Genomic DNA, 57,671 nt, shown 5'->3' with positions numbered 1-57,671 from the left:
CTTCCGCGAGGAGCTGGTACCAGGTGTCGATGACCAGCCGGTGGTCCTCGTCGACGATCAGGCCGAGCATCGAGGACTCGCCGTCGATCGGGCGCAGGCCGAGGCCGGCGATCTCCGGGGGCATCGGCGCGAACAGGCCGTTCGGCCCGATCGTCGCGATGAACGAGTCGGGGTCCTTCGCCACCACGGCGGCGAGGACGGCATCCCGGTCCTCGGGTTTCATCATCTGCTCGTCGGCCATGTGCCTCTAGATCGACGGCGCGGCGGCAACCTGAGGATTGTCGCCGGCCGGATCGAGCTGACAATCACATCCGCTTGTCAGGGGATTGGCGAATATTGTCAGGACAATGTATTGACCTTGGGCACAGTGCGTCACAGGCTGCACTCAACACCGCGAAACGAACCCGAAACACACGCCGCAGGCGATTTGAGAGAGGACTCTCATGAAGCATGGAACCCGTGGGCTGGCGTCCGTGGCGGCCCTGTCCGCCATGATGCTGGCTCTGACCGCGTGCAGCAGCGACAACGCGGTCAACGCCGAGAAGACCACCGAGGCCAGCGGCGGCAAGGGCGGTTACGGCTACAAGATCGCCGTGGTCACCCACGGCGCGGCCGGTGACGCGTTCTGGAGCATCGTCAAGAACGGTGTCGAGAAGGCCGGCGCCGACATGGGCGATACCATCACGTACTCCAGCGACGGCGACCCGCAGAAGCAGGCGCAGCTCATCGACGCGGCCGTGAACCAGAAGGTCGACGGCCTGGTGGTCTCGATGGCCAATCCGGACGCTCTCAAGGCGAGCGTCGAGAAGGCCGTCGCCGCCGGCATCCCGGTGATCACCATCAACTCGGGCTCGTCCCGGTCCGCCGAGTTCGGCGCGCTGACCCATATCGGTCAGGACGAGAAGGTCGCCGGCGAGGCGGTCGGCGCCGAACTGAAGAAGCAGGGCATCAAGAAGGGCATCTGCGTCATCCACGAGGCCGGGAACGTGGGCCTGGAGGAGCGCTGCGCCGCGGTGGCGAGCACGCTCGGCGCGCCGATCGAAAACCTGCAGGTCGACATCAACAACCTGCAGTCGTCGCAGGCCACCATCAAGTCCAAGCTGCAGTCGGACACCGCGGTCGACGGCGTCGTGACGCTCGGCGGCCCGGTCGCGGCCGTCGCCGCGGCGGGTATCGGCGAGGCCGGCTCGGCCGCCAAGCTGGCGACCTTCGACCTGAACGCGGACGTGGCCAAGGGCGTCCAGGACGGCAAGATCCTCTTCGCCGTCGACCAGCAGCCCTACCTGCAGGGCTACATGGCGGTCACGATGCTGACCCAGTACAAGTCCAACCTCAACGTCCTCGGCGGCGGCCAGCAGGTGCTGACCGGACCCACCCTGGTGACCAAGGACAACGCCGCCCAGATCGCGCAGCTCGCCGCGGCCGGTACCCGCTGACATGCCGACCGGCACCGTCACCTCGGCCGGCCCGGACGAGCGTCTCGCCCGGGTCGGCCCGCTGAAGCGCCTGCTGCTCAAACCGGAGCTGGGCGCCCTGCTCGGCGCGATCCTCGTCTTCGCGTTCTTCGCCGCCCTCTCCGACGTCTTCCGCTCGGCGAGCGGTGTGGCCAACTGGCTCGACCCGGCCTCCACCCTCGGCATCATGGCCGTCGCCGTCGCACTGCTGATGATCGGTGGCCACTTCGACCTGTCGGCCGGCGTGCAGACCGGCACGGCCGCTATCACCAGCGGGCTGCTGACCACGTACTACGGCGTCAACACGTGGGCCGCGCTGGCGATCTCGCTGGCCCTGTGCCTGGCGATCGGCTTCGTCAACGGCTACCTCGTGGTCCGTACCGGCCTGCCGAGCTTCATCATCACGCTCGGCACGTTCCTGATGCTGCAGGGCCTCAATCTGGGCATCACGAAGCTCGTCACCAACACCGTGCAGATCAACAACTTCGACAAGATCATCGGGTACGACGTACTGCGCGCGATCTTCGCCAGTGAGATCACGATCGCCGGGGCCGACTTCCAGATCGCGATCCTGTGGTGGGTGGTCGCGACGATCCTGGGCTCGTGGCTGCTGCTGCGCACCCGGTTCGGCAACTGGATCTTCGCGACCGGTGGCGATGCGAACGCCGGCCGCAACGTCGGGGTGCCGGTGGCCCGTACCACGATCTCGCTTTTCATGATCACTTCGTTCGCGGCCTGGTTCGTGGGCACCACCCAGATCGTGCGGCTCACCTCGATCCAGGCCCAGACCGGTTTCGGTCAGGAGTTGATCTACATCGTCGCCGCGGTGATCGGCGGCTGCCTGCTGACCGGCGGTTTCGGCTCCGCGATCGGGGCGTCGATCGGCGCGCTGATCTTCGGGATGACATCGCAGGGCATCGTGTACGCCGGCTGGGACGCCGACTGGTTCAAGTTCTTCCTGGGCGCGATGCTGCTGCTCGCGGTGCTGGCCAACCAGTACATCCGGCGCTTCGCCGAACTGTCGAGGAGGTAGCGGTGACCGACGCTCCACTGCTGGAGATCCGGGACGTCACCAAGACGTTCGGCAGCGTCATCTCGCTCAGCGGCGTCTCGACGACGGTCCGCGCCGGGCAGGTCACCTGCGTGCTCGGCGACAACGGCGCCGGCAAGTCGACATTCATCAAGATCCTGTCCGGGGTGCACCAGCCGGACAGCGGTGAGCTGCTGCTCGACGGCGAACCGGTCCGCCTGGGCAGCCCGCGCGAGGCGCTCGACGCCGGGATCGCGACCGTCTACCAGGACCTCGCGATGGTCCCGTTGATGGCGATCTGGCGGAACTTCTTCCTCGGCTCCGAACCGACCAAGGGGTGGGGCCCGTTCCGCCGTTTCGACCGGACCACCGCGATCGAGACGACCCGGCGCGAACTGGCGGAGATGGGCATCGACATCCGCGACCCGGACCAGCCGGTCGGCACCCTGTCCGGCGGCGAGCGTCAATCCGTGGCGATCGCCCGTGCCGTGCACTTCGGCGCCCGCCTGCTGATCCTCGACGAGCCGACGTCGGCGCTCGGCGTCAAACAGGCCGGTGTCGTCCTGCGCTACATCGCGCGGGCCCGGGACCGCGGGCTCGGGGTCGTCTTCATCACCCACAACCCGCACCACGCGTACCCGGTGGGGGACCGTTTCCTGCTCCTCAACCGCGGCAAGAGCCTCGGTGACTTCGCCAAGGACGAGCTGTCGCTGCCCGACCTGACCCGGATGATGGCCGGCGGCGCCGAACTCGAACAGCTGGCCCACGAGCTGGAACGCGACCCGGCATGAGCGGGTCTTCGCTCGGGGTCGCGGTTGTTGGGTTCGGGTGGATGGGGCATGTGCACACCCGCGCCTACCTGCGGGTCCGTCATCACTATCCGGACCTGCCGATCGCGGCGCACCTGGTCACCGTCGCCGACCCGGAACCGGGCCGGGCCGAGGCCGCCGCCGCACAGTACGGCTTCGCCACGGCCACCACCGACTGGCGGGACCTGCTCACCGATCCGCGGGTCGGGGCGGTCAGCGTCACCGCCCCGAACTTCCTGCACCGCGAGATCGGCGCCGCCGTCGCCGAGTCCGGGCGTCACCTGTGGATCGAGAAGCCGGTCGGCCTGACCGCTGACGACGCCCGCGCGGTGGCCGAGGCCGCGGCGCGGGCCGGGGTGCGGAGCACGGTCGGCTTCAACTACCGGGCCGCACCGGCCGTCGCCGAGGCCCGCGCCCTGATCGCGGGCGGCGCCATCGGCCGGATCACCAACGCCCGGTTCCGGTTCTTCAGCGACTACGCGGCACATCCCGAAGGCGCACTGTCCTGGCGGTTCACCCGCTCGCACGGCGGCAGCGGAGTCCTCGGCGACCTGGCCTCGCACGCCGTCGACCTGGCCCGGCACCTGCTCGGCGACATCGAGGCGCTGGTCGCCGACACCACCACGGTGATCCCTTCACGGCCGACGGTCACCGGTGCGGCCAGCCACTTCGCCCGTGCCGACGGCCCGCCCGGACCGGTCGAGAACGAGGACCACCTCAGTGCGCTCCTGCGGTTCGCGAGTGGCGCCCGCGGAGTGCTGGAGGCCAGCCGGGTCGCGGTCGGTGAGCAGAACACGTACGGCTTCGAGGTGCACGGCACCACCGGAGCCCTGGCCTGGGACTTCCGCCGGATGGGCGAACTGTCGGTCAGCACCGGCGCCGACTACCAGTCGCAGAGTTATCGGACCGTGTTCGCCGGCCCGGAACACGGTGACTTCGGTGCCTTCCAGCCCGGCGCCGGTATCGCGATGAGCTACGACGACACCAAGGTCATCGAGGCGGCCGGTTTCCTGCGCTCGGTGGCCGAGCGCCGGCCGTACGGCCCGACCCTCGACGACGCGGTAGCCGCAGCCACCACCCTGGACGCAATGCTCACCTCAGCCCGAACCAACACCTGGATCAACCCGTAGAAGCCCGACCGCCCCGCCACACCCCCGGCTGTGCGGCACCGCTGTCTCGACGTCGGGGTGGGTCAGCGGCGGCGGGCGATCCGCTGGGTCAGCGCGTGCGCGGCCTCCAGCAGCAGCGCCCCGAGCTGCGCGGTGCGGTCACCGTTGAATCGGGATTCGACACCGGTCAGGCTGAGCGCCCACGCGGGTGAGCCGGTGCGGTCGAAGACGACCGCCCCGACGCCCCAGCTGCCCGGCACCACGAGCCCCGGATTCACCGCGTACCCCCGTTTGCGGGTCGCGACCACCCGCCGCGACAGCGCCGCGATCTCGTGCTGACCGCCGTATGCCGCCGCGAGTTCCGCGCCCCGCGAGCGGACGTAGGCCTCGGCGTCCTCGAGCGGCAGGTACGCCAGGATCGCCAGCCCCGCCGACGCGATTCCGAGCGGGAACCGGATGCCTTCGTGCAGCACGTGCGAGCGCAGCGGGAAGCTACCCTCCTCCCCGGCCAGGCACACCGTCTCGTCGCCGCGCCGCGCGGAGAAGAAGGCGCTCTCCCCGGTTCTGCCTGCCAGCGACCGCAGGATGTCCCGGGCCGTGGACGTCACGTCGTACCGTTCCGCCGCGACCGAACCGAGCAGGAACAGCTCCGGCCCGAGGTGCCAGCGGCCGCGGCGGGCGTCCCGGTCGACGAAGCCCTCCTCGGCCAGCGCCGCGAGCACCCGCTGCGCGGTCGACCGGGGCAGCCCGGTCGCCGCGGCCACCTCAGCCGTGGTGACCCCGTCGGCCGCGCCCGATCCGACCCGGCGCAGTACCGCCGCCACCCGGGCGACAAGTTGCGTCCCCTGCATGCTCACATTATGAGCACGGACTGCCCAGAACGGCCGCAGGGTGATCAGCCGGAGGTCGTCCGGCCGCGGTGTGCCTACCGTGCCCGGCCATGAGCAAACTCGTCGACAGCGCGGCGAAAGCCGTCGCGGCCGTCGCCCGGGACGGCATGACCGTGGCCGTCGGCGGCTTCGGTCTCTCCGGCATCCCCGCCTCGCTGATCACCGCCTTGCGCGACACCGGCGTCCGGGACCTCACCATCGTCAGCAACAACATGGGCGTCGACGGCAAGGGCCTCGGCCTGCTGCTGGAGAACCGCCAGGTCAGCAAGGTCCTGGCCTCCTACGTGGGCGAGAACAAGCTGTTCGCCAGGCAATACCTTGACGGCGAACTCGACGTCGAGTTCGTCCCGCAGGGCACCCTCGCCGAACGCCTGCGCGCCGGCGGCGCCGGCATTCCCGCCTTCTACACCCCGACCGGCGCCGGCACCCCGGTCGCCGACGGCAAACCCGAAGAGCTTTTCAACGGCGTGCGTACGGTCCTCGAGCGCGGCATCGTCGCCGACCTGGCCCTGGTGCGCGCGAATCGTGCGGACCTCGCCGGCAACCTGCGGTACCGGCTCACCGCCCGCAACTTCAACCCGCTCGTCGCGACCGCCGGCCGGATCACCATCGCCGAGGCCTCGATCGTCGAGGACGGCTTCCTCGACCCCGACGACATCCACACGCCGGGAATCCACGTGCACCACCTGGTGCGTACCGAGATCCATGAGAAGGACATCGAGCAGAGGACGGTGCGGGCCCGTGTGGACGCGTGACGACATGGCCGCGATCGCGGCCTCCGAACTGACCGACGGCCAGTACGTCAACCTCGGCATCGGCATCCCCACCCTGGTGGCCAACCACTTGCCCGCGGGTGTCCGGGTGACCCTGCAGAGCGAGAACGGCATCCTCGGCATGGGCCCTTTCCCGTACGAGGGCGACGAGGACGCCGACCTGATCAACGCCGGCAAACAGACCGTCACACTGCTGCCCGGGGCGTCGGTGTTCGACTCGGCCACCTCGTTCGGCATGATCCGCGGCGGCCACGTGCAGACCGCGATCCTCGGCGCCCTGCAGGTCGCGGCCAACGGCGACCTGGCGAACTGGACAATCCCCGGCAAACTCGTCAAGGGCATGGGCGGCGCCATGGATTTGGTCGCCGGCACCCCACGCGTCATCGTGGTCACCGAGCACGTCGCCAAGGACGGCAGCCCCAAGGTCGTCGAGACGTGCACCCTGCCGCTGACCGGCGCCGGCGTCGTCGACCGCATCATCACCGACCGGGCCGTCTTCGACGTCACCACCGACGGCCTGGTGCTGCGCCGCCTCGCCGCCGGCCAGACCATCGACGGTTTGCGGATGGTCACCGGCGCCGACTTCACCGTCGACCCGGCGCTCACCGTCGACCCGGCTCTCGCCGCCGACCCGCTCTCCGCGGCCGACCCGCTCTCCGCGGCCGACCCGCTCTCCGCCGCCGACCCGCTCTCCGCCGCCGACCCGGTTTCCGCTTCCGGACCGGTTTCCGCGTCCGGTCACGCTCTCGCCGAGGTGCCGTCATGAGCGTCGTCGTCGCGGGTTACGCCCGAACCCCGTTCCTCCGCTTCACCGGCGGTTTCGCGAAGATCACCGCGGTCGAGCTCGGCGCTCACGCGGCCCGTGCGGCGCTCGCCCGGGCCGGAGTTCCGGCCGCCGCGGTGCAGCGGGTCCTTGCCGGCCAGGTCCTGCAGGCACTGGCCGGGCAGAATCCGGCCCGGCAGGCGGCCGTCGCAGCCGGCATCCCGCTCGAGGTGCCCGCCACCACGATCAACGCGGTCTGTCTGTCGGGTCTCGAGGCGGTCAGCGCCGGAGCCGCCCTCATCGAGTCCGGCCGTGCCGACATCGTCGTCGCAATCGGCATGGAGTCGATGTCCCTCGCTCCGCACGCCGTCCGGGGAAGCCGCGCCGGCACGAAGTACGGCGCCATCGGGATGCTCGACACCCTCGAACACGACGGGCTGACCGACGCCTTCGAGAACCGTTCGATGGGTGCGTCCACCGAGGCCGGCAACACCGAACTGAAGCTCGACCGGCCACGGCAGGACGCCTGGGCGGCAAGGTCGCACCAGGTCGCGGCCGCCTCCCGCGCCTTCCTGGCCGCCGAGATCGAACCGTTCCCGGTCCGCGACCGAACCCTCGACGCGGACGATGGCATCCGTGCCGGCACCACCGCGGACGTGCTGGCGGCCCTGCGCCCGGCCTTCACCGCCGACGGCACCATCACCGCCGGCAACTCGTCCCCGATCACCGACGGCGCAGCCGCGCTGGTGCTGATGAGCGACACCGAAGCGGCAGTGCGCGGGGTGACCCCGCTCGCCCGGATCCTGTCGTCGGCCATGGTCGCCGGCCCGGACGTCCGCCTGCACCTGCAGCCGGCGAACGCCGTGCACGCCGCCTTGCGTCCGCTCGGGCGGAAGCCGGCCGACCTCATCCGGATCGAGATCAACGAGGCCTTCGCATCCGTGGTCGTAGCCTCGATCGATGTCCTCGCCGTCGACCCTGACGTCGTCAACGTCCACGGCGGTGCCATCGCCCTCGGCCACCCGATCGGCGCGTCCGGCGCCCGCATCGTGGGCACCCTGGCCCGGCAGCTGACCGAAGCCGGCACGGGCACACTCGGCGCCGCCGCCATCTGCGGAGGCGGCGGCCAGGGCTCCGCAATCATCCTGGAGGCAATCTGACCCGCCGGACAACCAGCGGCAGCCGACCCGCAGCGGTCGCCGCCGCCCGCCGCGGCTTGTCGCCGCCCCTCGCCGCCGCTCGCCCTCCGCCGCTCGCTGGATCTTGTGAGGTTGCGCCCTGGGCGCGGCCGTAACGTCGCGAGATCGTGGTGGGAAGGGTGGTGCGGCGGCGGGTTGGGGTGGCGGGGGCGGGCCGTCTGCTTCGGTGGGCGGTGTGATGGCAGGCTGGGCGCGTGATCGACGTTGACCTGGTGCTGGTGGGTGGGGGTGGCGCGGCCTCTCTGGTTCTGGCCGCTCTGGACCGGGAGGGGGCCACCGGCTTACGGGTCGCGGTCGTCGACCCGGTGCACAAGCGTGGCCAGGACCGGACCTGGGCGTTCTGGGGTACTCCGGGCACGTTCCTGGATCCGCTGCTCAGCCGGGCCTGGGATGCCGTCGATGTGGTCACGGCGGCCGGCCGGCGGACGCTGCCGTTGCACCCGTTGCGGTACGCGATGCTGCGCTCCGCCCCGCTCTACGAACTGGCCGGCGCGGCGGAGCAGCGGATGGGTGCCGTCCGGGTCACGGCCGTGGCGGGAGCCGTCGATGACGACGGTGAGCGGGTGGTGGTGTCGGGGCCGGACGGTGCGCCGCTGGTGCGGGCCGCCTGGGCGCTGGACTCCCGGCCGCGTGGACCGGTGCGTCCGGGCCGTACCGAGTGGCTGCAGCATTTTCGCGGGTGGTGGCTGGAGGCGGACCGGCCGGTGTTCGACGCGGGGCGGGCGGTGCTGATGGATTTTCGCACCCCGCAGCCGGCCCGTGGGGTCTCGTTCGGTTACGTACTGCCGGTCAGCGATCGGTTCGCCCTGGTCGAGTACACCGAGTTCTCCCCGGCGGTGCTCACCGGCGACGCCTACGACGCGGCTCTGCGCGGCTACTGCGGCCTGCTCGGGCTGGATTTGGACACGCTGCGGGTACGGGAGGTGGAGGACGGCATCATCCCGATGACGGACGGGGTGTTCGAGGCCCGGCCGTCGCCGCGGGTGGTGCGGCTGGGTACCGCCGGGGGAGCGACCCGGCCGTCGACCGGGTTCACGTTCACCGCGATGGTGCGGCAGGCCGGCCGAATCGCCGGGGAGGTTGCCGCGGGCCGCCCGCCGCTGCCCGGTGCGGCCTATCCGGCGCGGCACCGCTGGATGGACGCGGTGCAGTTGCGTGCCCTGGATCGTGGGCTGGTGGACGGGGTGGCGTTCTTCGGGCGGCTTTTCGACCGCAATCCGCCGGAGCGGGTGCTGCGTTTTCTCGACGGGACGACGTCGTGGCGCGAGGATCTGGCGCTGATGTCGACAAGTCCACTGGTGCCGATGATGCGTGCCGCGGCGGGCGACGCGTTCGTCCGTACGACCAGGGCGGTTGAATTGCCTTTTACCTAGAACTACTATGCATCGATCTTCTAGGTATTGAAGGAGGTTGCCCGTGCGGGTGACCAAGGATCTCGTGGCCGCCTCGGCCACGCCCATCGTGCTCGGCATCCTCGCCGAAGGCGAGAGCTACGGCTACGCCATCCTGCGCCGCATCAGCGAGCTGTCCGGCGGTGAGCTGGACTGGACCGAAGGCTTCCTGTATCCGCTGCTGCACCGCCTGGAACGCCTCGGCCACGTCGAAGCGAACTGGCAGGCGGTCGCCGGCGAGCGCCGCCGCAAGTACTACCGGATCACCCGCCAGGGGCTGGCCGAACTGTCCGAACAGCAGCGTCAATGGCAGACCGTGGTCGACGCGCTCAAGCAGGTCTGGCCCAGCATCGGCGACATCCGGCCGCTGTTCAACCCGCTGGAGGGCACGGCGTGACGGTCACCAACGGCGAGGACGAACTGCAGGCACAGTTCAGCCAATGGCGGGAGTACGTCCGGCGCCGTCCCGAACTGGTCGCGTCCGACGCCGACGAACTCGAGGACCACCTGCGCGGCTCCGTCGACGAACTCGTCACCCTCGGACTGGACCCCGACGAGGCCTTCCTCATCGCCGTCAAGCGCATGGGCGGCCTCGACGACCTGTCCCGCGAGTTCGCCCGCGAACACTCCGAACGGCTGTGGAAGCAGCTGATGCTCACCGGCGAACCCGGCGACGAGGCGGAGATCAGCCGGTCCCGCCGCGATCTGATCGCCATGCTGGTCTGCGCCGCCGGAGCCGCGATCTCGGTCAAGGTGCCGGAACTGTTCGGGCAGCGCTACGACGGCAGCACGTTCTTCGGCCTCAACATCGCCCTGTTCGCGTTGCCGTGGCTGGCCGGCTTCCTGGCCTGGCGGCGACAGGCCACAGCCGGGTTGTACGGGGTGCTGGCGGCGCTGTTCGTGCTCGCCGCGGTCGTGGCGAACACCTATCCGATGGACGACGAATCCCAGTCGATCGCTCTCGTCATGACCCACCTGCCGCTGGCGCTGTGGTTCGTGGTCGGCCTCGCCTACGCGTCCGGCGACCTGCGCTCGTCGCGGCGGCGGATGGACTTCATCCGCTTCAGCGGGGAGTGGTTCGTCTACCTCGTACTCATGGGTCTCGGTGGCTCGGTCCTGATCGCCTTCCTCTACGGGATCTTCAACGCCATCGACGTGCAGCCCGACGAGTTCATCTGGAACTGGCTCACACCCTGCGGGTTCGTGGCCGCCACCGTCGTCGCCGGATGGCTTGTCGAGGCCAAGCAGGGCGTCATCGAGAACATCGCGCCGGTCCTGACGCGACTGTTCACGCCGCTGTTCACCGTGGCGCTGCTGGCCTTCCTGGTCACCATCGGCTGGAACGGCAGTGGCATCGACGTCAACCGGGAGACGCTGGTTCTGTTCGACCTGCTGCTGGTGGTGGTGCTCGGCCTGATGCTGTACTCGCTGTCGGCCCGCGACCCGCAGGCGCCGCGCGGCCCGTTCGACATGCTGCAGCTCGCCCTCGTGGTGAGCGCCCTGGTCATCGACGCGCTGGTGCTGTTCACCATGACCGGGCGCATCGCCGAGTACGGCACCACACCGAACAACGTGGCGGCACTCGGCGAGAACATCGTGCTGCTGGTGAACCTCGCGTGGTCGGCATGGTTGCTGCTGCTGTTCGTACGCCGGCGTGGCGGTTTCCCGGCCATCGAACGCTGGCAGACCGCGTACCTGCCGGTGTCCGCCGGATGGCTGTGGGCCGTCGTCCTGATCCTGCCGCCGGTCTTCGGTTACCGCTGATCCGGCTCCGGGCCCGTCGCGACCGCGGCGGGCCCGCGCTCGCCGTGGATCCGGACGAGCCCCTCGACCCCGCGGCGGAAGGTGTCGGCCACCAGCCCGGGGTCGGACAGGCAGCCGGCTGCCATGGCCCCGTCGCGGAGCATCACGAAATGGCGTGCCGCGGCGTCCGCGGAGTCCGGCGCGACCTGTGTGAACAGGCCGGTGAGCGTGTCGTGGAACCACTGCCGGTGAGCGATGAGCTGCCGGTGCACGGGGTGGCCGGGGTCGGGGTACTCGGCGGCGGCGTTGAGGAACGCGCAGCCGCGGAACGCGGGGGACTGGATGTTCCGGCCGATCGCGTCCGCGACCGCCAGGAGAGCGTCGGCCGGCTTCGGGCTGGCGGCGATGACCGAGTCCAGGCCGCCGCGTTCCATTTTGTGGATCTCGCCCAGGTAGGCGACGATCAGGTCTTCCTTGCCCGGGAAGTGCCGGTAGAAGGTGGCCCGTGTCACCTTCGCCTCGGCGATGATCCGGTCGACGCCGACCGCGTGGATGCCCTCGGCGTAGAAGATCCGGATGGCTGTGCCGAGCAGCCGGGACCGTGCCTCGGAGGGCCGGGTTTCGGTTTCGCCACGCGTCATGCGACCACCTTAGCGAAAGAACGTTCGGTATCGGCGCGATGTGCTCGCCACGCGAGATAGAACGTTCGGTCTTGACGGCAGGGATGGTAGTTGTCTAGCGTCTCGACGGACAGAACGTTCGTTCTAGCAAAGGGGTACGTGATGCCGACCAAAATCACGCTGATCATCGACAACCCGGATGAGCCGGCCGGCTTCGAGCGCGTCTATGCAGAGGTGCGGTCTGCCGCGGAGAAGTTCCCGGGGCTGCGGCGGCTCGAATCGGCGAAGGTCTGGCCGAAGGAGGACGGCACGCCGACGCCGGCATACCGGACGCTCGATCTCTACTTCGACAGCTACGAGGATGCCTCGGCCGCGGTGGCGACGCCTGCGGCCGGTGAGCTCTTCGGTGGGCTGTTGGCGACCGGTGTGCCGGTCACGGGCCTGTTCTCCGACATCGAGGCGTGAGAGCGGGGCGGGTGGCCGTCCCGGCCCACCCCTCCCAAGAAAGAACGATCGGTCTTGACGGGGTGGCTCAATGCGGCCACTCTATCAGGAGATAGAACGTTCTACCTGCTGGGTCATGAGAAGTACCGAAAGGAACCCACTGTGAGCACCACTGCTGTTTCGCCCGGTATCGCGCGGACCGCGTCCTCGCTGCGCCGGCTCTACTTCGTCCGGGCCGCGTTCGCCATCGTCTGGGCCGTCGTGACGGTCGCCGTGGCCGGAGAGCTCAGCCCGCTCGCCGCGGTGCTGTTCGTCCTCTACCCGCTGTTCGACGTGGGCGCCGCCGTCTACGACCTGCGCACCTCGCGGACCGGGTCACCGGTCCTGCTGTACGTCAACATCGCCGTCAGTTCACTAACCGCGATCGGTCTTGCGGTCGCCGCGGCGTCGGGTATCCCGGCGATGCTGCTGGTCTGGGGTGCCTGGGCCGTGGTGGCCGGTGTGGTCCAGCTGATCGTCGGCGTCAACCGCCGCCGGATGGGCGGCCAGTGGCCGATGATCATCAGCGGAGGCCTGTCGGTGCTGGCCGGCGGCTCCTTCATCGCGTCGGCGGGCGCCGCGAATCCGTCACTTGCCAACGCGGCCGGCTACGCCGTGCCCGGCGCGATCTTCTTCCTCATCTCCGCCGTCCGCCTCGGCCGTGCCGCGAAGGGCGATCGGGCGTGAGCTGTGCCTGCCACCCGCCACGTCCGTACCGCGAAGGGCGATCGGGCGTGAGCTGTCCCTGCCGCCCGCCACGTCCGTATCGCGAAGGGAACTGAACATGATCGACAACACGTACGACGTCATTGTCATCGGTGCCGGTCCGGTCGGGGAGAACGTCGCCGACCGGGTGGTCCGGGGTGGCCTCACCGCCGCCGTCGTCGAGCGGGAACTGGTCGGCGGCGAGTGCTCCTACTGGGCGTGCATGCCGACCAAGGCGTTGCTGCGCAGCGCGTCGGCGTTGCGGGCGGCCCGGCAACTGCCCGGTGCCCGGGAGGCGGTGACCGGTGACCTAAACGCCGCGGCGGTGCTGGGACGCCGGGACACCTTCGCCTCGGACTGGCGCGACGACGGGCAGGTGTCCTGGCTGGAGTCGGCCGGTATCGCGCTGCATCGCGGCCAGGGACGGATCGCCGCCGACCGGGTGGTCGACGTGACCGGCGCCGGCGGCGTCACGACGCGGCTGACCGCCCGGCACGCGGTGGTCGTCGCCACCGGGACGGGTGCGCTGGTCCCCGGCATCGACGGGCTGCGTGCGGCGGCGCCGTGGACGAGCCGGGAGGCGGCGTCGGCGAAGTCGGTGCCGGGCCGGCTCGTGATCATCGGCGCCGGGGTGGTGGGGGCGGAGATGGCGACGGCGTTCGCCGCACTGGGCTCGTCGGTGACGGTGCTGGCCCGTGACGGTGTGCTGCCGCAGGCGGAACCGTTCGCCGGCGAGCGGGTCACCGCATCGCTGCGGGAATCCGGTGTGACGGTCCTGGCCGGGGCCGAGGCGGTGTCGGTGAAGCGCGACGACGCCGGGACGGTGCGCGTCACGCTGGCCGGCGGCGAGGCGATCGAGGCCGACGAGATTCTGGTGGCGGTCGGGCGTACGCCGAACACGGGCGACCTCGGACTCGAGAACGCCGGCCTGACGCCGGGGGACTGGCTCACGGTCGACGATGCGCTGCGCGTCGCCGGAGCCGGGGACTGGCTGTACGCGGCGGGCGACGTGAACCGGCGGGTGCTGCTCACCCACCAGGGCAAATACCAGGCCCGTGCGCTGGGGGACGCGATCGTGGCCCGCGCTCTGGGCCAGCCGGTGGAGACGGGGCGGTGGGGCCGGCACGCGGTGACGGCGGACGAGCGTGCCGTACCGCAGGTGGTCTTCACCGACCCGGAGATCGCGTCGGTCGGGCTGACCGCCGCCGCGGCCGAGGCGGCGGGACTGCGGATCCGGGTCGTCGACCACGACCTCGGGGCGGTGGCTGGGGCGGCCCTGCACGCCGACGGCTACCGGGGGCACGCCCGGATGGTCGTCGACGAGGACCGGCGGGTGATCGTCGGCTTCACCCTGGCCGGCCCGGACGTCGCCGAACTGCTGCATGCCGCGACGATCGCCGTCGTCGGTGAGGTCCCGATCGACCGGCTCTGGCACGCCGTCCCCGCGTTTCCCACGGTCAGCGAGGTCTGGCTGCGACTGCTCGAGGCGTACGGCCGCTGAGACCTCCCGGGTGGAGGACCGGCTGGGCCCCTGGAAGAAGGTCACGCATGGGGAAGAGCGAGGCGCAGCAGCGCCTCGGTGGCCGGGCCGGGTGGCGCCGCGGCGGGCAGGGCGACTGCCACGCGCCAGTCCGGGACCGGGCCGGTGACCGCGGCCGCGTGCAGGCCTTTCGCCTGCGGTTTGCGGGTCACCGGGGCGGGCACGAGCGCCACCCCGAGGTCCTGGTGCACGAAGTCGAGAAGCGTGTGCACGTCGTTGACCTCGACGGCCACCCGGCGTTCGGCGCCGGCCCGGGCGAACGCGAGATCGTTGACCCGGCGGGCGCCCCAGTCGGCGCTGAAGTCGACGAACTCCTCGGCGGCCAGGTCGTCGACGGCCACCGTGTCGCTGTCGGCGAGGGTGTGCGCCGGATGGCAGAGCAGCATCATCTTCTCGGCGGCGACCGGCAGCAACCGGACACCGTCGGGCGCCGGTCCCGGCAGGGCGACGAAAGCGGCCTGCAGCAGGCCCAGCCGGACCTGTTCGACGAGGTGGCCGGAGCCCGCGTAGCCGAGCCGGACCTCGACGCCGGGATGGGCCCGCCGGAACGAGGCCACCAGCGGCGCCATGTCGATCGCGCCGAGGCACTGTTCGGCACCGATGGCGAGGCTGCCACGCAGCAGCCCGCGCACCGCGGCCACCGCGTCCCGGGCGGCCGTCGCGCTGGCCAGTGTGCGGTGCGCCTCGGTGAGCAGGGCGCGGCCGGCGTCGGTCAGCTCGACCCGGCGGGTGTGCCGGATGAACAGGTCGGCGTCGAGTTCGCGTTCCAGCGCCCGGATCGACGCGGACAACCCGGACTGGGCCACCCGCATCCGCTGCGCCGCGCGGGTGAAGTGCCGCTCCTCGGCGACCGCCACGAAGTACTCGAGATGCCGCAGTTCCACGATTGAGCACCCTAGCTGCTCAATCCGAGCGGTTTCTTCTGTTGGACGCGGCCATATCGGGGATATCAGTGTGGTAGCCGTACTCATCTCAGGAGGAACCATGCAGAGCCGTCGCATCGGTGACGTGCAGGTCAGCGCGATCGGACTCGGCGGTATGCCGATGTCGATCGAGGGCCGACCGGACGAGGACCGCTCGATCCGTACCATCCACGCCGCCCTGGACGCCGGGATCACCCTGATCGACACCGCGGACGCCTACCACATCGGAGCGGACGAGGTCGGGCACAACGAGTCGTTGATCGCCCGGGCGCTGGCCGCCTACGGCGGGGACACCTCCGGCGTGCTGGTCGCCACCAAGGGCGGCCACCTGCGGCCCGGCGACGGCAGCTGGACCGTCGACGGGTCACCGGAGTACCTCAAGCAGGCCTGCGAGGCGTCGCTGAAGCGCCTCGGCGTCGACGCCATCGGCCTCTACCAGCACCACCGGCCGGACCCGTCGGTGCCCTACGCGGACTCGATCGGCGCCGTCCGGGACCTGCTGGACGCCGGGAAGATCCGGATGGCCGGCATCTCCAACGCGAACCCGGAGCAGATTCGACAGGCCCGGGAGATCCTGGGCGGCCGGCTCGTGTCGGTGCAGAACCAGTTCTCGCCGGAGTTCCGGTCGTCCGAGCCGGAGCTGGACCTCTGCACCGAGCTGGGCATCGCCTTCCTGCCCTGGTCGCCGCTGGGCGGCATCCGGGCGGCCGGATCGCTGGGCGGAGCGTTCGCCCGGGTCGCCGAGAAGTACGGGGTCAGCCCGCAGCGCGTCTGTCTGGCCTGGCACCTCGCCAAGTCGCCGGTGTCGATCCCGATCCCCGGCGCGAGCCGTCCCGAGACGATCACCGACTCGTCCGCCGCCGACTCGTTGGAGCTCACCGCCGACGACCTCGCCGTCCTTCCGTGAGAGGCACCGACATGCAATACCGCCGTAGCGGGCGCAGTGGCCTTCTGCTGCCCGCGATCTCGCTCGGTCTGTGGCACAACTTCGGCGACGACAAGCCGCTGGAGACCCAGCGGGCCATCCTGCGCCGGGCGTTCGACCTGGGCATCACCCACTTCGACCTGGCCAACAACTACGGGCCGCCGTACGGGTCCGCGGAGCTGAACTTCGGCCGCGTCCTGGCCACGGACTTCCGGCAGCACCGCGACGAGATGGTCATCTCGACCAAGGCCGGCTACGACATGTGGCCCGGCCCGTACGGGAACTGGGGCTCGCGCAAGTACCTGACCGCCTCGCTCGACCAGTCGCTGAAGCGGATGGGCGTGGACTACGTCGACATCTTCTACTCGCACCGCGCCGACCCGGAGACGCCGCTCGAGGAGACGATGGGTGCCCTGGACGCGGCGGTGCGCGCCGGCAAGGCGCTCTACGCGGGCATCTCGTCCTACTCGCCGGCGCGGACCGCGGCAGCCGCCGCCATCCTGCGTGACCTGGGAACTCCGCTGCTCATCCACCAGCCGTCGTACTCGATGCTGAACCGCTGGATCGAGGACGGCCTGCTCGACACGCTCGAGCAGGCGGGCGCCGGCTGCATCGCGTTCTCGCCGCTGGCGCAGGGCATGCTGACCGACCGCTATCTGGGGGGTGTGCCGGAGGACTCGCGGGCCGGGGCGGACAAGTCACTGAGCACCGATCTGCTCAGCGCGGAGAACCTGGACAAGATCCGGGCGCTGGACGCGATCGCGGGACGGCGCGGCCAGAGCCTGGCCCAGATGGCGATCGCCTGGGTGCTGCGGGACCCGCGGATGACCTCCACGGTTCTGGGCGCCAGCAGCGTCGCGCAGCTGGAGACCAACGTCGCGGCACTGGACAACCTGTCGTTCACCGGCGACGAGCTGGCCGAGATCGACAAGTACGCCACCGAGTCAGGCATCAACCTGTGGGCGAACTCCAGCGACCAGTGACAGGGCCGGCAGCGTGAAGGTGAAGCAGGAGCCGCCTCCGGGGACGTCGGCCGCGGAGATGGTGCCGCCGTGCCGTTCCACGATGCGTTTGCAGATCGTCAGGCCGAGGCCGGTGCCCAGGTAGCCGTCGCTCAGGTGGGCCCGGTGGAAATTGCCGAAGATCGCGTCGTGCTGGCCCTCGGGGATGCCGATGCCGTTGTCGGTGATCCGGACCGCGACCATGGCACCGTCGCTCTCCGCCGTTATCGACAGGGCCGGCCGCACCCCCGGGGCGGTGTACTTGACGGCGTTCCCGATCAGGTTGTCCAGCAGTTGCCGGACCAGCACCGGGTCGGCCCGGACCGCCGGGAGCCGGCCGATCGAGAAACGGGGCGCGGGCTCGCCGGACGCCACCGCGGCGTCCGCGCGAGCCAGCGCGACATCCGCGACGAGTTCGGCCAGGTCCACCGGGGCCGGGACGACCGTCGCCTCGCGGGCCGTCGCGTAGGACAGCAGGCCGTCGATCAGTCCCCGCATCCGGGCCGACGAGCGGGTGACCCTGGCGAGATCGGCGCACGCCTCGCCCACGTTCGGATGGTCCGGTGCGTCCGCCAGCGATTCGATGGCCGCACTGGTCCAGCCGTCCACGCTGGTCAGCGGGTTGAGCAGATCGTGGGCCACCACGCCGGCAAAGCTGGTCAGCTCGTCGCGGTGCCGGCGTTCGGCGGTCACGTCGTGGAAGAGCACCACGGCGCCGGCGGTGCCGTCGGGATGCGGCAGGGCTGTGGCGGTCACCTGGATCACCCGGCTCTCCGGTTCTCCGGGACGGTTGACCACGATGTCGTCGCCGGCGACCTCCGCGCCGGCCAGGTACCGCATCCGGGCCACGTCGTCCGCGGTGAACCGGCTGTCGCCGAGCATGGCGGCGGCGGCCGGGTTGCGGAGCGTGACCCGGTTGTCCGGCCCGATCACGGCGAGGCCGTCGGCCATCGAGTCGATGATCGCGGTGAGCAGGTCGGCATGGTGTTTGACCTGTTCCTTTTCCTTGGCCAGGGCGTTCAGCAGGGTGTCGCGTTCCGCCCGGCCCAGCGAAAGGGTCAGGCCGATGAGGGCCACCAGAATCACGAAGAGCTGCACCACGACCGCGCGTACCGTCACATCGCCGACCTGCGCGAACGGTCCGTCGCCGGTCAGGGTGTACCGCAGCGCGACGATGCTGATCACCAGGTTGTGCAGCAGCACCCACGGGGTGCTGAGCCGGATCCCGGCCAGCACGGTGATGCCGAGCAGGGCGAACGACACCGGGAAGCGGTGCTCGTACGCGAAGACCGCCATGTGCCCCGCGACGCTGAGGGCACCGATCCCGGCGATCTCGGCGGCCCGCCGTGGTGGGACGGGGGCGCGCTGACGCCACCAGCCGATGATCGAGCGGTTCCCGGCGGGGAGCCGTTCGAGGGCGGCGCCCACGCAGATCCCGACCGATCCGAGGACCAGGATGCTCGCCGTGTGCCGGGCCACCGACATCATCGTGACGGTGAGCGGCAGGTGGCCGGTGACCAGCCATCGGCCCAGCAGGCTCACCACGCTGGCGGCGATGGTCGCCACGAAGCCGGCCCGCAGCAGCGCCCACACGTCCCGCGGGGAGCGCAGCGGCTCGCCGCCGCCGGCGCCCCAGAGGTGCGGGGCCCACCGGCTCAGCAGCCGCACGAAGGTCAGTGCCTGCACCAGGCCGACCACCCCGGCGACGACGCCGACCGCCGGGGTGGTCCCGGTTCGCCAGTTGACCACGCCCAGGATCAGGGCCAGGAGCAGCATGTCGAGGCGGCGGGTGGGTGCCCGGCGGTGTGCGCAGAACCAGACCACGGCCACGCCGGCGGCCGGCCAGGCCAGATTGTGGTTGCCGGCCAGGACGAGGCGCCGCCCGGCGTAGCACGCGGCGGCGTAGGTGAGGGCGAAGCACGCGGTTCGGGCCAGGGAACTCCGGAATCCAGCTTTCACCGGTTCCTCCCGCGGGACGGTTGACCTCTCCCTATCGGCCGGTCCCCGCCGGGCCTGAGGATCAGGCCACGGTCACCGCCGTCCACGAGACCGGAGGCAGCGTGACGGTCAGGACGTTGCCGGTGAGCGTGGCGGTGTCGTTCGTGCGCGGTGTGACCCGGTCCGGGGCGGCCATGGTGTTCACCGCGTACGGGTCGTCGTCCCAGATGCCGGTCGCGGAAGCCGACGTGAGAGCGGGGAAGCCGGTCAGATCGACCGTCACGGTGGTCGCCGCGGTGGTGTCGCGGTTCTGCAGGAACAGCTGGATCGCGTCGCCGTCGGTGGTGGCGGCCGCGGCCACCACCGGCACGTCGCCGTACCGGCTGGTCGTTACGGTGCCGGCGTCGAGGGTGACGGCGAGGGCCGTACCGCGGGCGGCCCGGGAAGTGAGGGAGAACGGGTAGAAGGTGGTCTGCCGCCATGCCGGGCCGCCGGGCTCGGTCATGATCGGGGCGATCACGTTGACCAGCTGCGCGAGCGACGCCGAGGTGACCCGGTCGGCGTGGTTGAGCAGGCTGATCAGCAGGCCGCCGACGGTGACCGCGTCGGCGACCGAGTAGACGTCCTCGAGCAGTCGCGGTGCCACCGGCCAGTCGTCGACGGCGTGGGTGCCCTCCTGGGCGTTCCAGCGGGTGAAGTACCAGACGTTCCACTCGTCGAACGAGATCTGGATACGTTTCTCCGAGCGCTTCACCGCACGTACGTGATCGGCGGTGGCCACGACCGCGTCGATGAACGCGTCCATGTCGGTGCCGGAGGCGAGGAAGCTGGCGAGGTCGCCGTCGTACTCCTGGTAGTAGGCGTGGCAGGAGATGAAGTCGACGTCGTCGTACGTGTGCTCCAGGACCGTGCGTTCCCACGAGCCGAACGTGGGCATGTTCCGGCCGGACGATCCGCACACCACGAGCTGGAGCCGGTTGTCGACCAGCCGCATCGCCTTGGCGACCTGGGAGGCGAGCTTGCCGTAGTCGCCGGCGTCGCGGTGCCCGAGCTGCCACGGGCCGTCCATCTCGTTGCCGAGGCACCACATGGTGACGCCGAACGGCTCCTCGCGGCCGTTGGCCCGGCGCCGGTCGGCGACGGCCGTCCCGGACGGGAGATTGGCGTACTCGACCAGCTCGATCGCCTCCGGCAGGCCACGGGTGCCGAGGTTGATTGCCAGCATCAGCTCACTGCTGACCAGGTCCAACCAGTCCTGGAACTCGTGCAGACCCACCCGGTTGGTCTCGGTGGAGTGCCAGGCCAGGTCGAGCCGCTGCGGCCGTTCACCGGCCGGGCCGACGCCGTCCTCCCACCGGTAGCCCGAGACGAAGTTGCCGCCCGGATAGCGGATCGTGGTGACGCCCAGCTCCTTGACCAGTTCGATCACGTCGCGCCGGAAGCCGTCCGGCCCTGCTGCCGGGTGTCCCGGCTCGTGGATGCCGTCGTAGATGTGCCGGCCCAGATGTTCGACGAAACCGCCGAACAGCCGCCGGTCGACCGTCCCGATACGGAATGCCGGGTGCAGGGTCAGGTGAGCGCGGGTCACGGGGCCTCCCGGGGTCGTGCGCCTTGATCTTGAAGGGATCTCCCGTGAACGTACACTCGACCGGGTGAGCATCGGCAAGGGTGACATCGCGCCCGACTTCGCACTGCCCGACCAGGACGGCACGCCGCGGCGGCTCACCGAGCTCCTCGCGGACGGGCCGCTCGTTCTCTTCTTCTACCCGGGCGCCATGACCAAGGGCTGCACGGCGGAGGCCTGCCACTTCCGCGACCTGTCCGCGGAGTACCGCGCGGCCGGCGTGCAGCGGGCCGGCATCAGCCGGGACCCGGTGGAGAAGCAGAAACTCTTCGCCGAGACCTACCACTTCGACTACCCGCTGCTGTCCGACCCGGATTCGGCGACCATCGCGGCGTACGGGGTGAAGCGCAAGCTGAACCTGGGCGCGCTGAGCACCAAGCGGATGACCTTCGTGATCGGCACCGATCAGAGGATCCTCGACGTGATCCACAGTGAGCTGGACATGAACCAGCACGCGGCCCTGGCGCTCAGCGTCGCGGCCGCGGCCAAGGCCTGACCGGTCACGGGCCTGCGGTCGACCGCAGGCCCGTGATGAGGAACCCGACCATCCGGCGGGCGTCGTAACGATCGTCGCGGCAGTCGCTGATGCACAGGTTGCCGACACCCCGCATCAGTTCCAGCGCGCCCACGTCGGGCCGGATCTCGCCGGCTGCGGCGGCCGCTTCCAGCAGGCGGGCGCAGACCGGGAGCAGCCGGTCGAGGAAGACGGCGTGCAGGCGTTCGAACGCGGCGTCGTCGGAATGCATCGCCTCGGCGAGACCGTGCTTGGTGACCAGGAAGTCGACGAACAGGTCGATCCAGCCGGCCAGGGCCGCGTGTGCCGTGGCGCTCTTCGCGAGCAGGGCCGGCCCGGCCTCGGCGCACGCCTCGATCTGATGGTGGTACACGGCGACGATCAGGTCGGCCCGGGTGGGGAAGTGGCGGTAGATCGTGCCCACCCCGACACCGGCCCGCGCCGCGATGTCACGTACCGGCACGTTGACCCCGGACTCGATGAACGCCGTCGCGGCGGCGTCCAGGAGCGTCTCCTGATTGCGGCGGGCGTCGGCTCGCTTCTCCGTCACTGGACTGTTGCCCCCGTCACGCCTCTTGGTAAACGGAACGATGTTCCGTATGTTGGTCGCAGAGCGGAACATCGTTCCGCTTAGCTCCAGCATGCCAGACACCCAGGAGGAACCACCATGCGGTACCGCACTCTCGGCCGCACCGGCGTCCAGGTCAGCACCCTGGCACTCGGCGCGATGAACTTCGGCGGCATCGGCCGGACCACCCAGGACGACGCCACCGCCATCGTCGGCGCCGCGATCGAGGCCGGGATCAACCTGATCGACACGGCCGACATGTACAGCGACGGCGAATCCGAGCGGATGGTCGGCAAAGCCATCGCCGGCCGCCGCGACGACATCGTGCTCGCCACCAAGGCGAACATGCCGATGGGCCCGGAACGCAACCATCAGGGCAGCTCCCGCCGCTGGCTGGTGACCGCCCTCGACGACAGCCTGCGCCGGCTCGGTGTCGACCACGTCGACCTCTACCAGATCCACCGCTGGGATCCGGCCACCGCCGACGACGAGACCCTGGCCGCGCTCACCGACCTGCAGCGCGCCGGGAAGATCCGCTACTTCGGCTCGTCGACGTTCCCGGCCTACCGCATCGTCCAGGCGCAGTGGGCCGCCCGGGAACACCACCTGAGCCGGTACGTCACCGAACAGCCCAGCTACTCGCTGCTGCAGCGCGGCATCGAGGCCCACGTCCTTCCGGTGACCCAGGAGTACGGCATGGGCGTACTCGCCTGGAGTCCGCTCGCCTCGGGCTGGCTCTCCGGCGCGATCCGCGCCGGGCAGGAGATCACCAGTCACCGCTCCGGCATCCTGCCGCAGCGCTTCGACCCGGCCGTCCGCGCGAACCAGGCGCGGCTCGACGCCGTCGAACAGCTCGTCAAGGTCGCCGACGGGGCCGGCCTGACCCTGATCCAGCTGGCCCTCGGCTTCGTCACCGCCCACCCCGGTGTGACCGCCGCGATCATCGGCCCGCGCACCCTGGACCACCTGCACTCCCAGGTCGCCGCCGCGGACACGGTCCTGTCCGCCGACATCCTCGACGCGATCGACGCGATCGTGCCGCCGGGCACCGACCTGGCCCCCGGCGAGAAGTTCGACACGCCCCCTTCGCTGCTCGACGCCGCATTGCGCCGCCGTTGAGACCATTGCCTGATGGGCTGGGAACGGTCCTTTCGGCAGGCCGGTGACCTGCGGCGACGTGACAGTCGACTTTCATCACCGGGAGGGTGACCATCCACATGCGAGATTGATCCGCGCCGGATCCCGCCGGGGATTCGTGGCGAGAGGACAATCATGCGCCGACTTCTGGTCGCGTTCGCTGCGCCCTTGATGCTCTCCCTTTCCGTGGCCGCACCCGCCGGGGCCGCCGTGACCACCGTCGACCGGATCAACTTCCAGCCGGCGGCCTCGCCGGTGCCCGCCGGATATCGTGCGGACACCGGCGCGGCCTTCACCGCGACGCGCGGGTACGGCTGGGTACGCCAGGACAGCCTGACCGGCACCCGTGTCCCGCTCGACCTGACCGCCAACACCCGCGACCGGGCCCGCACCGGCGTCGAGGCGCGGCTCAACACCTTGATCCATCTGCAGTACGGCGACACCGGCGGAACCGCGGGCACGGCCACGCCGGGAGCCTGGGAGTACGCCCTGCCGGACGGCACGTACCAGGTGACCGTGTCGGCCGGGGACCGGCCCGCCTACGACAGCAGCCACACCGTGCGGGTCGAGGGCGTCGCCGCGATCAGCGCCTTCGTCCCCACCGCCACCGCCGAGTTCCGCACCGCCACGGTGACCGTCCCGGTGACCGACGGGCGGCTGACCGTCGACGCGATCGGCGGCACCAACACGAAGCTCAACCACGTCGACATCGCCCGGGTCACCGGGCCGGCCGGTGTCACCGCGGTGCCCGGTGACAGTCAGGTCGTGCTGTCCTGGACCGGCACCACCGGCCCGTACGAGATCCATCGCGACGGCGTCCGGATCGCCACCACCGCCAAGCCGGCCCACGTGGACACCGAGGTCGCCAACGACACCACCTATGCGTACGAGATCCGTGCGGCCGACGGCGGCCGGAGCACTCCGGTGACCGCCACACCGCGCGCCTTCGCCCTGAAGGTGAACTTCTCCGACGCGGCCACCACGCCGCCGGCCGGTTACGTCCGCGACTCCGGTGCCGCATTCACCGGCACGCGCGGCTACGGCTGGATCGACATGGGCGAACTCACCCCGGCGAGCCTGGAGGGCAACGGCCGCAACCGCAACCCGGCCGCCGCGCAGGCCGACCTCCGGCTGGCCACCCTGATCCACGCGCAACTGCCCGCCGCGTCGGCCGGTTCGCACACACCGGGCGCCTGGGAGGCGGTCGTCCCACCCGGCGTCTACCAGGTCACCGTGGCCGTCGGCGACTCGGGCACGGCCGTCGACAGCGTGCACTGGGCCAACGTCGAGAACCAGAACGCGATCGCCGCCTTCGTGCCGACCGCCGCGACCCGGCACGCCACCGCGACCCGTACCGTGACGGTCACCGACGGGCGGCTGACACTCAGCCCGGCGGGTGGCACCAACACCAAGTTCAACTACATCGACGTGGTCAGCGTGCCGGATGCCGGCGCCCGGCCGTCGGTACGGACCAGCACGCCGGCCAACCTCGCCACCGCGGTCAGCCGGACCGCGAGCGTCGTCGAGGACCTGCTGCTGCCGAACGGTGCCGTCGACGGCACCTCGCTGGCCTCGCCCGCGGTGACGCTCACCCGCCTCGACACCGGGGCGGACGTGCCGGGGCGGGCGTTCACCAGCGGCGGCGGCGACGTCGTCAACTTCTCCCCGGCCGCCGAGCTCGCGGCAACGGTCACCTACCGGCTCACCGTCACCTCGGCCGCGAAGGACGTGACCGGCCGGGCGTTCCTGCCGTTCTCGGTCGTCTTCACCACGGCCGGGGACGGCGAGCCGCCCGCCGACGGGATCGCCTTCGACAAGACCGTCGGCGTGGCGACCGGCGCGTCGTTCACCTCGGTCGTCAAGGGGCCCGACGGGCGCCTCTACGCCGCTACGCTCAACGGCCGGATCCACCGGTTCCCGATCAACGCGGACGGCACTCTGGGAGCCGCGACGATCATCGATACGGTACGGGTGAACGCCGCGGCCGCGAACCTGCCGGGCCAGCCCGACCGTACCGTCATCGGCATGGCGTTCGACCCGGCCTCCACGGCCGCCGCGCCGATCCTGTGGGTGACCGACAACTACCGGTACGCCGGGGTGTCGAACGTGCCCGACTGGTCCGGGCGGATCGGCCGGCTCAGCGGCCCCGACCTGGGCACCTACACCGCCGTGGTGGTGAACCTGCCCCGATCGGTGAAGGATCACGAGACCAACTCGCTGGCGTTCGGGCCGGACGGGGCGCTGTACGTGAGTCAGGGCTCCAACAACGCGATGGGCGCCCCCGACTCCACCTGGGGCAACCGCCCCGACCAGCTGCTGAGTGCCGCGATCCTGCGGCTCGACCCGGCCCGCCTGCCGGTCACGCTGCCGGTGAACGCCAAGACCGCGGACGGCGGCACCTATGACCCGTACGCCCCCGGAATGCCCTTGACCCTCCACGCGACCGGCGTGCGGAACGCGTTCGACCTGGTGTGGCACAGCAACGGGCACCTCTACGTCCCGACGAACGGTTCGGCCGCCGGCGGCAACACCCCGGCGACGCCGGCGACGCCGGCGACGCTGCCCGCACCGTGCGCCCGCCGCGGCTACACCGGGCCGCCGGTGCCCGCGCTGACCAATGTGCCCACCGCCGAGACCGACTACGTCTTCGACGTGAAGGCCGCCCGGTACTACGGCCACCCGAACCCGCTGCGCTGCGAGTGGGTGCTCGCCGGAGGCGACCCGACCGGCGGGATCGACCCGTTCGAGGTGCCGGCGTACCCGGACGGCACCGCCCCCGACCCGAACCTCGACCTGGCCGGAATGTTCGACGCCGGCCTGCACGCGAGCGCCAACGGGGTGATCGAATACCGGGGCGGCGCCTTCGCCGGCCGGCTGCGCGGCAAGCTGATCAACGTACGGTACTCGGCGAGTCAGGACCTGCAGACCTTCGACGTGGCACCCGGCGGCGCCCTGTCCGGCCGCCGGACCGGCATCCCCGGGTTCACCGGTTTCAGCCAGCCGCTCGACGTCGTCGAGGACACCGCCACCGGCTACCTGTACGTGACCGAGCTCGGCGCCAACCGGATCACCCTGCTCAAACCCCGCCCGTGAACGGCGGCTCGCCGGCCCGGTGCCGACCTTCGGGCCGACGCCGGGCCGGCGGGCACACCATCGACGTAACCCTGCGCCGCCGCCACGCGCCCTACGCCGTCTCGCAGCTGTCGCCACCGCGCCGGCCCTCGCCCAGCGCCGCCGTTGCTTCCGCCTCGGCCATCGCCCTGCTTGGCGTGGCCTGCCGCCCGCCGCCCGCGCGGCCTGCCGTCCCCGCCCGCGGCCCGCCGCCTGCCGGCCGCGGCCCGGCGACCGCGGCGTGGGATGCCGATTATGGTCGGTATCACCCGCGGGTCTGGTGGAACGTGTCCGAGGCTGTTTTCTTCTGTTGACTTCATACATGCAAATGGTTCACTGTGTTTGCAATGTGTCGTTGATCGAAGGGAAACAATCGATGCCGCGATCGCCGGTGAGACCACTGTTCCTCGCCGTCCTGCTCGTTCTGTCCGCCCTGGTCGTCCCCGCCGGCCCTGTCCTGGCGGCGGCGCCCGTGCAGGGGCTCAAGGGTGAGTACTTCCGGATGTCCGCGCCGGGTGCCCGCGACTTCGCTGAACTGGGCGGGATCGTGCTCGACCCGAACATCGATCTGCCCGGCCTGGCCGGCACGTTCGAGTCGCTGACCGGCCGGACCGAGCACACCACCGCCCGCTGGACCGGGAGGATCACCGCACCGGCGACCGGCGACTACACGTTCTCGATGATCGGCGACAACGGGTTCCGTCTCTTCATCGACGAGCGCCCGGTGATCGACCACTGGGTCGGTGACTGGGACCGGGAGCAGGTCAGCGCGCCGGTCCCGCTGGTGGCGGGTGAGGCGCATGACGTACGCATCGAGATGTTTCAGGATGTCGGCGGCGCGAACCTGTTCCTGCGCTGGCAGGGCGCCGGCCTCGAGAAGCAGATCGTGCCAGAGAGCGCTCTCACCCCGCCGGACGGCTTTCAGATCTTTCCGGTGGCGTTCTCCGTCGGCGTGGACGGCGGGACACTGACCGCCGACTTCGACGCGGAGGTCGACGCGGTCGGTGATCTGGCCGCCCATCTCAAGGTCGAGGTCGACACCACCGCTTTCCCGATCCGGAGTGTCCGGAAGGTCCGCGACAGAATCGTCGTCACGCTCGGTGAGAAGGTGCAGAAGGGCCAGAAGGTCCGCGTCAACTACGACGGCGCCGGAGGCCTGGTCGTCGGCGGCGAGACGGTTCCGCAGGTCATCCGCTCGGCGGCGAACGCCTCGGCGCACCGGCTCACCACGCCGTGGGGCGACCGGGTCGACAGCAATCGCCCGCTGCCGGAGTACCCGCGCCCGCAACTGGTCCGCAAGGACTGGCTGAACCTCAACGGACAGTGGGAGTTCGCCGGTGCCGAGGCCGGGGAGCAGCCCGTGTTCGGCCGGCGGCTCCCGGAGCGGATCACCGTGCCGTTCCCGGTCGAGTCACTGCTGTCCGGCATCGAGCGGCGCGAGGACCACATGTTCTACCGCCGGCTCGTCACCGTTCCGGGGAACTGGACGGGCAAGCGGATCAAGCTCAACTTCGGCGCGGTCGACTACGAGGCCCAGGTGTGGGTCAACGGCACGCTCGTCACCACGCACACCGGCGGCTACAACGCGTTCACCGCCGACATCACCGGCGCCCTCAAGCCGCGCGGCCCGCAGGAGATCATCGTCGGCGTCACCGACGTGACCGGGCCGAACCAGCCGAAGGGCAAGCAGTCGCTGAACCCGGGCGGCATCGTCTACGAACCGTCATCGGGCATCTGGCAGACGGTGTGGATGGAACCGGTGGCGCCGGTCGCGGTCGACGACCTCGTCGTCACCCCCGACGTGGCGACCGGATCGGTCACCGTGCGAGTGGGTTCCGCGGCCGATACCGCAGTGGCCATCGTCGCCCGGGACAGACAGGGCAAGGTGGTCGGCAACGCGTCCGCCAGAGCCAACACCGACGTCCAGATCAAGATCGACAGACCACGGCTGTGGAGCCCCGACGACCCCTACCTGTACGACCTCGACGTGAAGCTGGGTCGCGACTCCGTCCGCGGCTACTTCGGGCTGCGCGACGTAGCCGTACGGAATGTCGGTGGTTTTCCGAAACTGGTGTTGAACGGCAAACCGATCTTCTCCCTCGCCACGCTCGACCAGGGTTTCTGGCCGGACGGCCTGTACACCCAGCCCAGTGACGCGGCGTTGCGCTTCGACCTGGTGGAGACCAAGAAACTCGGCTTCAACGCGGTCCGCAAGCACATCAAGGTCGAGTCGGCCCGCTGGTACCGGCACGCCGACGAACTGGGCCTGCTGGTCTGGCAGGACTTCGTGTCGGCCGACATCAACGACACGGCCGGCCAGGAGGCGTTCCTGAGCCAGGGCCGCGAGATGATGCGGCAGCTGCACAACTTCCCGTCGATCATCGGCTGGATCGTGTTCAACGAGGGCTGGGGCGAGTGGAACCGGGAGGAGACCGGCCGGATCGCCGAGCGGATGAAGGCGGCCGACCCGTCCCGGATCCTCAACGCGCACAGCGGCGTGAACTGCTGCAACTCCAAGGGCGACGCCGGCAAGGGTGACGTGATCGACCACCACGACTACGTCAACAACGACCCGCCCTGGCCGGACGCCACCCGCATCGCGATGGACGGCGAGCACGGCGGCTTCACCCTGCGCACACCCGGGCACATGTGGCCCGGCCCGCCGGCCGTCATCTACAGCGGCGTCGCCGACAAGGCGGCCCTGACCGCCAAGTACGTCGACAACACCGAGCGGTTCTACCTGGAGGCCGCCGGCGCCGAGCTGTCCGGTTCGGTCTACACGCAGATCACCGACCTGGAGACCGAACTCAACGGCCTCTGGACCTACGACCGCCGGGAGATCAAGGTCGACCCCGCGGCGGTACGGTCGGTGAACGCGCGCGTCATCGCGGCCGGAGCAGCGTCGGGGCAGGCCCGGACGTACCCCGGCCACGGCGACTGGAACCTGGACGAGGGCAGCGGCACGACCGCCCGTGACAGCGGCGGCGACAGCCACCTCACCCTGACCGGCGACACCTCGTGGACGCCCGGCGAGAGCGGGTCGGCGCTGAAGTTCGACGGCGACGGTGACCACGCCGACACGGCCGCACCGGTTCTGGACACCACGAAGGACTACACGATCGCGGCCTGGGTGACGCTCGACCGGCTGCCCGGCAACTACGCCACCGCGGTCAGCCAGGACGGCCGCCGCACCGAGAATCCCTTCTACCTCCAGTACGGCCAGGGCGCCTTCGCGTTCAGCACGCCCGGCGGCAACCGCGCCCGGCTGGTCACCACGCCGGAGCTGAACCGCTGGTACCACCTGGCCGGAGTCCGGGACCACGCCACCGGCGAGATCCGGTTGTACCTCGACGGGCAGCGGGTCGCCACCGCCGCGGCCGGGCCGGACGTGGTCAGCACCGGGCCGCTGTCGGTGGGCCGGGCCAAGTACGCCGGCAACCGGGTCGACTTCTGGTCCGGCTCGGTCGACCAGGTGCACGCCTTCGGCCGCTCCCTGACCGACGAGGAGGTCGCCGCGCTCCACGCCGCCGAAGCCGACTGAGGCCCAGGTCAGTCCGCCGGCCGTACCCGAGGCGTCCTGCCGGGCACTCTCAAGGTTTCGCGGGTACGGCCGGCGGTTCTGCCGCCGCCGACGCGGCCGGGCGCTCCCAGCGGCGGAACATCGAGCAGAGCCCGGCCAGGGTGAGCGCGAAGACCGGCAGCCACAGCAACCGGTACAGCGGCCACGCCCCGACCGGCTCGTCCAGCAGGCCGGGCAGCCGGCCCGCGAGCAGCCCGGCGAAGGCGACCAGCAACAGGGCACTCTGATGCCAGCAGAACACGGTCATCGCGACCCGGTTCAGCAGGGCGACCGGCGCCCACACGGCTGGTCGCCGCAGCCGGACCGCGAGCCGATCCCGGACCAGCAGGAACACGCCCAGCTGCGCCGACGCCAGGGCCAGCGCGAACAACGACGGCGGGTTGAGGTTCGACCAGCCGTCACCGGGCACACCGACCGCGCTCGCCGGATAGCCGGCCACCAGCACCAGCGCCGCCCCGGCGGCCACGCCCGCCGCCGCCAGGACGAGCCCGGCCCGGCGGGGGAGGACCCCGGCGGCCAGGGCGATGCCCAGCAGGTAGGGCGCGGCCCAGCCGCCCACCGTGGCCACCGGGTGCAGCCACGAGGCGACCTCCAGGTGCCGGCACACGTCACAGACCGCGACCAGCGTGACGAACGGCAGCAGCGACCACAGGCCGTACCGGGCGACCGCGGCCCGCAACACGGGAGCACACACGGTCAGCACCAGGTAGACGACCAGGAACCACATCGGATGTACGAGCAGCGACGACACCACGTGCAACGTGTTGTCCGGCGCGCCGGTCACCCGCAGCAGCAGGTATGCCGGCAGCCACACCGCGGCGAGCACCGCGACCGGGCGGAGCAGGCGGGCGAAGCGGGCGGCCGGAGTGGACCGCGAACCGCCCCGGCGGCCTCCCCGGGCAGCCGCGTAACCGCCGGCGAAGAAGAACAGTCCCAGCGTCTGCAGCACCCACGTCACCGGGATCAGCGCCGGCGCGTCCCGCAGCGGGCTGGCGCCGTGCCACGCCACCGGCCGGGCCGGATCGCTCACCACCGCCGACACCAGCCAGTGCCCCAGGACCACGCCGACGATCGCGAAGGCCCGCAGCGCGTCGATCGTCCGGTCCCGTTGCGCCGGGGTGCCGGTCTCCAGTCGCGTCATCAGACTCACGATAGATCCCCGGCGATACCCGCCAGCGCCGCCAGCGAATCGGTGCCGGGCGTCAGATAGTGATCGTGATCGTGGACGTCCGAGGTGGCGAACCGGCGCGCGCCGAATTCCGCGCCGACCGGCCGGGGGCCGTGACCCACGCCCAGCACCCGCACGGGCGGCGCCCACCGTACCCAGTCGCCGGAACTCTCCCCGGCCCAGACCCGCGCGCCGGTTCCCAGGCCGACGACGGTGTCCACTCCCATGCCGGGACTGCCGAACACGGCGATGTCGGTCACCTGGGGCGGGAGCCGGTCCGCGGCGTACCCGATCACCGTTGACCCGTAACTGTGCCCGAGCAGGGCGATCGTTGCCTCCGGGCGCAGCGCGGCCAGGCCGTCCACGAACCGGGCCAGCTGCTTCGCCCCGGCCCGGGCCAGGGTGGCCCGGCCGGCCTCGTCGAAGCCCTGCGGCGTGTCGTAGCCGAGCCAGGCGATCACCGCGCCGCCGGAACCCGCGCCGGCCCGCCACAGGCCGGCGGCCTGCACCGCCGGGGACCGGTGCGGATGCCCGCCCACGCCGCGCCAGAAGTTCCACAGCCGGTTCGTCATGCCGGGCACCAGGACCGCGACGCGCCGGGCCGTCGGCAGATCGCCGAACACCTGGGCGACCCGGCCCCGGCCGCGCGGGTCGAACAGCAGGAAGTTGCCGTCCGGGCGATCGATGCCGGCCGCGAGCATCGAGCGGCGGTTCGCCTCGTACCGCAGAGTGATCGGTGCGCCGTCCAGATTGCCGACCACCCCGGGATACTCGGCGGCCAGCTCGTGCCGCCCGGCCGCCGGGACGGAGGCGAACCAGTCGCGGACCGTCCGCGGATCGGCGGTCCGCGGCTCCGGCGGATCACGTGGGTCGGCCCGCCAACCGGCGGCGCCCACCGGTGACAGGTCCGGAAGCGTGACGGGCGCGGCCAGCACCGAACCCGTCGACGGCGCCACGATCACCGCGAGGATCGCCAGCGCTGCCCGGAACCGTTTGATCAGCATCATGGTGACGACGGTGCCGGGACACCCGTACCGGACACATCGGCCCGTGGAGGGCAACGGCGTAGGCCCCCGGGCTTACGCCCGTGAGCCGATGCCGGGCGATCTCGGCGTCGTTACGATCGGCGCCATGCCTACCGCCCAGAAACGGACGGGTGGTGCGCTGGCCTGGGGCTTCGCGCTCCTGTTCCCGTTCGCCCTGTTCCTCGCCACCCATTTGCCCGGCTACCCGGGAGACCTTCTCGTGGTGCCCGCGGTCGGCCTGTCCCTGCTGCTGCCGCTGGGGCTGGTCCGCCGCAATCCCGTCGCGGCGCTCCTCGTCGTACTGGCCGGTGTGAGCGCCGTGCTGCTCGTCGTCTTCGACGGGATCTACGGCCGCACCCTGGTGGTGATCCTGGTCGTCGTGTCCGACGTGGTGGTGGGTCAGGTCGCGGCCACCCGGCCGCGGCGGACGTCCATCCCGGCGGCCGCTCTCGCCGCGGGTGTCGAAGGGACGATGGCCGTCATCGTCGGGGAATTCGACGACGTGCCGGCCACGACCGTCGTCGTGCTGCTGGGTGTCGTCACCGCCTGGGTCATCGGTGACTCGGTCCGGCAGCGCCGCCGGCACGCCGCCGAAAAGGTGGAACAGGCCGAGGCCCGGGCCGTGGAGGCCGAGCGGCTGCGGATCGCCCGCGAACTGCACGACATGGTCGCGCACAGCATCGCCGTGATCGCCGTGCAGGCCGGGGTGGGGCGCCGGGTCATCGACACCCAGCCGGCGGAGGCCCGTACCGCGCTCGCCAACATCGAGGACACCAGCCGGGACACCGCGGCGGCGCTGCGCCGGATGCTGGGCACGCTGCGGCGTACCGACACAGCGGCCGGACCGGCCCCGCGTGACCCCGCACCGGGCCTGGCCGACCTCGACGGCCTGGTCGTCCGCAGCGCGCAGGCCGGTGTGGAGGTACGCGTACGGCGCGAGGGCGAGCCGGCGCCGCTGCCGCCGGACATCGACCTGTCCGCGTTCCGGATCGTCCAGGAGGCGGTCACCAACGTGATCCGGCACGCCGGGGCGGGCCACTGCGACGTCGGTATCCGCCGGGACGGCGACACCCTCGCCATCGAGGTTGCCGACGACGGCACCGGTGCGGGGAACGGTCCGGGCACCGGCGGCGGCAACGGCCTGACCGGCATGCGGGAACGGGTCAGCCTGCTCGGCGGCGAGTTCACGGCCGGCCCGCGGCCGGACGGCGGCTTCCTGGTCACCGCGCGCATCCCGCTGCCCGGCGGCACGCGATGAGCATCCGGGTGGTGCTTGCCGACGACCAGCCGCTGATCCGCAGCGGGCTGCGGGTGCTCATCAACGACGCCGACGACATCGAGGTGGTCGGTGAGGCCGCCAACGGCGCCGAGGCGGTCCGGCTGGCCCGCGAGCTGCAGCCGGACGTGGTGGTCATGGACATCCGGATGCCGGTGATGGACGGCATCGAGGCGACCGGGCACGTCGTGGCCGGATCCGGTCCGGTCCGGGTTCTGGTGCTCACCACGTTCGACGACGACGAGTACGTGTACGCGGCCCTGCGCGCCGGGGCCAGCGGCTTCCTGGTCAAGGACATGGCCCTCGAGGACATCCTGGGCGCCGTCAGAGTCGTCGCCGCCGGGGACGCGCTGATCGCCCCGAGCATCACCCGCCGCCTGATCCAGCACTTCACCGGCGACGCTCCGGCTCCGGCGTCCGCCCGCCGGAGGGCGGACGAGCAGATCACCGAGCGGGAACGTGAGGTGCTGACGCTCGTCGGCCGCGGCCGGTCGAACGCCGAGATCGCCGAGGATCTGCACATCAGCCCGGCCACCGCGAAGGCCCACGTGGCCCGGCTGTTCACCAAGCTCGACGCCCGCGACCGGGTGCACCTGGTGATCATCGCCTACGAGCGGGGCCTGGTCGTCCCACCGCGGTGACCGTACCGGCGAGGGGCCACGGGAGGGCGATTCCAATCGATGAACGTCGCTTGACACCCGCATTGAATCGTTCACATACTCAGGAGCTGGCCGCGACGTCGCGGCCGCGAGCCACCCCGAGGCTCGTTTCAACCGCGCTTTCCCCGAGCGCGGTCCGTGTGTCCCCGTTCCTGCACACGTTGGGATCCCCATGTATTTCTCTGCCATGCCCTCCCGCGGGCGAAGAGCCCTCCCCGTCGTCGCGACCGCGGCCACCGCCGTGCTGCTGCTGGCCGGTGTCACCGCCGCCGACGCCGGCACGGACGCCCCGGCCCCGCCGCCGGCGGCCGCACCGTCCGCCCGTACGACCGAGAATCTTGATCGTGGTCTGATCAGCCTGCGCTCGAAGCAGGGCAACTTCCTGTCCTGGCGGCTGCTCGCCTCCGACCCGGCCGGGGTGGCGTTCAACGTCTACCGCGGCTCGGTCAAGGTCAACAACACCCCGATCACCGCCGGTACGAACTTCACCGACACCGGAGCCCCCGCCGGCGCCGCCTACACCGTGCGGCCGGTCGTCGCCGGTGCCGAGGTGGCCACCCTCGCGGCCGGGGAACCCACGGTGGGCCTGCTCGCGGCCTACCAGGACGTGCCGATCCAGATCCCGGCCGGCGGCACCACCCCGGACGGGGTGAACTACACCTACGCCGCCAACGACGCGTCGGTCGGTGACCTCGACGGTGACGGCCAGTACGAGATCGTCCTCAAGTGGGACCCGTCGAACGCCAAGGACAACTCGCAGTCCGGCTACACCGGCAACGTCTTCATCGACGCGTACAAACTCAACGGCACCCGGCTGTGGCGCATCGACCTGGGCCGCAACATCCGGGCCGGCGCCCACTACACCCAGTTCCAGGTCTTCGACTACGACGGCGACGGCCGGGCCGAGGTGGCCATGAAGACCGCCGACGGTACGCGGGACGGCGGCGGCGTGGTGATCGGCAGCTCCAGCGCCGACCACCGCAACTCCTCCGGCTACATCCTCACCGGCCCCGAGTTCCTGACCGTCTTCAACGGGCAGACCGGCCGCGCCATGGCCACCGCCAGCTACGTGCCGGCCCGCGGCACCGTCTCGTCGTGGGGCGACTCGTACGGCAACCGCGTCGACCGGTTCCTGGCCGGGACCGCGTACCTCAACGGGTCGTACCCGAGCATCATCATGGCCCGTGGCTACTACACCCGCAGCGTGATCGCGGCCTGGGACTTCCGCAACGGCACCCTGACCCGCAGGTGGACCTTCGACAGCAGCTCCTCCACCAACGGCTCGGCCTGGGCCGGGCAGGGCAACCACCAGTTGTCGATCGCCGACGTCGACGCCGACGGCCGGGACGAGATCATGTACGGCGCGATGGCCGTCGACGACAACGGCTCCGGGCTGTGGACCACGGGCCGCGGCCACGGCGACGCCTACCACGTCAGCGACCTGATCCCCAGCCGTGCCGGGCAGGAGGTCTTCAAGGTCTCCGAGGACGGGTCCAAGCCCACCATGTGGATGGCCGACGCGCGTACCGGCTCGCTGATCTGGTCCGCTCCGTCGTGCGGCTGCGACAACGGCCGCGGCGTCTCGGCCGACATCTGGGCCGGCAGCCCCGGCGCCGAGTCGTGGTCCTCGTCCGTCGACGGCCTGCGCAACACCGGCGGCGCGAATATCGGCCGTAAGCCGTCGTCGTCGAACTTCGTCATCTGGTGGGACGGCGACGCCCAGCGCGAACTGCTGGACCAGACCCGGATCGACAAGTACGGCACCGGCGGCGACACCCGGCTGCTGACCGCCAGCGGCGTGCACTCCAACAACGGCACCAAGGCCACACCGTCCCTGCAGGCCGACATCCTCGGCGACTGGCGTGAGGAGGTCATCTGGCCGACCACGAACAACACCGCGCTGCGGATCTACTCGACCACCGACCCGACCAGCATCTCGCGGCCCTCGCTGATGCAGGACCGCCAGTACCGGGAGGCGGTGGCCTGGCAGAACACCGCATACAACCAGCCGCCGCACCCGAGCTTCGCCATCGGCTGAACGGACGACCCCGGGGCGGCGGCTGGTGCCGCCGCCCCACCGAACAGGTGTGTCAGTCGACACGGATCCGACATTCAGCCGTCATTGTTCATCTACCACCCGTAGTTTCGAGTGCTGGCCCGGACGGCCCGGATACCCGTGCCGTCCGGCAGCCGAAGCACAGGTGGAGATGGAGCGCGCTCAGTGACCGTCACGTTCGATCCGCGATTGATCGACCTTCCCGAGACAGTTCTGGCGCCCGAGGCACCGGCGGTGTTCCGGTCCCGCTCCGTCCCGCTGCGCCGCACCCTGGTCGACATCCTCGACGCCACGGTGCTGGCCCATGGCGGATCCCCGGCGATCGACGCCGGCGCCACCACGCTCACCTACCGGGAACTGGCCGGCGAGGTGGAGGCGCTGCGGGCGACCTTGCGCGGGCACGGCATCGGCGTCGGCGACCGGGTCGGCATCCGGATCTCCTCCGGTACGGCCGAGCTCTACCTCGCGATCCTCGGCGTGCTGGCGGCGGGCGCGGCGTACGTGCCGGTCGACGCCGACGATCCGGACGAGCGGGCCGAACTGGTCTTCGCCGAGGCGGACGTCTGTGCCGTCCTCGGTGACGGCCTCACCGTGTCGCCCCGCCGCGCCCCGGTGGGACGGCCCGGACGGCCCGGCCCGGCCGACGACGCCTGGATCATCTTCACGTCCGGATCCACCGGCACCCCGAAGGGCGTGGCCGTTCCGCACGGTGCCGCGGCGGCGTTCGTGGACGCCGAGGCGCAGCTGTTCCTCACCGACGACGACGTCGAACCGCTCGGCCAGGACGATCGTGTCCTGGCCGGCCTGTCGGTCGCGTTCGACGCCTCTTGCGAGGAGATGTGGCTGGCCTGGCGGCACGGTGCCTGCCTGGTGCCGGCCGCGCGGTCACTGGTCCGCAGCGGCGTCGACCTGGGCCCGTGGCTCGCCGAGCAGCGCATCACGGTGGTGTCCACGGTGCCTACGCTCGCCGCGTTGTGGCCGGCCGAGGCGCTCGAGGACGTCCGGTTGCTCATCTTCGGTGGCGAGGCGTGCCCGCCCGAGCTGGCCGAGCGGCTGGCCGTCGAGGGGCGCGAGCTGTGGAACACGTACGGCCCGACCGAGGCCACCGTCGTGGCGTGTGCCGCCCGGATGACCGGCGAGGGGCCGGTGCGGATCGGGCTGCCCCTGGACGGCTGGGAACTCGCCGTCGTCGACGAGTCCGGCGAGCCGGTCGCGATGGGGCAGACCGGTGAGCTGGTGATCGGCGGTGCCGGCCTGGCGCGCTACCTCGACGCCGCCAAGGACGCCGAGAAGTTCGCGCCGCTTCCCGCCCTCGACTGGGCGCGGGCGTACCGCAGCGGTGACATCGTGCGCGCCGAACCCGAGGGCCTGCTGTTCCTGGGCCGCGGCGACGAGCAGGTGAAACTGGGCGGCCGCCGGATCGAGCTGGGTGAGGTGGACGCCGCCCTGCAGGCGTTGCCCGGGGTCGCGGGCGCGGCCGCCGCGGTCAAGCGGACCACCGCCGGCAACCAGCTCCTGGTCGGCTACCTGGTGCCGCACGAGGGTGCCGGGTTCGACGTCGAGGCCGCCTCCCGGCGGATCCGCGAGCAGCTGCCGGCCGCGCTCGTCCCGCTGCTGGCCGTGGTGGACGCGCTGCCGACCCGTACGTCCGGAAAGGTGGACCGGGCGGCACTGCCCTGGCCGCTGACCGCCGGCGGGGACACCGCGGACGGGGAGCTTACCGCGGCGCAGGAGTGGCTGGCCGGCGGCTGGGAGCAGATCCTCGGGATCCGGCCGGCCGAGCCGGGGGCGGACTTCTTCAGCAGCGGCGGCAGCAGCCTGAACGCGGCTCAGCTGGTGGCCTGGATCCGGCGGGAGCACCCGCGGGTGTCGGTGGCCGACGTCTACCAGAACCCGAGGCTGTCGCAGATGGCGGCGGTGATCGAAGGGCTGGGCACCGAGACCGCGGTACGCCGTGAGGTGCGGCCCACGCCCCGGCGCACCGGGTTCCTCCAGGCCCTGCTGATCCTGCCGATGCTGGCGCTGGTGGGGCTCCGCTGGCTCACCGTCCTGGCCGCGGCGGGCAACGTCACCGGACTGCTGCCGGCGGTCTCCTGGTGGTGGCTCGCGGCGGCGGGTCTCGCGCTGTTCAGCCCGCCGGGACGGATCGTCCTGGCGGCGGGCGCGGCCCGCCTGCTGCTGCGCGGTGTCGGTCCCGGGACGTATCCGCGCGGCGGCGCGGTGCACCTGCGGTTGTGGGCGGCCGAACGGTTCGCGGAGCTGACCGGCGCCACCGGGGTGGCCGGGGCGGGCTGGATGATCACGTACGCGAAACTGCTCGGCGCGCGACTCGGCCGCAACGTCGACCTGCACTCCGCGCCACCGGTCACCGGGCTGCTGAGACTCGGCCGTGGTGCGGCCATCGAGCCCGAGGTGGACCTCTCCGGCCACTGGGTGGACGGTGACGTGGTGCGGGTCGGCACGGTACGGGTCGGAGCCGGCGGCCGGGTCGGCGCCCGGAGCACGCTGATGCCCGGTGCCCGGGTCGGCAAGGGCGCGGAGATCGCCGCCGGTTCCACCGTGACCGGGGCGGTACCGGCGAACCAGCACTGGGGCGGCTCCCCGGCGGTTCCCGCCGCGGGCAAGGGTGCTACCGCCTGGCCGGACCGGCGTCCGGCGCGGTCCCGGCTCAGTGACGGGTCCTGGGTGGCGGCCTACCGGCTGACCGCGCTCGCGCTGGCCCTGGTGCCGGTGGTCGCGGCCCTGCCGGCGCTGGCCGTGCTGGGCGGTGCGTTCGCGGACGGGATCACGCCCGGCAGCGCGCTGTTCGCGGTCCCGGTCGCGTCCGTCGCCTACCTCGCCGGTTACGCCCTGGTCGTGCTGGTCGCCGTGCGCCTGCTCGGCATCGGGCTGCGGGAGGGGTTCCACCCGGTCCAGGGGCGGGTCGCCTGGCAGGTGTGGACCACCGAGCACCTGATGGGGATGGCTCGGGTCGCGCTGTTCCCGATCTACTCGAGCCTGTTCACACCGGTCTGGTTGCGGCTGCTCGGCGCGAAGGTGGGCCGCGGCACGGAGATCTCGACGGTGCTCGCCGTGCCGTCGATGACGACCGTCGACGACGGGGCGTTCCTGGCCGACGACACGATGGTCGCCACGTACGAGCTCAGCCACGGCTGGCTGCGCGTCGCTCCGGCCCGGATCGGCAAGCAGGCGTTCCTCGGCAACTCCGGGATGGCGGCGCCCGGCCGGTCGGTGCCGAAGCGTGGCCTCGTCGGGGTGCTGTCGTCGGCGCCACGCAAGGCCAAGAAGGGCTCGTCGTGGCTGGGTGCCCCGCCGATGCCGCTGCGCCGCGTCGTTGGTACGGCCGACACCGGCCGGACCTTCGACCCTCCGCTGCGGCTCAAGGTGGCCCGGGCCGTGATCGAACTGTGCCGCGTGGTCCCGGTCGTCTGCGCCGGGGGGCTGGCGCTCCTGGTCCTCACCGCTCTCGGGCTGATCTGGCGTACCGCGGGCGGCGTGGTGGCCGTGCTCGCCGCGGGGCCGGTGCTGCTCACCGCCGCCATCGTCGCGGCGCTGACCGCGACCGCCGCGAAGTGGCTGTTGGTCGGCCGGTTCCGGGTCACCGAGCGGGCGTTGTGGACGTCGTTCGTCTGGCGTAACGAGCTCGCCGACACGTTCGTCGAGGTGCTGGCCGCGCCGTGGCTGTTCCGGATCGCGACCGGGACGCCCCTGCTCACCATGTGGCTGCGTACGCTCGGGGCGAGGATCGGTCGTGGGGTGTGGCTGGAGACGCTCTGGCTGCCGGAGTTCGATCTGGTCCGGCTGGGTGCCGGCGCGACCGTGAACCGGGGGTGTGTCGTGCAGACCCACCTGTTCCATGATCGGATCATGAGCATGGATGAGGTCACCCTGGGCGCGGGCGCCACGCTCGGCCCGCACGGGATCGTGCTGCCCGGAGCCGGCATCGGCGCGCGGACCACCGTGGGACCCGGCTCGCTGGTCACCCGCGGCGACGCCGTGCCCGCCGACACCCGCTGGCTCGGCAACCCGATCGCGACCTGGCCGGTGACCGCCTCCCGCCGGGCATGAGCCCGGTGGGCGGGCCGGTCGGTCCCGCACCCGGCGCCGACCGGTCGACCGATCCGTACCTGCCCGAGCACGGCAACGGTGGCTACCGGGTGCTCCACTACGATCTCGACCTGGACTACCGGGTGGTGTCGAACCGGCTCGCCGGCAAGGCGGTGATCACCGGTCGGGCCGTCCACTCGCTGTCCCGGTTCAGCCTCGACCTAGCACCCCGGCTCCGGGTCCGCGACGTCCGGGTGGACGGTCGCGCGGCGCGGTTCGAACACCGGCTGGGCAAGCTGCGGATCAAGCCGGAGCGGCCGATCGGTTACGGCTCCGCTTTCAAGATCGAGATTCGGTACGGCGGCAAGCCCGCGCCGGTCTCCGGACGGTGGGGCGACATCGGCTGGGACGAACTGACCGACGGTGTGCTCGTGGCGAGCCAGCCCAACGGGGCGCCGTCCTGGTTCCCGTGCAACGACCGGCCCGACGACAAGGCGAGCTTCCTGGTGACGCTGACCGTCGCCGCGCCGTACACCGTGCTGGTCACCGGCGACCTGGTGGTGCGGCGCCGCGGGCCGGGCACGATCACCTGGGTGTACGAGCGCAACGAGCCCACCTCGCCGTACCTGATGAGTGTGCAGATCGGTCGCTACGACCTGGTCGAGCTGGCCACCGGCGGGGTCACCCAGCGGGCCGCCGTGCCGGCCCGGCTGCGCACGGCGCTGCGGCACGACCTCGGGCGGCACGGCGAGATCATGACGGTGCTGGAGTGGCTGTTCGGGCCGTACCCGTTCCGGGAGTACGTCGTGGTGATCGTCGACGACGACCTGGACGACCCGGTCGAGGCGCAGGGGATGGCCGTCTTCGGGCGCAACCACCTGGACGGCCGGCGCACCCACGAGCGACTGGTCGTGCACGAGCTGGCCCACCAGTGGTTCGGCAACAGTCTCACGGTCGCCGACTGGCGGCAGATCTGGCTCAACGAGGGCTTCGCCACGTACGCCGAATGGTTGTGGTCCGGCGCTTCCGGCGGACCGTCGACGAACGCGCACGCCGCCCAGTGGCACGCCCGGCTCGCGGCGCAGCCGGCGGACCTCACGGTCGCCGACCCGGGGGTGAACCGGATGTTCGACCCGCTCGTCTACAAGCGTGGCGCGCTGACGCTGCACGCTCTGCGCGCGGCGCTGGGGGAGCGGGCGTTCTTCGCGTTCCTGCGCTCGTGGGCCGCTGAGAACCGGCATCGCACGGTGACGACGGCTCAGTTCCGGCAGCACGCCGCGCGGTTCGCGCCCAGTTCGCTGGACGAGCTGTTCACGGCGTGGCTGGACCGTCCGGCCCTGCCGCCGCTGCCGAGGATCTGACAGCGGCGGCAGGGCCGGTTTCTACCGGGTCAGCCCACCCGCCAGAGCTGCGCGGCCAGGCCGTTGCAGGGGTAGAGGGACAGGCGGGCGCCGTTGGCGGCGTCCCAGTTGTAGTTGTCCAGGCATGAGTTGCCGGCCACGTTGCGCAGCGAGAACCAGCCGTTGCCCCGGTCCTGGACGATCCACTGCTGAGCGGTGGAGCCGTTGCAGCCGGTGAGGCCGACGTCGGCGTTCGACCCGGTGCTGCCGGTCACGTTGGTCAGGCAGGTGCCGGTGTTGCGGTTGCGGATCTCGTAATGGGTGCCGTTGCGGTAGTTCCACTCGAACTGCTGCGCCGTGCCGCCGTTGCAGTCGTAGAGGCGGACCAGGGCGCCGGGCGTGGTGTCCCGGTTCCAGTTGTCGACGCACCGGTTGCTGTGCTGGCCGCGGATGCCGGGGTTGACGACGGTGCTCGGGATCGGCTGGCCGAAGAACGGGTCACCGTTCTCCCGCCACAGCAGCTGCTGAACGCGGGTGTGCCGGTTGGGGTCGGTCAGCGCGTCCGGGGTCGGCGTGGCGTAGTCGCGGGCGTGGTAGACCAGCATGTCCGTGACGCCGTCCTCGGCGACCGTGAAGCTGCCGTGACCGGGGCCGTACACGCCGTTCGCGGTCTGGAACACCGGGTTCGGATGCTTGTACCAGGACGCGGGGTTGAGCAGGTCCGCGGTGTCCCAGGAGGACAGCAGCCCCAGCTTGTAGCGGGAGTCGGTGGCCGAGGCCGAGTAGGCGATGTACACCCGGCCGTTCCGGACCAGCGGTGACGGGCCTTCGACGACGCCGGCCACGCCCTCCTTCTCCCAGGCCACGGTCGGCCGGGCGATCTCCACGGCGCTGCCGGTGATCGCGGTCGGGCCGCTCATCCGGGCGATGTACATGTGGCTGTTGAAGTTCGTCGACGGGCTGTCCTGCGCCCAGGCGAAGTAGCGGACGCCCTTGTTGACGAAGACCGCCGGGTCGAGCTGGAACGACTCCCAGCCGGTGTTGAACCGCTGGGGCGCGCTCCAGGTGCCGGTCATCGGGTTGGCGCTGGTGTTGCGGATCCAGTACAGCCGCTGGTCGAAACGCGCGGTGTTCGGGGAGGCGGAGAAGTACATGTACCAGGCACCGTCGATGTACTGGATGTCCGGCGCCCAGATCCAGCCGCTGAGCGCGCCGCTGGACGGCGCCACGAACGCGTTGGACGTCGCGGCGCTGCCGAGTCCCTGCAGTGTGGTCGCGCGGCGCAGCTCGACGCGCTTGTAGTCGGGCACTGACGCGGTCATGTAGTAGTAGCCGTCGGTGTGCTTGAAGATCGCGGTGTCGGCGCGCTGTTTGATGACCGGGTTGGTGATCGAGATGAACTGGGCGGACGCCGGTGCGGCGAGTCCGGCCAGCAGCACGACCATCAGGGCCAGCACGACCGTGACCTTGCGACGGAGGCGAGCGGGGAGACCCATCGGAGACTTCCTTGCAGGCGGGGGACGGTACGAGGTGTGATCGCTAACATGCACGCCGATTCGAAGCACGTCAAGAAACCTCGTGGAAATCGTCGGTTCGCGAGGAATCGACAGTCTTGTTAACTCTGTCTATGTCTCGTAACATGCCGGTCATTCTTGTTAGCGCTAACGGGAGGAGTCGCATGAGTCTGCGAAGCCTGGTCACCGCGTTGCTGACGGCGATCGCGGTCGTCGTGACCGTCGGCGCCGGCCCGGCCCCGAGCAGCGCCGCCCCCGGCGCGTCCTTTCAGAACCCGGTCGTCGGAGCTCCCAACAGCGCCGACCCGTGGCTGGGATACCACAATGGCAGCTACTACTACGCCGCCACTACCTGGACCGGCCGCGTCCTGATCCGCAAGTCACCCACCCTCGCCGGGCTGCGGACCGCCGCCGAGACGACCGTGTTCACCATGTCGCAGCCCAACGCTGTGTCGAACATGTGGGCACCGAGCCTGCACCTGCTCAACGGGCCCAACGGGCAGCGCTGGTACCTGTACTACTCGGCCGGCCCGTCGGCATGCTGCGGCGGTCAGCGTCAGCACGTGCTGGAGAGCGCCGGCACCGACCCAATGGGGCCCTACACCTACAAGGGCCCCTTGATCCTCATGCCGGGCAACGGCTGGTCCATCGACGGCAGCGTGATGACCGTCGGCGGCGTCAACTACTTCGTGTACTCCGCCTTCAACAACAACATCGGCTTCGAGAACGGCGGCCTGCAGAGCCTCTACATCACCCGGCTCACCAACCCGTGGACGCCCGCCGCCCTCGGCACGATCATCTCCGAACCCACCCTCGCCTGGGAACGCGTCGGCAACCCGGTCAACGAGGGGCCGTACGTGCTGCAGCGGGGCGGGCGCACCTTCCTGACCTACTCGGCCAGCTACTGCGGCACCCCCGACTACAAGATCGGCTCGCTCGAGCTGACCGGCTCCGACCCGCTCAGCCGCGGCTCGTGGACCAAGATCGCCAACCCGCTGTTCCAGCGCAGCGACGCCAACGGTGTGTACGGCCCGGCGCACCACAGCTTCTTCAAGTCGCCGGACGGCACCGAGGACTGGATCGTCTACCACGCCAACGACTCCGCCTCGCAGGGATGCGGGACCACCCGTACCAGCCGCGCGCAGCGCATCTCCTGGAACGCCGACGGCACGCCCAGCCTCGGCGTCCCGGTCTCCACCACGACGGTCATGGCCGGGCCCTCCGGCGAGCTCGGCAATCCGGGCGCGGTCACGGTCCAGCGCCTCCAGTCCTACAACTTCCCCGACCGATACGTACGCCACACGAACTACGCCACCCGCATCGACGCGAACGTGACCCCGGCGCTGGACTCCCGGTTCCGCGTGGTGGCCGGTCTGGCCGACAGCACCGCCGTGTCGTTCGAGTCGGTCAACTTCCCCGGTCACTACCTGCGGCACAACAACTACGTGCTGCGCCTCGAGGCGAACAACGGGTCGGCGACGTTCCGGCAGGACGCCACGTTCCGGCAGGTCGCCGGACTGGCCGACGCGGCCTGGTCGTCGTTCCGGTCGTACAACTTCCCGGACCGCTACCTCCGGCACAGCGACTACCAGCTGAGGATCGACCCGATCGCCACCGCGGCCGACCGCGCCGACGCCACGTTCCGCCGCGCGTCCTGACACCCCTCCCGCAACGTGGTGACCTGTGGTGCACCTGCGGGCGCTGGTCACCACGTTGCGCCGCGGCGAGCGTCGCGTGGAGATTTGTGGTGCGCCCGTGGGCGCTGGTCACCACGTTGCGGTGGGGCGTGAGGGCGCCGACGACTCCGCGGCGGGGTGACCCGGCGAGGTAGGGTCGGCTGATCGAAGGGGGCGGATCGGGCGTGGGGGTCGAGCAGCGGGTCCGGCGGGCATGGCATGCCGCCGTACTGGTGCTGGTGCTCGGCGCCGCCTGGATCGCCCTGTTCGGCGTGGGCCGCGGGGACCGGTCCCCGGCGGGTGAGGCGTCCCGCCCGGCCGTGTCGGCCGCTGTGCCGCAACCCGTCGCGCCGATGCTGCGTGAGGCCCGCCTGACCGGCAAACCGGTCGCGAGCGCGCTGCTGCTGTTCGCCGCCCTGATCGCCGCACTCCTGCTGGGCGTGCGGCGGCATCGGTGGCCGGTCGCCGCGCCGGCGAGTGCGACCGCGACCCCCTCGACACTCCTCTCCACGTTCCGGGGACGGGCACCGCCACGCCTGCCGGCGTAGTCGAGTCCCTTTCCCTTTCACCCGCTGCGGCGCCCGACGGCAGCCGCGCGGGTCTTCCCGCGTTGAGGAGTATCCGTGATGTCGCGCGCCCTTGTCGTGCGCGCGGTTCTGGCCCTGGTCGTGCTGGTGGTGTCGGGGTGGCTCCTGGCCACCCGCCCGCCCCGGCTCGGGCTGGATCTGCGTGGTGGTACCCAGATAGTTCTCGAAACCCGTGACGGCGAGTTCGCGAAGGCGGACGCCGTCACCACCGACGAAGCCCTCGAGGTGCTGCGGCGCCGGGTCGACGAGCTCGGCGTGGCCGAGCCGACCCTGGCCCGGTCCGGTGAGCGGCGCATCATCGTCGAACTGCCGGGCGTGACCGAACCGGCCGAGGCGGTCCGCGTCATCGGCCGGACCGCCCAGCTGACGTTCCGGCCGGTGCTCGGCACCGCCGCCGGGACACCGTCCGACTCGCCGTCCGCGGCGTCGCCGTCCGCGTCAGCGTCCCCGGCCGCACCGTCCCCGGCCGCACCGTCCCCGGCCGCACCGTCCGCGGCGCCGTCCGCCTCGGCGCCGTCCGGGACACCGGCCGGCAGCGCGGAGACCGTGCTCGCGTCCGAGGACGGCGAGCGGCTACGGCTGGGTCCGGCCGCGCTCTCCGGGCAGGAGGTCGACGGCGCCACCGCCACACCGGGGGAGTTCGGGGGCTGGCAGGTCAACCTCGACTTCCGCGGCGGCGGCGGCGAGGCGTGGCGCAAACTGACCGCCGACGCGGCCTGTGCCGCGCCCGGCGACCCGGCCCGGCGCGTGGCGATCGTGCTGGACCAGGAGATCATCTCGTCGCCGCAGGTGAACGAGGACGTCGGCTGCAACGTCGGCATCACCGGCGGCCGGACCCAGATCACCGGCACGTTCACCGACACCGAGGCGAAGGACCTGGCCCTGCTGGTCCGCGCCGGTGGCCTGCCGGTCCCGGTCGAGGTCATCGAGCAGCGGACCGTCGGCCCGAGCCTGGGTGCCGCGGCGATCGAGGCATCGGCCCTGGCCGCGCTGCTCGGGACGATCGCCACGATCCTGTTCATCGTCGGCGTGTACCGGATCGTCGGCGGGGTCGCCGCCGTGGCGCTGGTCTGTTACGGGCTCATCTCGTACGCGGCGCTGCTGGCCATCGGAGCCACCCTCACCTTGCCCGGCCTGGCCGGGTTCGTCCTGGCGATCGGCATGGCGCTGGACGCCAACGTGCTGATCTTCGAACGGGCCCGGGAGGAGTACGCGGCCGGCGGCCCGCGCCGCAGCCTGCGCACCGCGCTGCGGGCCGGGTTCACCAACGCCTGGTCGGCCATCGCCGACTCCAACATCACCACCCTGCTCGCCGCCGGTCTGCTGTTCTTCCTGGCGTCCGGGCCGGTCCGCGGGTTCGGGGTCACGCTGTCCATCGGTGTGCTGGCGTCGATGTTCACCGCGCTGGTGCTCACCCGGGTGCTGGCGTCGCCGCTGGTCGCCACCCGCTGGCTGACCCACCGCCCGAGCTGGAGCGGCCTGTCCGGGATCGGCTGGGTACGGCGGAAGCTGGAGGAGCGCAACCCGGACATCATGGGCCGGCGGCGCCTGTGGCTCGGCGTGGCGGTGGCGGCCAGCCTGCTGGCGATCACCGGCATCGGGGTGCGCGGGCTGAACCTCGGCGTGGAGTTCACCGGCGGCCGGCTCGTCGAGTATGCCGCCTCCGCACCGCTGTCCGCCGACGAGGCCCGCACCGCGGTGACCGCCGCCGGGCTGGACCGGGCGGTGGTCAACACGTCCGGCGACGGCAACATCAGTGTCCGGGCCGGTGCCTTCGACGAGAACACCGAGACCGGGGTACGGACCGCGCTGTCCGAGGCCGGCGGCGGTGACATCCAGCGGCTCCGCGACGAGAAGATCGGCCCGACCCTGGGTGAGGAACTGCGCCGCAACGCGCTCATCGCGCTGGCCGTGGCTCTCGCCGTCCAGCTGGCCTATCTGGCTTTCCGGTTCCGCTGGCAGTGGGGCGCCGCCGCGGTGCTGGCCATGTTCCACGACGTTCTCGTGCTGGTCGGGGTGTTCGCCTGGCTGGGCAGACCGGTCGACGGCGTGTTCCTGGCGGCGGTGCTCACCGTGATCGGTTACTCGGTCAACGACTCGGTGGTGACGTTCGACCGGATCCGGGAGCTGGTCCGGGCCAAGGACAGCCGCCGGACGCCGTTCGCCGCTCTGGCCAACCTCGGCAGCCTGCAGACCGTGCCACGGACGGTGAACACCGGCCTGGGCGCGATCTTCATCCTCACCGCGCTCGCGGTGCTCGGCGGTGACTCGCTGGTGGACTTCGCGGTGGCGCTGCTGGTCGGCATCGTCGTCGGCACGTACTCGTCGGTGTTCCTGGCCACGCCGCTGGCGGTCGTGTTCGAGTCGGGCCGCCACGGCCTGGTGACCCGGCACGGGCGGCCCGCGAGAGCCGAGCGGTCAGCGAAGGAAGGTCCGGGCGACCCGGAGCGCCGGGCGGGTCATCTCGCCTGAGGATGCCGCCGGAAAGGCGGTCAGCCGGCCGGGGGCCACCCTCCCCACATCGCGGAGGGTGGTCCCCGCCGACTCGGCTCGCGGGGTGGGTTCAGGCGAACGGATAGTCGACGTACGCGAACCGCGTGCCGTCCGGCGACCAGCTGTTGACGTTGACGGTGCCCTGCCCGCCGGGCAGTTCGGCCAGTGTCACCGGCGACGCCCAGTCGTCACCGGTCACCAGCCGCAGCTCGACGCGCCGGTCGGCCGGATGGCCCTCGGTGCCGGGCGGGAAGCTCAGATAGAGGACGTGATCACCGGCCGGCGACGGATGCGGGAACCAGTTGACCCGCTCGTCGTGGGTCAGCTGCTCCATCTCGGAGCCGTCCGGCCGGACGCGGGCGACCTGGGCGTGCCCAGGCGCGGTCGAGAACCGCTCGGTGTTGAAGTAGATCCACGCGCCGTCCGGCGAGTACTCGGGCCCGTCGTCGGGTCCGGCCCCGGTGGTCAGCGGGGTGCTGGTTCCGCCGCCGGACGGGATCGTCCACAGCGTTCCGGAGTCCCAGCGCCGGTTCTCGATGCCGACGTAGGCCAGCGTCGCACCGTCGGGGCTCACGCCGTGCAGGAAGTGCATCCGGTCGTCGGCGGTGATCCGCTCGGCGCGACCGCCGTCCAGCGGTGCCCGGTAGAGGTGCCCGTCGCTCGCGGACAGGAAGATCGACGTCCCGCCGGGGTCGAGCACGTGGTCGTTGTTGAGTTCCGGGACACCGTCGAGCGGTACGCGCCGGGGCGGCTGCGACCCGTCGGCGGGCAGGGTCCACAGCAGGCCGTCGCCGTTGAGCACGAGCCGGCCGTCGCCGGTCCAGTTGGGAGCCTCGAGCAGGACGGTGTTGTCGGTGTGGACCACCGTCGCGGTGCCGGTGGCGATCTCGTGGATCAGGATGCGGCACCGCTGTCCGGCGGCGAGTTCGCGTGCGTAGCCCATGCGCTGGAGTCTGGCGCAGCGGCGGCCCGCCGGCCATCCGATCCCTGCCGGCGGAACCCGCACGGTAAGGAGTGTTCCCTTTAGAGACAGTAATGCTCTTCAATGTGAGCCAGCTGACTCGTCTGCGAAAGTTGGTGGTCGCGTGCGTCCCGCCGTACGTCTGCTTCTGGCTCCTCTGCTACTGACCGCCCTTCTGCCGGGGGTGTCCACGGCCGCCGCGGCGGCGGAGGTGGGCGCTTCCACAGCCGCCGCGGCGGAGCCCGGATGGACGGGACCGCTGTCGACCCGCGGCCGCTACATCGTCGACGCCGACGGGCAGCGGTTCAAACTGCGCTCCGGCAACTGGCACGGCGCGAGCGGCACCTGGAACGGCTCGGGCGACCCGGCCGGCAACGCCGGCCACCACGCGGGCGAGAACTCCGGCCGGATCCCCCTCGGCCTGGACCGGGCGTCACTCGGTGCCGTCGTCGCCGGTTTCCGGGAACTGGGCCTCAACAGCGTGCGCCTGCCGTTCTCCAACGAGATGCTCCGCGACACCCACCCGGTCACCGACGCCGCCGTGGCCGCCAACCCCGAACTGCGGGGATCGACCCCGTTGCAGGTGTATGACCGGGTCGTCGCCGCACTCACCGGCGCCGGGCTGGCGGTGATCCTGAACAACCACACCAACACCACCCGCTGGTGCTGCGGAGTCGACGGCAACGAGCGGTGGAACACCTCGCAGAGCGTCCAGCAGTGGGAGGACGACTGGCTGTTCATGGCCCGCCGCTACCGCGACAACCCGCGCGTGGTCGGCGCCGACCTCTACAACGAGGTACGCCGTACGGTCCTGGACGACCCGAACTGGGGCCGGGGCAACGCCCACGACTGGTTCGCGGCCTCCCAGCGGGCCGGGGACCGGATCCTGACCGAGGCCAACCCGGACCTGCTGATCATCGTGGAGGGCATCAACTGGACCGGCATCCCGGTGGACGGCTTCGCGCACGAGCGGCCCACCCTCCGCCCGGCCCGCACGCTGTCGCACACCCTGATCAGGTCGGGGAAGCTGGTCTACTCGGCGCACTTCTACGACTACACCGGCCCGAACCACAGCGGCGCCACCGGCACGGGGGAGACCACCGATCCCCGCTACCGTGATCTGAGTCCCGCCGAGCTGGCCGCCGTCGTCGACCGGGATGCCCTCTTCGTCGCGGGCGAGCCCGGCAACCACTTCACCGCCCCGGTGTGGATCAGCGAGTTCGGGGTGGCCGCCGACGCCGCGCCGGGCAGTGCCCAGCGGGCCTGGTTCGAGAACTTCATCGACATCCTGGTCCGGGCCGACGCCGACTTCGCCTACTGGCCGGCGGTCGGCTGGGCGGAGAGCGGCAACGAGTGGGGGCTGCTCTTCTTCGACGCGGCGGGCCGGCGGTCGGGGCTGCTCGACGACGTGGACTGGCGAGCGACTGCGTGGCGACGGCTGGTCACCACGACGGCCCGGCAGGGATACGTCGCGCCGGTTGCGTCCCGGTCGATGCTGAGCCCTGACCACGGCGACTTCGTCGCGTCGGCGCGGATGCGCGCGCAGGGCGACTGGGACCCCGGTGCCCGTAAGGCGGCGTGCCCGGACGGTCAGCGGCTGATCGGGCTGAGCCACACCGGCAACCGGGGGCTGTGCACGGACTTCTCCGGGGCGGTGTCGTGGAGCGCGTACCAGGTGGTGAAGGACGAGCGCTACGTCTCGCACGACTGGGCGTCCGGCTACACGAAGTTCCAGTGCCCGGCGTCGTCGGCGCTGGTCGGCTACGCGGCCCGGGGTGCCGCCGTGTCGAGCGTGCTGTGTGCGGCGGCCGGGTCGCCCACCGCCGGCAGTGGCCGGACGGTGTGGTTCGACCGGGGCGACAGCCGTCCGGCGGGCGGTCCGGGCGGTGACTTCGCGAGCGGTCACTTCAAGGGCCAGTGCGCCGACGACGAGTACGTGGCCGGCGTCGCCTGGACCGGCCGGTTCCTGTCCCCGCGTACGCCCGACGCGCTCCTCTGCCGTCGCTGAAACCCCCGACGATCGGCTGAAGGGGTGTACCGAAGCGGATTCAGATCTGTCAGGATGACGTCCCTCGAAGTTTGATCGACTCGGCAGGCAACTATCCGGACCGCAGGGCCGTCTTCATGTATGTACGGCCACGGATGGCGACTGCCGGGACCCCTCGATTGTGAGAGTCATGATTCAGCGACGTAAGGTCATCATCGGCGCGATGGGCGTCGCCGCTGCCGCCACGGCTGCCGGGTGCTCGTCGTCCGGCAAGGAAAAATCGGGCGGCACGGCCTGGATCGATCCGGCGGCCAAGGCCGCACCGGTGGCCGCGCCGGTCGAGGTGACCGTGACACCCGCCACGGGGGCGGCCAACATCTCACCGGCCGACCCGATCGTCGTGGCGGCCACCGGCGGCACCGTGCAGTCGGTCAAGGTCACCGCCGGCAAGGCCGAGGTGACCGGCGAGATGCAGGCCGACGGGACGTGGCGCTCCACCGAGGACCTGGCCTACGGCAAGACCTACAAGGTCGTCACCACGACGACCGACAGCCTGGGCGCGACCGCGGAGCACACCTCCACCTTCGCCACGGTCAAGCCGGCCAACGTCGCCAGGATCACCTTCCAGGCGAACGGGCTGAACGCCCTCAAGTCCGGCGGTACGTACGGCGCCGGCCAGCCGGTGATCGTCGCGTTCAGCAAGGCGGTCAACAAGAAGGCCGCCGAGAAGGCCATCGAGATCAAAACGTCGCCGTCGGTCCAGGGCAAGTTCTACTGGAAGGACGACCGGACCGTGCACTGGCGGCCGGCGAAGTACTGGGCCGCCGGCACCACGGTCAAGGTGAGCGTCAAGGCGTTCGGTGTGAAACTCGGCAAGACGGTGTACGGCGCGAAGAACGCCTCGGCGAGCTTCAACGTCGAGCGGCAGCTGATCGCGATCAGTGACAACCGGACGCACCTGACGAAGGTCTACATCAACGGCAAGCTCGTACGCACCATGAAGAGCAGCCTCGGCAAGGGCGGCGGCACCACCGGCGCGAACGGCGAGTACATCAACTACTGGACGGCCGGCGGCCCGCACATCGTGCTGGAGAAGAAGCGGCGGCACACGATGAGCTCGGCGAGTTACGGCGTCTCCGACCCGAAGGACCCGAACTACTACGTGTCGGAGAACATCGAGTTCTGCACGCGCATCTCGTACTCGGGTGAGTTTCTGCACGCCGCCCCGTGGAACGGTTCGCTGGGCCGGGCCAACCTGTCGCACGGCTGCATCAACCTGAGCACGTCCGACGCGAAGTGGGTCTACGAGAACATGATCCTGGGTGATGTCGTCGACGTGACGAACAGCCCGCGGAAGCTGCCGATCTGGAACGGCCTCGGCGACTGGACGGTCCCGTTCGACCGGTACGGCAAGTGACCGGTCGCCGGGCCTGACTGTTCGCGAGGCCTGATCGTTCGCAAGGCCGACCGTTCGCCGGGCCGCCCGGAAGCGGCCCGGCGACGTCGGTCAGGCCCGGGTGCAGGCCGTTCCGTTGAGGGTGAACGCCGACGGCGCGGCGAACGACCCGCTGTAGGAACCCTGGAATCCGAACGAGGCGCTGCCACCGGCCGGGATGCTGCCGTTGTGGCCGGCGTTACGGGCCGTGATCGCACCCGAGGTGCCGGTGAGCCCGGCGTTCCAGGACCCGGTGATCGACTGCCCGGACGGCAGCGTGAAGCCGAGCGTCCAGCCGTTGATCGTGCTGCTACCGGTGTTGGCGACCTTCACGTCGGCGGTGAAGCCGGTGTTCCAGACGTTGGTGGCGTAGGTGACCCGGCACGCCGCGGTTCCGGGCCCCGGGCTGGACGGCGGCGGGCTGGACGGGCCGCCGCCACCGCCGTTGACGCTGGCGGAGAAACTGTTGACGCCGAGCCCCGCGCCGCCGATCCACGGCTCGAACCCGGCCTGGATGCTGGTCAGGTACCACGAGCTGGTGATGGCACCGCGGTTCTTCACGTCGTTGATGAAGTCCAGGACGCTGAAGCTCCAGCTGCTGATCGCCGACGGTGCCACATAGGAGACGACGGCGTTGGAGCCGTTGCTGCCCTGCCACACCTCCCAGGTGCGCCCGCCGATGGTGGCGGAGCCGACGCGGGAGCCGATCGGCTGGATGGAGCCCTGCCGGTTGAACCAGATCATGATCTCCTGGGCGTTGACCCCGTCCCGCTTCGGCGTGGGGTCGAGCCAGATGTCGTACGACGCGTTGTAGGTCGCGCCCGAGACGAAGTTGTAGTTGATGCTGCTCGTGGCGCTGCTGATCGCACTGACCTGGATCGGCAGGTTGGTGCCGGGGGAGCAGTTGGTGTAGTGGCAGCCGTAGTAGACGGCCGGGTACGACACCGGCGCACCACTGGTGCTGCCGACGCCCTGCTGGCTGACGATGCTGAACCCGGTGCTCGTGACGTTGATGCACTGCTCGGCGGTGGTGCCCCAGCGGTTGTTCATCACCACGTAGCGGCCGGCGATGGTGGTGGAGCCGTACTGCTCACAGATCCGGGTGTCGGCCTGGGCTGGTCCGGCGAGGGTGAGTGCGGTGAGCCCGGCTGCGGCCGTGAGGGCGGCCGCGAGCAGGGCGCGTAGGGGACGGCGCATGGAAAGCTCCTTCGGGGGAACGGTGGGAGCGCTCCCGGCGGACGTTACAACACATCGAAGGAGGTCGAAAGCCGAGGCGGTTCCGGAACGCGGTCAGGCCCCCGCGGGCGACGTGACGTGGTGACGGCCGATCGGCAGCATCAGCGGCTTGCCCGACACCGGATCGATGATCACCTGGCTCTCCAGGCCGAACACGGTGCGTACACAGTCCTCGGTCAGCACGTCGGCGGGCTCGCCGGCCGCGTGCAGGCCACCGCCGGCCAGTGCGATCAGATGGTCGGCGTACCGGGCCGCCATGTTCAGATCGTGCAACACCATCACGATCGTGGTGCCGCGGGCCGCGTTCAGGTCGGTGAGCAGGTCGAGAACCTCGACCTGGTGGCTGACGTCGAGGAACGTGGTCGGCTCGTCGAGCAGCAGCACCTCGGTCTGCTGGGCGAGCGCCATCGCGATCCACACCCGCTGCCGCTGGCCGCCGGAGAGCTCGTCGACCGACCGGTCGGCCAGGTCGGCGGTGTGGGTGGCGTCCAGCGCCGCCGCCACCGCGCGGTCGTCGTCGGCGCTCCACCGGGACAGCAGCCGCTGATGCGGATTCCGGCCCCGGCCGACCAGGTCGGCCACCGTGATGCCCTCCGGTGCGATCGGTGACTGCGGCAGCAGGCCGAGGGTGCGGGCCAGTTCCTTGGCCGGCATCCGGTGCACCTCGCGCCCGTCCAGCAGCACGTGCCCGGCCCGCGGTGCCAGCAGCCGGGACATCGACCGCAGCAGCGTCGACTTGCCGCAGGCGTTGGCGCCGACGATCGCGGTGATCCGGCCCGGCGGCACGAGCAGGTCGAGCGACTCGATGACCGTCCGATCGGCGTAGCCGACGGTCAGTTTCTCCGCCGCGAGGGAATGCTTGCTGGTCACCGGGATCCCCCCGCGGTGTGGGCGGCGGCCGGTTTCTCCGCCGCGAGTGGATGGTTGCCGGTCACAGGGAGCCTCCCGCGCGGTTGGAGCGGACGAGCAAGAAGATGAGGTACGGGGCACCGAGCACCCCGGTGACGACCCCGACCGGGAAACGGGTGTCGAAGGCGAACTGGCCGAGGAAGTCCGCCGCCAGCACCAGCAGCGAGCCGGTCAGCGCCGACGGGATCAGCAGCGAGCCGCCCGGTCCGACCAGGCGTGCGGCGATCGGCCCGGCCAGGAAGGCCACGAACGCGATCGGTCCGGTGGCGGAGGTGGCGAACGCGATCAGACCGACCGCCGCGATGATCGACACCAGGCGGGTACGTTCCAGCCGGGTACCGAGGGCGGCCGCGGTGTCGTCGCCGAGCTGCAGCATCGTCAGGTCACGGGCCCGCGCCAGCAGCACCGGGCCGAACACCACCAGCGCCAGCAGCACTGGGACGGTCTCGTCCCAGGTGGAGCCGTTCAGGCTGCCGTTGAGCCACCGGGTCGCGGCCTGCAGATCCCACTGCCCGGCCTGATTCAGGACGTACGACGTGGCGCTGTTCAGCATCGCCGCGATGCCGATGCCGATCAGCACGAGCCGGGTCCCGGCCACCCCGTCCTTGAACGACAGCAGGTAGATGATCAGCGCGACGCCGAGCGCCGCCACGATGGCGAACACCGAGACGCCGGTCTCGTCCAGGTTCAGCACGATGATGGCGAACGCGGCCGCCGCGCTCGCCGCCGAGCTGATCCCGATGATGTCCGGGCTGGCCAGCGGGTTGCGCAGCATGGTCTGGAAGGTGACGCCGCCCAGCCCGAAACACACGCCGGTGACCAGGGCCAGCACCGCGCGGGGCAGCCGCAGCTCGCCGACGGTGAAGGAGGCGCCGGGCACGGTCTCACCGAGGACCACCCGCAGCACGTCGCCGGGCGGGTAGAAGGTCTGCCCCACCATCAGCGAGACGGCGAAGACCGCGGCGACGGCCACCGTGAGAACGGTCAGTACCGCCAGGCGCCGCCGTCCCCGCCGGATCCGGCCGCGGGTCACGGCCTCGAGCGTCGTGGTGCTCACAGCTCACGTACTTTCTGGCGGCGGACGATGTAGATGAAGAACGGGGCCCCGATCAGCGCGGTGATGATGCCTGCCTCGATCTCGTCGGGCCGGTTCACCACCCTGCCGAGCACGTCGGCGAAGGTCAGCAGCGCCGCGCCGGCGAGCGTGACGAACGGCAGCAGCCAGCGGTGGTCGAGCCCGACGAGCAGCCGGCACATGTGCGGGACGATCAGGCCCACGAAGGCGATCGGCCCGGCGACCGCGGTGGCCGCGCCGCACAGCACCACCGCGCCGAGGGCGGCCGCACCGCGGGCGATGGCCACCCGCTCGCCCAGGCCGGCGGCGAGTTCGTCACCGAGCGCCAGCGAGTTCAGCGGCCGGGCACTGAGCAGGCAGACGACCAGGCCGGCGATCAGGAACGGCAGGACCTGAACGATGCTCTCCCAGCTCGCGCCGCCGACCCCGCCGACCTGCCACGACTGGAAGTTCTCGGCGATGTCGCCACGCGGCAGCACCACCGCGACCACCAGTGAGGCCAGCGCGGCCGAGGTGGCGGCACCGGCCAGGGCGATCTTCAGCGGGGTGGCGCCACCACGGCCCAGCGAGCCGACCGCGTAGACGAAGACGGCCGACAGTGCGGCACCGGCGATGGCGACCCAGATGTACTCGGTCGCGGTCGACAGTCCGACGGTCACCATGGCGACCGCGATCGCCAGCATGGCGCCCATGTTGATGCCGAGGATGCCCGGGTCGGCCAGCGGGTTGCGGGTGACGCCCTGCATGACCGCCCCGGACAGTGCCAGCGCCGCGCCGGCCAGCGCGGCGAGGACCGTACGCGGGATGCGTTTGACGACCGCCGCCTGATCGAGGGTCTCGTCGGTGCCGCCGGTCGCGGCGACGATGTCGGACCAGCCGACGATCCGGGAGCCGAAGGCGACCGAGGCGAGCGTCACGGCGGCCAGGACGGCCACCAGCACCAGCAGCCAGCCCAGACGCACCCGGGCCGGGCGTCGCAGTGCGGCGACGTCCGGCCCGGACGGGGTTTCCAGTCGTGTCATCAGAGCTTGTCGGCGGCCTTGCCGAGCAGGTCGACGTAGTCCTTGAGCACGAACGAGACGGCCAGCGGCGTCGGGTTGGCGGCGGTGGCGACCGGGGTGCTGCCGGGCAACGACACGAACGAGCCGCGGGCGATCGCCGGGATCTTGGACAGCAGCGGGTCCTTCTGCAGCGTGGCCAGGGTGGTGCCGGCGGCGTCGCCGTAGGTGACGATGATGTCGACGTCGCTGAGGTTCTGCACCTGCTCGGCGCTCTGGGTGAGGCTGAACTCCTGCGTGGTGGCGGAGGCCTTCTCGATGCTGGCGGGGTGCTTCATGCCGAGATCGACGAAGAACTGCGCCCGGGTGTCGTGGGTGGTGTAGAAGCTGACCTTGCTGAGGTCCGTCGGGTCGATGTGGGTCAGGAACATCACCGACTTGCCGGCCAGCTTCGGGTAGCGGGCGGCCTCGTCCTTCATCTGCTTCTCGATGGTGGCGATCAGCTTGTCACCCTCGGCGGCCAGGCCGAGCGCCTTGCTCTCCAGCTTGATGCTGTCGCGCCACGAGGTGGCCCAGGCCGCCTTCGGGTACGCCACGACCGGCGCGATCTTGCTGAGGGTGTCGTAGTCCTGCTGCGTCAGCCCGGAGTAGGCGGCCAGGATGACGTCCGGCTTGGTGTTGGCGACACCCTCGAAGTCGATGCCGTCGGTCTCGTCGAACAGCACCGGGGCCGGCGCACCCAGCTCCTTGAGCTTCGCGGCGTCCCAGGGCAGCAGGCCGTCGCCGTCCTCGTCGCCGAAGTTGGCCTTCGCGTAGCCGACCGGGACGATGCCGAGGGCCAGCGGCACCTCGTGGTTGGCCCAGTTCACGGTCGCGACGCGCTCGGGCTTCTTCTCGATCGTGGTGCTGCCGAACGCGTGGGTGACGGTGACCGGGAACGCCGCGGCGGCAGAGCCCGAGGTGGTGGGGGCGGCCTCGTCGGCGGAGCCGCCGCAGGCGCTCAGCGCCAGTGCGGTGGTGAGGGCGACGATTCCGGCGAGGAATCGGGTTGCGCGCATGGCGGGGGAACTCCACTTCGTAGCAGGTAAGGCATGGCTAACCTAACAGGTCGCGAACGGTGTCGGATGATCGACTCCCTGGTCAGCGCTATTGCATCGATGTGCTTACCTGGGTCAGCCGGTGTCCTCCACATCACGGGGTGAACAAATGCGACGATCCACTAGATGGGGAACCGTCCTCTTCACGTCCGTGCTCGGGAGCCTGTTCGCCGCCGCGCCGGCGGATGCCGCGGGTGCCGGGGTCGCCCGGGTCGCCGGCACCGACGTTCTGCACACCGCCGCGAAGGGCCTGCAGAACCGGGTCGTGGTGACCCGGTCCGGTAACGCGGTCACGATCGACG

The 57,671-nt window shown here is 71.1% G+C and carries 44 protein-coding genes and 2 pseudogenes (2 of these 46 cut by a window edge); 30 read left to right on the top strand and 16 right to left on the bottom strand.

Annotation, left to right across the window (positions count from 1 at the left end):
• Positions 1 to 241, bottom strand: partial view of a diguanylate cyclase gene (locus AB0G04_RS12490; protein ID WP_360981044.1) — the 5' portion only. The gene continues 1,388 nt to the left of window position 1, outside the view; only the first 241 of its 1,629 coding nucleotides appear in the window; its start codon is at positions 239 to 241; its stop codon lies off the left edge, out of view.
• Between the two features lie 202 nt (positions 242 to 443).
• Between AB0G04_RS12490 and AB0G04_RS12485 the strand changes: the two genes are divergently transcribed.
• The 4 genes from AB0G04_RS12485 to AB0G04_RS12470 are packed head-to-tail and all read left to right on the top strand — an operon-like array spanning position 444 to position 4,423.
• Entirely contained in the window at positions 444 to 1,436 is a 993-nt protein-coding gene (locus tag AB0G04_RS12485) for a substrate-binding domain-containing protein (RefSeq protein ID WP_360981041.1), read from the top strand.
• 1 nt (position 1,437) lies between these two features.
• Positions 1,438 to 2,487, top strand: coding sequence for an ABC transporter permease (locus AB0G04_RS12480; RefSeq protein WP_360981038.1), 1,050 nt, complete (start codon positions 1,438 to 1,440; stop codon positions 2,485 to 2,487).
• Positions 2,488 to 2,489: 2 nt separating this feature from the next.
• The gene (locus AB0G04_RS12475) at positions 2,490 to 3,275 is read left to right on the top strand and encodes an ATP-binding cassette domain-containing protein (RefSeq protein ID WP_360981035.1); all 786 of its coding nucleotides are present in this window, start codon (positions 2,490 to 2,492) and stop codon (positions 3,273 to 3,275) included.
• Positions 3,272 to 4,423 carry a Gfo/Idh/MocA family oxidoreductase gene (locus AB0G04_RS12470; protein ID WP_360981032.1) on the top strand — a complete coding sequence of 384 codons (1,152 nt, stop codon included), beginning with the start codon at positions 3,272 to 3,274 and terminating at the stop codon, positions 4,421 to 4,423. Before AB0G04_RS12475 ends, AB0G04_RS12470 begins: the two co-directional genes overlap by 4 nt.
• Positions 4,424 to 4,485: 62 nt before the next feature.
• On the opposite strand, the gene AB0G04_RS12465 is transcribed toward AB0G04_RS12470, so the two are convergent.
• Positions 4,486 to 5,253 (bottom strand): IclR family transcriptional regulator, encoded by a 768-nt coding sequence (locus tag AB0G04_RS12465; RefSeq protein WP_360981029.1) that lies wholly within the window; start codon positions 5,251 to 5,253, stop codon positions 4,486 to 4,488.
• 89 nt (positions 5,254 to 5,342) lie between these two features.
• Here AB0G04_RS12465 and AB0G04_RS12460 point away from each other — a divergent pair, with 89 nt between their 5' ends.
• The 6 genes and pseudogenes from AB0G04_RS12460 (at position 5,343) to AB0G04_RS12435 (ending at position 11,182) form a co-directional block, all read left to right on the top strand.
• Complete coding sequence (locus tag AB0G04_RS12460; RefSeq protein WP_360981026.1) at positions 5,343 to 6,047, top strand: CoA transferase subunit A; 705 nt, start codon at positions 5,343 to 5,345, stop codon at positions 6,045 to 6,047.
• Positions 5,998 to 6,642: pseudogene (locus AB0G04_RS12455) on the top strand (3-oxoacid CoA-transferase subunit B); the annotation flags it as partial. The gene AB0G04_RS12460 and the pseudogene AB0G04_RS12455, both read left to right, overlap by 50 nt.
• Positions 6,643 to 6,827: 185 nt before the next feature.
• Complete coding sequence (locus AB0G04_RS12450) at positions 6,828 to 7,988, top strand: acetyl-CoA C-acyltransferase (RefSeq protein ID WP_360981023.1); 1,161 nt, start codon at positions 6,828 to 6,830, stop codon at positions 7,986 to 7,988.
• Positions 7,989 to 8,221: 233 nt separating this feature from the next.
• Positions 8,222 to 9,400: a lycopene cyclase family protein gene (locus AB0G04_RS12445; protein ID WP_360981020.1), complete on the top strand. Its 1,179-nt coding sequence runs from the start codon at positions 8,222 to 8,224 to the stop codon at positions 9,398 to 9,400.
• A gap of 43 nt (positions 9,401 to 9,443) precedes the next feature.
• On the top strand, positions 9,444 to 9,815 hold the full coding sequence (locus AB0G04_RS12440; RefSeq protein ID WP_360981017.1) for a helix-turn-helix transcriptional regulator: 372 nt from the start codon (positions 9,444 to 9,446) through the stop codon (positions 9,813 to 9,815).
• Positions 9,812 to 11,182, top strand: a complete 1,371-nt coding sequence (locus tag AB0G04_RS12435) for a permease prefix domain 1-containing protein (protein WP_360981014.1) — start codon at positions 9,812 to 9,814, stop codon at positions 11,180 to 11,182. The genes AB0G04_RS12440 and AB0G04_RS12435 overlap by 4 nt, the downstream gene beginning before the upstream one ends.
• Here the strand turns inward: AB0G04_RS12435 and AB0G04_RS12430 are convergent.
• Positions 11,173 to 11,802 carry a TetR/AcrR family transcriptional regulator gene (locus AB0G04_RS12430; RefSeq protein ID WP_360981011.1) on the bottom strand — a complete coding sequence of 210 codons (630 nt, stop codon included), beginning with the start codon at positions 11,800 to 11,802 and terminating at the stop codon, positions 11,173 to 11,175. The genes AB0G04_RS12435 and AB0G04_RS12430 overlap by 10 nt on opposite strands.
• 141 nt (positions 11,803 to 11,943) lie before the next feature.
• Here AB0G04_RS12430 and AB0G04_RS12425 point away from each other — a divergent pair, with 141 nt between their 5' ends.
• The 3 genes from AB0G04_RS12425 (at position 11,944) to AB0G04_RS12415 (ending at position 14,470) form a co-directional block, all read left to right on the top strand.
• A complete protein-coding gene (locus AB0G04_RS12425; RefSeq protein WP_360981008.1) occupies positions 11,944 to 12,246 on the top strand; it encodes an EthD family reductase in 303 nt (100 codons plus the stop codon).
• A 141-nt stretch (positions 12,247 to 12,387) separates the two neighbouring features.
• Entirely contained in the window at positions 12,388 to 12,951 is a 564-nt protein-coding gene (locus AB0G04_RS12420; RefSeq protein ID WP_360981005.1) for a hypothetical protein, read from the top strand.
• Between the two features lie 97 nt (positions 12,952 to 13,048).
• A complete protein-coding gene (locus AB0G04_RS12415; RefSeq protein ID WP_360981001.1) occupies positions 13,049 to 14,470 on the top strand; it encodes an NAD(P)/FAD-dependent oxidoreductase in 1,422 nt (473 codons plus the stop codon).
• Between the two features lie 41 nt (positions 14,471 to 14,511).
• Here AB0G04_RS12415 and AB0G04_RS12410 read toward each other — a convergent pair whose 3' ends face one another.
• Complete coding sequence (locus AB0G04_RS12410) at positions 14,512 to 15,393, bottom strand: LysR family transcriptional regulator (protein WP_360980998.1); 882 nt, start codon at positions 15,391 to 15,393, stop codon at positions 14,512 to 14,514.
• 100 nt (positions 15,394 to 15,493) lie between these two features.
• Between AB0G04_RS12410 and AB0G04_RS12405 the strand changes: the two genes are divergently transcribed.
• Both AB0G04_RS12405 and mgrA read left to right on the top strand, forming a co-directional pair.
• The gene (locus AB0G04_RS12405) at positions 15,494 to 16,339 is read left to right on the top strand and encodes an aldo/keto reductase (RefSeq protein ID WP_360980995.1); all 846 of its coding nucleotides are present in this window, start codon (positions 15,494 to 15,496) and stop codon (positions 16,337 to 16,339) included.
• An 11-nt stretch (positions 16,340 to 16,350) separates the two neighbouring features.
• Entirely contained in the window at positions 16,351 to 17,340 is a 990-nt protein-coding gene (gene mgrA, locus AB0G04_RS12400; protein WP_360980992.1) for an L-glyceraldehyde 3-phosphate reductase, read from the top strand.
• Here the strand turns inward: mgrA and AB0G04_RS12395 are convergent.
• On the bottom strand, positions 17,302 to 19,317 hold the full coding sequence (locus AB0G04_RS12395) for an ATP-binding protein (protein WP_360980989.1): 2,016 nt from the start codon (positions 19,315 to 19,317) through the stop codon (positions 17,302 to 17,304). The two genes, mgrA and AB0G04_RS12395, sit on opposite strands and share 39 nt — an antisense overlap.
• Before the next feature lie 61 nt (positions 19,318 to 19,378).
• Positions 19,379 to 20,884: an alpha-N-arabinofuranosidase gene (locus AB0G04_RS12390; protein ID WP_360980986.1), complete on the bottom strand. Its 1,506-nt coding sequence runs from the start codon at positions 20,882 to 20,884 to the stop codon at positions 19,379 to 19,381.
• 64 nt (positions 20,885 to 20,948) lie between these two features.
• On the opposite strand from AB0G04_RS12390, the gene AB0G04_RS12385 reads away from it, so the two are divergent.
• Positions 20,949 to 21,416, top strand: a complete 468-nt coding sequence (locus AB0G04_RS12385; protein ID WP_360980983.1) for a peroxiredoxin — start codon at positions 20,949 to 20,951, stop codon at positions 21,414 to 21,416.
• Positions 21,417 to 21,420: 4 nt separating this feature from the next.
• On the opposite strand, the gene AB0G04_RS12380 is transcribed toward AB0G04_RS12385, so the two are convergent.
• Positions 21,421 to 21,984: a helix-turn-helix domain-containing protein gene (locus AB0G04_RS12380; RefSeq protein WP_360980980.1), complete on the bottom strand. Its 564-nt coding sequence runs from the start codon at positions 21,982 to 21,984 to the stop codon at positions 21,421 to 21,423.
• Positions 21,985 to 22,101: 117 nt separating this feature from the next.
• Between AB0G04_RS12380 and AB0G04_RS12375 the strand changes: the two are divergent.
• From AB0G04_RS12375 to AB0G04_RS12365, 3 genes and pseudogenes are all read left to right on the top strand, one after another.
• A pseudogene (locus AB0G04_RS12375) lies at positions 22,102 to 23,168 on the top strand (aldo/keto reductase).
• 106 nt (positions 23,169 to 23,274) lie between these two features.
• Positions 23,275 to 26,232 (top strand): Ig-like domain-containing protein, encoded by a 2,958-nt coding sequence (locus tag AB0G04_RS12370; protein WP_360980977.1) that lies wholly within the window; start codon positions 23,275 to 23,277, stop codon positions 26,230 to 26,232.
• 409 nt (positions 26,233 to 26,641) lie between these two features.
• Entirely contained in the window at positions 26,642 to 29,791 is a 3,150-nt protein-coding gene (locus tag AB0G04_RS12365; protein ID WP_360980974.1) for a LamG-like jellyroll fold domain-containing protein, read from the top strand.
• A 49-nt stretch (positions 29,792 to 29,840) separates the two neighbouring features.
• Here AB0G04_RS12365 and AB0G04_RS12360 read toward each other — a convergent pair whose 3' ends face one another.
• The gene (locus AB0G04_RS12360; RefSeq protein WP_360980971.1) at positions 29,841 to 30,971 is read right to left on the bottom strand and encodes an acyltransferase; all 1,131 of its coding nucleotides are present in this window, start codon (positions 30,969 to 30,971) and stop codon (positions 29,841 to 29,843) included.
• Positions 30,972 to 30,976: 5 nt separating this feature from the next.
• Positions 30,977 to 32,005, bottom strand: coding sequence for an alpha/beta hydrolase (locus AB0G04_RS12355; RefSeq protein ID WP_360980968.1), 1,029 nt, complete (start codon positions 32,003 to 32,005; stop codon positions 30,977 to 30,979).
• Positions 32,006 to 32,129: 124 nt separating this feature from the next.
• Between AB0G04_RS12355 and AB0G04_RS12350 the strand changes: the two genes are divergently transcribed.
• The 5 genes from AB0G04_RS12350 to AB0G04_RS12330 all read left to right on the top strand — a co-directional run bounded on the left by AB0G04_RS12350 (position 32,130) and on the right by AB0G04_RS12330 (position 41,422).
• Positions 32,130 to 33,281: a histidine kinase gene (locus AB0G04_RS12350; RefSeq protein ID WP_360980965.1), complete on the top strand. Its 1,152-nt coding sequence runs from the start codon at positions 32,130 to 32,132 to the stop codon at positions 33,279 to 33,281.
• Positions 33,278 to 33,940: a response regulator transcription factor gene (locus AB0G04_RS12345; RefSeq protein WP_360980962.1), complete on the top strand. Its 663-nt coding sequence runs from the start codon at positions 33,278 to 33,280 to the stop codon at positions 33,938 to 33,940. Before AB0G04_RS12350 ends, AB0G04_RS12345 begins: the two co-directional genes overlap by 4 nt.
• Positions 33,941 to 34,130: 190 nt before the next feature.
• Positions 34,131 to 35,996 (top strand): rhamnogalacturonan lyase, encoded by a 1,866-nt coding sequence (locus AB0G04_RS12340; RefSeq protein WP_360980959.1) that lies wholly within the window; start codon positions 34,131 to 34,133, stop codon positions 35,994 to 35,996.
• Positions 35,997 to 36,179: 183 nt separating this feature from the next.
• Positions 36,180 to 40,082 (top strand): Pls/PosA family non-ribosomal peptide synthetase, encoded by a 3,903-nt coding sequence (locus AB0G04_RS12335; protein WP_360980956.1) that lies wholly within the window; start codon positions 36,180 to 36,182, stop codon positions 40,080 to 40,082.
• Positions 40,079 to 41,422 carry a M1 family metallopeptidase gene (locus AB0G04_RS12330; protein ID WP_360980953.1) on the top strand — a complete coding sequence of 448 codons (1,344 nt, stop codon included), beginning with the start codon at positions 40,079 to 40,081 and terminating at the stop codon, positions 41,420 to 41,422. Before AB0G04_RS12335 ends, AB0G04_RS12330 begins: the two co-directional genes overlap by 4 nt.
• 29 nt (positions 41,423 to 41,451) lie before the next feature.
• Here the strand turns inward: AB0G04_RS12330 and AB0G04_RS12325 are convergent, their stop codons facing one another.
• Positions 41,452 to 42,897: a family 43 glycosylhydrolase gene (locus tag AB0G04_RS12325; RefSeq protein WP_360980950.1), complete on the bottom strand. Its 1,446-nt coding sequence runs from the start codon at positions 42,895 to 42,897 to the stop codon at positions 41,452 to 41,454.
• A 182-nt stretch (positions 42,898 to 43,079) separates the two neighbouring features.
• On the opposite strand from AB0G04_RS12325, the gene AB0G04_RS12320 reads away from it, so the two are divergent.
• The 3 genes from AB0G04_RS12320 to secD all read left to right on the top strand — a co-directional run bounded on the left by AB0G04_RS12320 (position 43,080) and on the right by secD (position 47,650).
• Positions 43,080 to 44,573, top strand: coding sequence for a family 43 glycosylhydrolase (locus AB0G04_RS12320; RefSeq protein WP_360980947.1), 1,494 nt, complete (start codon positions 43,080 to 43,082; stop codon positions 44,571 to 44,573).
• 203 nt (positions 44,574 to 44,776) lie between these two features.
• Positions 44,777 to 45,139, top strand: coding sequence for a hypothetical protein (locus AB0G04_RS12315; protein ID WP_360980944.1), 363 nt, complete (start codon positions 44,777 to 44,779; stop codon positions 45,137 to 45,139).
• A 78-nt stretch (positions 45,140 to 45,217) separates the two neighbouring features.
• A complete protein-coding gene (secD, locus tag AB0G04_RS12310) occupies positions 45,218 to 47,650 on the top strand; it encodes a protein translocase subunit SecD (RefSeq protein ID WP_360980941.1) in 2,433 nt (810 codons plus the stop codon).
• A gap of 91 nt (positions 47,651 to 47,741) precedes the next feature.
• On the opposite strand, the gene AB0G04_RS12305 is transcribed toward secD, so the two are convergent.
• Entirely contained in the window at positions 47,742 to 48,614 is an 873-nt protein-coding gene (locus AB0G04_RS12305; protein ID WP_360980938.1) for a hypothetical protein, read from the bottom strand.
• Positions 48,615 to 48,756: 142 nt separating this feature from the next.
• On the opposite strand from AB0G04_RS12305, the gene AB0G04_RS12300 reads away from it, so the two are divergent.
• Together AB0G04_RS12300 and AB0G04_RS12295 are read left to right on the top strand one after the other, a co-directional pair.
• Entirely contained in the window at positions 48,757 to 50,640 is a 1,884-nt protein-coding gene (locus tag AB0G04_RS12300; protein ID WP_360980935.1) for a cellulase family glycosylhydrolase, read from the top strand.
• Between the two features lie 169 nt (positions 50,641 to 50,809).
• Positions 50,810 to 52,036: an Ig-like domain-containing protein gene (locus AB0G04_RS12295; protein ID WP_360980932.1), complete on the top strand. Its 1,227-nt coding sequence runs from the start codon at positions 50,810 to 50,812 to the stop codon at positions 52,034 to 52,036.
• A gap of 90 nt (positions 52,037 to 52,126) precedes the next feature.
• Here the strand turns inward: AB0G04_RS12295 and AB0G04_RS12290 are convergent, their stop codons facing one another.
• The 5 genes from AB0G04_RS12290 to AB0G04_RS12270 all read right to left on the bottom strand — a co-directional run bounded on the left by AB0G04_RS12290 (position 52,127) and on the right by AB0G04_RS12270 (position 57,330).
• Positions 52,127 to 53,251 carry a cellulose binding domain-containing protein gene (locus tag AB0G04_RS12290; RefSeq protein WP_360980929.1) on the bottom strand — a complete coding sequence of 375 codons (1,125 nt, stop codon included), beginning with the start codon at positions 53,249 to 53,251 and terminating at the stop codon, positions 52,127 to 52,129.
• A 93-nt stretch (positions 53,252 to 53,344) separates the two neighbouring features.
• Positions 53,345 to 54,160, bottom strand: coding sequence for an ABC transporter ATP-binding protein (locus AB0G04_RS12285; protein ID WP_360980926.1), 816 nt, complete (start codon positions 54,158 to 54,160; stop codon positions 53,345 to 53,347).
• 61 nt (positions 54,161 to 54,221) lie between these two features.
• Positions 54,222 to 55,256 carry an iron chelate uptake ABC transporter family permease subunit gene (locus AB0G04_RS12280; protein WP_360980923.1) on the bottom strand — a complete coding sequence of 345 codons (1,035 nt, stop codon included), beginning with the start codon at positions 55,254 to 55,256 and terminating at the stop codon, positions 54,222 to 54,224.
• Complete coding sequence (locus tag AB0G04_RS12275) at positions 55,253 to 56,296, bottom strand: iron ABC transporter permease (protein WP_360980920.1); 1,044 nt, start codon at positions 56,294 to 56,296, stop codon at positions 55,253 to 55,255. Before AB0G04_RS12275 ends, AB0G04_RS12280 begins: the two co-directional genes overlap by 4 nt.
• Positions 56,296 to 57,330: an iron-siderophore ABC transporter substrate-binding protein gene (locus tag AB0G04_RS12270; RefSeq protein WP_360980917.1), complete on the bottom strand. Its 1,035-nt coding sequence runs from the start codon at positions 57,328 to 57,330 to the stop codon at positions 56,296 to 56,298. Before AB0G04_RS12270 ends, AB0G04_RS12275 begins: the two co-directional genes overlap by 1 nt.
• Before the next feature lie 148 nt (positions 57,331 to 57,478).
• Here AB0G04_RS12270 and AB0G04_RS12265 point away from each other — a divergent pair, with 148 nt between their 5' ends.
• Positions 57,479 to 57,671, top strand: the 5' portion of a protein-coding gene (locus AB0G04_RS12265) for a calcium-binding protein (protein WP_360980914.1). The gene runs 1,112 nt beyond the window's last position; the window shows 193 of its 1,305 coding nt (coding positions 1-193); its start codon is at positions 57,479 to 57,481; its stop codon lies beyond the right edge, outside the window.

The organism is Actinoplanes sp. NPDC023801, from assembly GCF_040639655.1.
Lineage (GTDB): Bacteria > Actinomycetota > Actinomycetes > Mycobacteriales > Micromonosporaceae > Actinoplanes.
The sequence above is the reverse complement of the archived record's forward strand: the minus strand, read 5'-3'. Positions and strand labels throughout refer to the sequence as shown.

Excerpts from the sequence above, each read along its gene's own strand:
- AB0G04_RS12485 (WP_360981041.1), top strand. The coding sequence starts at position 444 with ATGAAGCATGGAACCCGTGGGCTGGCGTCCGTGGCGGCCCTGTCCGCC.
- AB0G04_RS12480 (WP_360981038.1), top strand. The coding sequence starts at position 1,438 with ATGCCGACCGGCACCGTCACCTCGGCCGGCCCGGACGAGCGTCTCGCC.
- AB0G04_RS12470 (WP_360981032.1), top strand. The coding sequence starts at position 3,272 with ATGAGCGGGTCTTCGCTCGGGGTCGCGGTTGTTGGGTTCGGGTGGATG.
- AB0G04_RS12465 (WP_360981029.1), bottom strand. The coding sequence starts at position 5,253 with ATGCAGGGGACGCAACTTGTCGCCCGGGTGGCGGCGGTACTGCGCCGG.
- AB0G04_RS12460 (WP_360981026.1), top strand. The coding sequence starts at position 5,343 with ATGAGCAAACTCGTCGACAGCGCGGCGAAAGCCGTCGCGGCCGTCGCC.
- AB0G04_RS12450 (WP_360981023.1), top strand. The coding sequence starts at position 6,828 with ATGAGCGTCGTCGTCGCGGGTTACGCCCGAACCCCGTTCCTCCGCTTC.
- AB0G04_RS12430 (WP_360981011.1), bottom strand. The coding sequence starts at position 11,802 with ATGACGCGTGGCGAAACCGAAACCCGGCCCTCCGAGGCACGGTCCCGG.
- AB0G04_RS12425 (WP_360981008.1), top strand. The coding sequence starts at position 11,944 with ATGCCGACCAAAATCACGCTGATCATCGACAACCCGGATGAGCCGGCC.
- AB0G04_RS12415 (WP_360981001.1), top strand. The coding sequence starts at position 13,049 with ATGATCGACAACACGTACGACGTCATTGTCATCGGTGCCGGTCCGGTC.
- AB0G04_RS12405 (WP_360980995.1), top strand. The coding sequence starts at position 15,494 with ATGCAGAGCCGTCGCATCGGTGACGTGCAGGTCAGCGCGATCGGACTC.
- mgrA (WP_360980992.1), top strand. The coding sequence starts at position 16,351 with ATGCAATACCGCCGTAGCGGGCGCAGTGGCCTTCTGCTGCCCGCGATC.
- AB0G04_RS12370 (WP_360980977.1), top strand. The coding sequence starts at position 23,275 with ATGCGCCGACTTCTGGTCGCGTTCGCTGCGCCCTTGATGCTCTCCCTT.
- AB0G04_RS12360 (WP_360980971.1), bottom strand. The coding sequence starts at position 30,971 with ATGACGCGACTGGAGACCGGCACCCCGGCGCAACGGGACCGGACGATC.
- AB0G04_RS12355 (WP_360980968.1), bottom strand. The coding sequence starts at position 32,005 with ATGATGCTGATCAAACGGTTCCGGGCAGCGCTGGCGATCCTCGCGGTG.
- AB0G04_RS12350 (WP_360980965.1), top strand. The coding sequence starts at position 32,130 with ATGCCTACCGCCCAGAAACGGACGGGTGGTGCGCTGGCCTGGGGCTTC.
- AB0G04_RS12345 (WP_360980962.1), top strand. The coding sequence starts at position 33,278 with ATGAGCATCCGGGTGGTGCTTGCCGACGACCAGCCGCTGATCCGCAGC.
- AB0G04_RS12340 (WP_360980959.1), top strand. The coding sequence starts at position 34,131 with ATGTATTTCTCTGCCATGCCCTCCCGCGGGCGAAGAGCCCTCCCCGTC.
- AB0G04_RS12330 (WP_360980953.1), top strand. The coding sequence starts at position 40,079 with ATGAGCCCGGTGGGCGGGCCGGTCGGTCCCGCACCCGGCGCCGACCGG.
- AB0G04_RS12325 (WP_360980950.1), bottom strand. The coding sequence starts at position 42,897 with ATGGGTCTCCCCGCTCGCCTCCGTCGCAAGGTCACGGTCGTGCTGGCC.
- AB0G04_RS12320 (WP_360980947.1), top strand. The coding sequence starts at position 43,080 with ATGAGTCTGCGAAGCCTGGTCACCGCGTTGCTGACGGCGATCGCGGTC.
- secD (WP_360980941.1), top strand. The coding sequence starts at position 45,218 with ATGTCGCGCGCCCTTGTCGTGCGCGCGGTTCTGGCCCTGGTCGTGCTG.
- AB0G04_RS12305 (WP_360980938.1), bottom strand. The coding sequence starts at position 48,614 with ATGGGCTACGCACGCGAACTCGCCGCCGGACAGCGGTGCCGCATCCTG.
- AB0G04_RS12295 (WP_360980932.1), top strand. The coding sequence starts at position 50,810 with ATGATTCAGCGACGTAAGGTCATCATCGGCGCGATGGGCGTCGCCGCT.
- AB0G04_RS12290 (WP_360980929.1), bottom strand. The coding sequence starts at position 53,251 with ATGCGCCGTCCCCTACGCGCCCTGCTCGCGGCCGCCCTCACGGCCGCA.
- AB0G04_RS12275 (WP_360980920.1), bottom strand. The coding sequence starts at position 56,296 with ATGACACGACTGGAAACCCCGTCCGGGCCGGACGTCGCCGCACTGCGA.
- AB0G04_RS12270 (WP_360980917.1), bottom strand. The coding sequence starts at position 57,330 with ATGCGCGCAACCCGATTCCTCGCCGGAATCGTCGCCCTCACCACCGCA.